Source organism: Pseudomonas fluorescens, from assembly GCF_018614655.1.
GTDB classification, from domain to species: Bacteria; Pseudomonadota; Gammaproteobacteria; order Pseudomonadales; family Pseudomonadaceae; genus Aquipseudomonas; species Aquipseudomonas fluorescens_BX.
Map to the genome: position 1 here is coordinate 115344 of NZ_JAGGOG010000025.1, position 55300 is coordinate 170643.

The 55300-nt window shown below is 59.4% G+C and carries 55 protein-coding genes (2 of these 55 only partly in view); 20 read left to right on the forward strand and 35 right to left on the reverse strand.

Annotated elements, in window-relative coordinates; genetic code table 11:
• From accC to J7E41_RS24060, 5 genes are all read right to left on the reverse strand, one after another.
• On the reverse strand, window positions 1-1273 hold the 5' portion of the coding sequence (gene accC, locus J7E41_RS24040) for an acetyl-CoA carboxylase biotin carboxylase subunit (protein ID WP_169357689.1). The gene continues 86 nt to the left of window position 1, outside the view; 1273 of the gene's 1359 nt are visible here — the first part of the coding sequence; it begins with the start codon at window positions 1271-1273; its stop codon lies beyond the left edge, outside the window.
• A gap of 17 nt (window positions 1274-1290) precedes the next feature.
• On the reverse strand, window positions 1291-1752 hold the full coding sequence (gene accB, locus J7E41_RS24045) for an acetyl-CoA carboxylase biotin carboxyl carrier protein (protein ID WP_214996787.1): 462 nt from the start codon (window positions 1750-1752) through the stop codon (window positions 1291-1293).
• Window positions 1753-1776: 24 nt separating this feature from the next.
• Window positions 1777-2232 (reverse strand): type II 3-dehydroquinate dehydratase, encoded by a 456-nt coding sequence (aroQ, locus tag J7E41_RS24050; RefSeq protein WP_214996788.1) that lies wholly within the window; start codon window positions 2230-2232, stop codon window positions 1777-1779.
• 179 nt (window positions 2233-2411) lie between these two features.
• Window positions 2412-4373 carry a methyl-accepting chemotaxis protein gene (locus J7E41_RS24055; RefSeq protein ID WP_214996789.1) on the reverse strand — a complete coding sequence of 654 codons (1962 nt, stop codon included), beginning with the start codon at window positions 4371-4373 and terminating at the stop codon, window positions 2412-2414.
• A 54-nt stretch (window positions 4374-4427) separates the two neighbouring features.
• A complete protein-coding gene (locus J7E41_RS24060) occupies window positions 4428-6098 on the reverse strand; it encodes a response regulator (protein ID WP_214996790.1) in 1671 nt (556 codons plus the stop codon).
• A 298-nt stretch (window positions 6099-6396) separates the two neighbouring features.
• Between J7E41_RS24060 and J7E41_RS24065 the strand changes: the two genes are divergently transcribed.
• From J7E41_RS24065 to speA, 4 genes are all read left to right on the forward strand, one after another.
• Window positions 6397-7464: a DUF2333 family protein gene (locus J7E41_RS24065; protein WP_214996791.1), complete on the forward strand. Its 1068-nt coding sequence runs from the start codon at window positions 6397-6399 to the stop codon at window positions 7462-7464.
• A 2-nt stretch (window positions 7465-7466) separates the two neighbouring features.
• Complete coding sequence (locus tag J7E41_RS24070) at window positions 7467-8003, forward strand: NUDIX hydrolase (RefSeq protein ID WP_214996792.1); 537 nt, start codon at window positions 7467-7469, stop codon at window positions 8001-8003.
• Window positions 8004-8188: 185 nt separating this feature from the next.
• Window positions 8189-8560: a translation initiation factor Sui1 gene (locus J7E41_RS24075; RefSeq protein ID WP_214996793.1), complete on the forward strand. Its 372-nt coding sequence runs from the start codon at window positions 8189-8191 to the stop codon at window positions 8558-8560.
• 213 nt (window positions 8561-8773) lie between these two features.
• Window positions 8774-10687 carry an arginine decarboxylase gene (gene speA, locus J7E41_RS24080; protein ID WP_214996794.1) on the forward strand — a complete coding sequence of 638 codons (1914 nt, stop codon included), beginning with the start codon at window positions 8774-8776 and terminating at the stop codon, window positions 10685-10687.
• Between the two features lie 47 nt (window positions 10688-10734).
• On the opposite strand, the gene J7E41_RS24085 is transcribed toward speA, so the two are convergent.
• From J7E41_RS24085 to J7E41_RS24105, 5 genes are all read right to left on the reverse strand, one after another.
• The gene (locus J7E41_RS24085; protein WP_214996795.1) at window positions 10735-11070 is read right to left on the reverse strand and encodes a hypothetical protein; all 336 of its coding nucleotides are present in this window, start codon (window positions 11068-11070) and stop codon (window positions 10735-10737) included.
• A 171-nt stretch (window positions 11071-11241) separates the two neighbouring features.
• Window positions 11242-12771 carry a M91 family zinc metallopeptidase gene (locus tag J7E41_RS24090; protein WP_214996796.1) on the reverse strand — a complete coding sequence of 510 codons (1530 nt, stop codon included), beginning with the start codon at window positions 12769-12771 and terminating at the stop codon, window positions 11242-11244.
• Between the two features lie 190 nt (window positions 12772-12961).
• Window positions 12962-14332, reverse strand: coding sequence for an MATE family efflux transporter (locus tag J7E41_RS24095; RefSeq protein WP_214996797.1), 1371 nt, complete (start codon window positions 14330-14332; stop codon window positions 12962-12964).
• Window positions 14333-14495: 163 nt separating this feature from the next.
• On the reverse strand, window positions 14496-14798 hold the full coding sequence (locus J7E41_RS24100) for a DUF6124 family protein (protein ID WP_214996798.1): 303 nt from the start codon (window positions 14796-14798) through the stop codon (window positions 14496-14498).
• 298 nt (window positions 14799-15096) lie between these two features.
• A complete protein-coding gene (locus tag J7E41_RS24105) occupies window positions 15097-15390 on the reverse strand; it encodes a hypothetical protein (RefSeq protein ID WP_214996799.1) in 294 nt (97 codons plus the stop codon).
• Between the two features lie 163 nt (window positions 15391-15553).
• On the opposite strand from J7E41_RS24105, the gene J7E41_RS24110 reads away from it, so the two are divergent.
• From J7E41_RS24110 to J7E41_RS24130, 5 genes are all read left to right on the forward strand, one after another.
• Window positions 15554-15862, forward strand: a complete 309-nt coding sequence (locus tag J7E41_RS24110; protein WP_149411070.1) for a MazG-like family protein — start codon at window positions 15554-15556, stop codon at window positions 15860-15862.
• Complete coding sequence (locus J7E41_RS24115) at window positions 15855-16604, forward strand: methyltransferase (RefSeq protein ID WP_214996800.1); 750 nt, start codon at window positions 15855-15857, stop codon at window positions 16602-16604. Before J7E41_RS24110 ends, J7E41_RS24115 begins: the two co-directional genes overlap by 8 nt.
• 24 nt (window positions 16605-16628) lie before the next feature.
• Window positions 16629-17234, forward strand: a complete 606-nt coding sequence (locus J7E41_RS24120; protein WP_214996801.1) for a DUF4136 domain-containing protein — start codon at window positions 16629-16631, stop codon at window positions 17232-17234.
• Between the two features lie 45 nt (window positions 17235-17279).
• Window positions 17280-17837: a DUF4136 domain-containing protein gene (locus tag J7E41_RS24125; protein ID WP_214996802.1), complete on the forward strand. Its 558-nt coding sequence runs from the start codon at window positions 17280-17282 to the stop codon at window positions 17835-17837.
• A 251-nt stretch (window positions 17838-18088) separates the two neighbouring features.
• A complete protein-coding gene (locus tag J7E41_RS24130) occupies window positions 18089-20095 on the forward strand; it encodes a pilus assembly protein TadG-related protein (RefSeq protein ID WP_214996803.1) in 2007 nt (668 codons plus the stop codon).
• On the opposite strand, the gene J7E41_RS24135 is transcribed toward J7E41_RS24130, so the two are convergent.
• Both J7E41_RS24135 and J7E41_RS24140 read right to left on the reverse strand, forming a co-directional pair.
• Complete coding sequence (locus J7E41_RS24135) at window positions 20092-22836, reverse strand: PAS domain-containing sensor histidine kinase (protein WP_214996804.1); 2745 nt, start codon at window positions 22834-22836, stop codon at window positions 20092-20094. The two genes, J7E41_RS24130 and J7E41_RS24135, sit on opposite strands and share 4 nt — an antisense overlap.
• Window positions 22833-23270, reverse strand: coding sequence for a TadE/TadG family type IV pilus assembly protein (locus J7E41_RS24140; RefSeq protein WP_214996805.1), 438 nt, complete (start codon window positions 23268-23270; stop codon window positions 22833-22835). Before J7E41_RS24140 ends, J7E41_RS24135 begins: the two co-directional genes overlap by 4 nt.
• A 72-nt stretch (window positions 23271-23342) precedes the next feature.
• On the opposite strand from J7E41_RS24140, the gene J7E41_RS24145 reads away from it, so the two are divergent.
• Both J7E41_RS24145 and J7E41_RS24150 read left to right on the forward strand, forming a co-directional pair.
• Window positions 23343-23816 (forward strand): prepilin peptidase, encoded by a 474-nt coding sequence (locus tag J7E41_RS24145; protein WP_214996806.1) that lies wholly within the window; start codon window positions 23343-23345, stop codon window positions 23814-23816.
• A gap of 126 nt (window positions 23817-23942) precedes the next feature.
• Window positions 23943-24725: a response regulator transcription factor gene (locus J7E41_RS24150; RefSeq protein ID WP_214996807.1), complete on the forward strand. Its 783-nt coding sequence runs from the start codon at window positions 23943-23945 to the stop codon at window positions 24723-24725.
• A 617-nt stretch (window positions 24726-25342) separates the two neighbouring features.
• On the opposite strand, the gene J7E41_RS24155 is transcribed toward J7E41_RS24150, so the two are convergent.
• Genes J7E41_RS24155 through cpaB form a run of 8 tightly spaced genes read right to left on the reverse strand, consistent with a single transcriptional unit; the run spans window position 25343 to window position 32764 of the window.
• Entirely contained in the window at window positions 25343-25615 is a 273-nt protein-coding gene (locus tag J7E41_RS24155; RefSeq protein ID WP_214996808.1) for a DUF3613 domain-containing protein, read from the reverse strand.
• A gap of 18 nt (window positions 25616-25633) precedes the next feature.
• Window positions 25634-26356 carry a tetratricopeptide repeat protein gene (locus J7E41_RS24160; protein WP_214996809.1) on the reverse strand — a complete coding sequence of 241 codons (723 nt, stop codon included), beginning with the start codon at window positions 26354-26356 and terminating at the stop codon, window positions 25634-25636.
• A gap of 10 nt (window positions 26357-26366) precedes the next feature.
• A complete protein-coding gene (locus J7E41_RS24165; protein WP_214996810.1) occupies window positions 26367-27254 on the reverse strand; it encodes a type II secretion system F family protein in 888 nt (295 codons plus the stop codon).
• 1 nt (window position 27255) lies between these two features.
• Window positions 27256-28137, reverse strand: a complete 882-nt coding sequence (locus J7E41_RS24170) for a type II secretion system F family protein (protein WP_214996811.1) — start codon at window positions 28135-28137, stop codon at window positions 27256-27258.
• Window positions 28134-29399 carry a CpaF family protein gene (locus tag J7E41_RS24175; RefSeq protein WP_214996812.1) on the reverse strand — a complete coding sequence of 422 codons (1266 nt, stop codon included), beginning with the start codon at window positions 29397-29399 and terminating at the stop codon, window positions 28134-28136. Before J7E41_RS24175 ends, J7E41_RS24170 begins: the two co-directional genes overlap by 4 nt.
• A complete protein-coding gene (locus J7E41_RS24180) occupies window positions 29396-30589 on the reverse strand; it encodes an AAA family ATPase (protein WP_214996813.1) in 1194 nt (397 codons plus the stop codon). The genes J7E41_RS24175 and J7E41_RS24180 overlap by 4 nt, the downstream gene beginning before the upstream one ends.
• Window positions 30586-31794 (reverse strand): type II and III secretion system protein family protein, encoded by a 1209-nt coding sequence (locus J7E41_RS24185; protein WP_214996814.1) that lies wholly within the window; start codon window positions 31792-31794, stop codon window positions 30586-30588. Before J7E41_RS24185 ends, J7E41_RS24180 begins: the two co-directional genes overlap by 4 nt.
• 19 nt (window positions 31795-31813) lie before the next feature.
• Window positions 31814-32764 carry a Flp pilus assembly protein CpaB gene (cpaB, locus tag J7E41_RS24190; RefSeq protein WP_214996815.1) on the reverse strand — a complete coding sequence of 317 codons (951 nt, stop codon included), beginning with the start codon at window positions 32762-32764 and terminating at the stop codon, window positions 31814-31816.
• Between the two features lie 298 nt (window positions 32765-33062).
• Here cpaB and J7E41_RS24195 point away from each other — a divergent pair, with 298 nt between their 5' ends.
• Both J7E41_RS24195 and J7E41_RS24200 read left to right on the forward strand, forming a co-directional pair.
• Entirely contained in the window at window positions 33063-33251 is a 189-nt protein-coding gene (locus tag J7E41_RS24195) for a Flp family type IVb pilin (protein WP_214996816.1), read from the forward strand.
• Between the two features lie 62 nt (window positions 33252-33313).
• Window positions 33314-33724 (forward strand): response regulator, encoded by a 411-nt coding sequence (locus J7E41_RS24200; RefSeq protein ID WP_214996817.1) that lies wholly within the window; start codon window positions 33314-33316, stop codon window positions 33722-33724.
• Between the two features lie 88 nt (window positions 33725-33812).
• Here J7E41_RS24200 and J7E41_RS24205 read toward each other — a convergent pair whose 3' ends face one another.
• The 4 genes from J7E41_RS24205 to J7E41_RS24220 form a co-directional block, all read right to left on the reverse strand.
• Window positions 33813-35495, reverse strand: coding sequence for a ShlB/FhaC/HecB family hemolysin secretion/activation protein (locus tag J7E41_RS24205; protein ID WP_214996818.1), 1683 nt, complete (start codon window positions 35493-35495; stop codon window positions 33813-33815).
• Between the two features lie 184 nt (window positions 35496-35679).
• Window positions 35680-37410 carry a collagen-like triple helix repeat-containing protein gene (locus J7E41_RS24210; RefSeq protein ID WP_214996819.1) on the reverse strand — a complete coding sequence of 577 codons (1731 nt, stop codon included), beginning with the start codon at window positions 37408-37410 and terminating at the stop codon, window positions 35680-35682.
• Between the two features lie 326 nt (window positions 37411-37736).
• Entirely contained in the window at window positions 37737-38585 is an 849-nt protein-coding gene (locus J7E41_RS24215; protein WP_214996820.1) for a MaoC family dehydratase, read from the reverse strand.
• 2 nt (window positions 38586-38587) lie between these two features.
• Window positions 38588-39940 carry a 3-oxoacyl-ACP reductase gene (locus J7E41_RS24220; RefSeq protein ID WP_214996821.1) on the reverse strand — a complete coding sequence of 451 codons (1353 nt, stop codon included), beginning with the start codon at window positions 39938-39940 and terminating at the stop codon, window positions 38588-38590.
• 114 nt (window positions 39941-40054) lie between these two features.
• Here J7E41_RS24220 and J7E41_RS24225 point away from each other — a divergent pair, with 114 nt between their 5' ends.
• Both J7E41_RS24225 and J7E41_RS24230 read left to right on the forward strand, forming a co-directional pair.
• Entirely contained in the window at window positions 40055-41332 is a 1278-nt protein-coding gene (locus tag J7E41_RS24225; protein ID WP_214996822.1) for an acetyl-CoA C-acetyltransferase, read from the forward strand.
• Window positions 41333-41524: 192 nt separating this feature from the next.
• Window positions 41525-42424: a PA4780 family RIO1-like protein kinase gene (locus J7E41_RS24230; RefSeq protein ID WP_214996823.1), complete on the forward strand. Its 900-nt coding sequence runs from the start codon at window positions 41525-41527 to the stop codon at window positions 42422-42424.
• Window positions 42425-42606: 182 nt separating this feature from the next.
• Here J7E41_RS24230 and cueR read toward each other — a convergent pair whose 3' ends face one another.
• The gene (gene cueR, locus J7E41_RS24235) at window positions 42607-43014 is read right to left on the reverse strand and encodes a Cu(I)-responsive transcriptional regulator (protein WP_214996824.1); all 408 of its coding nucleotides are present in this window, start codon (window positions 43012-43014) and stop codon (window positions 42607-42609) included.
• A 147-nt stretch (window positions 43015-43161) separates the two neighbouring features.
• On the reverse strand, window positions 43162-43542 hold the full coding sequence (locus tag J7E41_RS24240) for a hypothetical protein (RefSeq protein ID WP_214996825.1): 381 nt from the start codon (window positions 43540-43542) through the stop codon (window positions 43162-43164).
• Window positions 43543-43690: 148 nt separating this feature from the next.
• On the opposite strand from J7E41_RS24240, the gene J7E41_RS24245 reads away from it, so the two are divergent.
• Both J7E41_RS24245 and J7E41_RS24250 read left to right on the forward strand, forming a co-directional pair.
• On the forward strand, window positions 43691-43888 hold the full coding sequence (locus J7E41_RS24245; protein WP_155584838.1) for a heavy-metal-associated domain-containing protein: 198 nt from the start codon (window positions 43691-43693) through the stop codon (window positions 43886-43888).
• An 84-nt stretch (window positions 43889-43972) separates the two neighbouring features.
• Entirely contained in the window at window positions 43973-45175 is a 1203-nt protein-coding gene (locus tag J7E41_RS24250) for a multidrug effflux MFS transporter (protein WP_214996826.1), read from the forward strand.
• Between the two features lie 125 nt (window positions 45176-45300).
• Here J7E41_RS24250 and J7E41_RS24255 read toward each other — a convergent pair whose 3' ends face one another.
• From J7E41_RS24255 to J7E41_RS24265, 3 genes are all read right to left on the reverse strand, one after another.
• Complete coding sequence (locus J7E41_RS24255; RefSeq protein WP_214996827.1) at window positions 45301-45477, reverse strand: hypothetical protein; 177 nt, start codon at window positions 45475-45477, stop codon at window positions 45301-45303.
• 148 nt (window positions 45478-45625) lie between these two features.
• Window positions 45626-46639 (reverse strand): zinc-binding alcohol dehydrogenase family protein, encoded by a 1014-nt coding sequence (locus tag J7E41_RS24260; protein ID WP_214996828.1) that lies wholly within the window; start codon window positions 46637-46639, stop codon window positions 45626-45628.
• Window positions 46640-46667: 28 nt separating this feature from the next.
• Window positions 46668-46961 (reverse strand): putative quinol monooxygenase, encoded by a 294-nt coding sequence (locus J7E41_RS24265; protein ID WP_214996829.1) that lies wholly within the window; start codon window positions 46959-46961, stop codon window positions 46668-46670.
• Window positions 46962-47084: 123 nt separating this feature from the next.
• Between J7E41_RS24265 and J7E41_RS24270 the strand changes: the two genes are divergently transcribed.
• Window positions 47085-48011 carry a LysR family transcriptional regulator gene (locus tag J7E41_RS24270; protein ID WP_214996830.1) on the forward strand — a complete coding sequence of 309 codons (927 nt, stop codon included), beginning with the start codon at window positions 47085-47087 and terminating at the stop codon, window positions 48009-48011.
• 137 nt (window positions 48012-48148) lie between these two features.
• Window positions 48149-48862 carry an ArsR/SmtB family transcription factor gene (locus J7E41_RS24275; protein WP_214996831.1) on the forward strand — a complete coding sequence of 238 codons (714 nt, stop codon included), beginning with the start codon at window positions 48149-48151 and terminating at the stop codon, window positions 48860-48862.
• Here the strand turns inward: J7E41_RS24275 and J7E41_RS24280 are convergent.
• On the reverse strand, window positions 48859-49812 hold the full coding sequence (locus J7E41_RS24280) for an adenosine deaminase (RefSeq protein ID WP_214996832.1): 954 nt from the start codon (window positions 49810-49812) through the stop codon (window positions 48859-48861). The two genes, J7E41_RS24275 and J7E41_RS24280, sit on opposite strands and share 4 nt — an antisense overlap.
• Before the next feature lie 194 nt (window positions 49813-50006).
• Between J7E41_RS24280 and J7E41_RS24285 the strand changes: the two genes are divergently transcribed.
• Window positions 50007-51095, forward strand: coding sequence for a calcium:proton antiporter (locus J7E41_RS24285; protein WP_214996833.1), 1089 nt, complete (start codon window positions 50007-50009; stop codon window positions 51093-51095).
• Window positions 51096-51257: 162 nt separating this feature from the next.
• Here J7E41_RS24285 and J7E41_RS24290 read toward each other — a convergent pair whose 3' ends face one another.
• The 5 genes from J7E41_RS24290 to J7E41_RS24310 all read right to left on the reverse strand — a co-directional run.
• Complete coding sequence (locus J7E41_RS24290) at window positions 51258-52616, reverse strand: 8-oxoguanine deaminase (RefSeq protein ID WP_214996834.1); 1359 nt, start codon at window positions 52614-52616, stop codon at window positions 51258-51260.
• A 147-nt stretch (window positions 52617-52763) separates the two neighbouring features.
• Window positions 52764-53450, reverse strand: coding sequence for an SDR family oxidoreductase (locus J7E41_RS24295; protein ID WP_214996835.1), 687 nt, complete (start codon window positions 53448-53450; stop codon window positions 52764-52766).
• A 387-nt stretch (window positions 53451-53837) separates the two neighbouring features.
• A complete protein-coding gene (locus J7E41_RS24300) occupies window positions 53838-54419 on the reverse strand; it encodes an IMPACT family protein (protein WP_214996836.1) in 582 nt (193 codons plus the stop codon).
• A 12-nt stretch (window positions 54420-54431) separates the two neighbouring features.
• Window positions 54432-55091: a TetR/AcrR family transcriptional regulator gene (locus tag J7E41_RS24305; protein WP_214996837.1), complete on the reverse strand. Its 660-nt coding sequence runs from the start codon at window positions 55089-55091 to the stop codon at window positions 54432-54434.
• A gap of 87 nt (window positions 55092-55178) precedes the next feature.
• A protein-coding gene (locus tag J7E41_RS24310; RefSeq protein WP_214996838.1) for a uracil-xanthine permease family protein crosses the window boundary here: on the reverse strand, window positions 55179-55300 show its final stretch. Its footprint extends 1273 nt past the window's final position; the window shows 122 of its 1395 coding nt (coding positions 1274-1395); its start codon lies beyond the right edge, outside the window — the gene reads right to left on this strand; its stop codon occupies window positions 55179-55181.

Here is a 55300-nt window from a genome sequence, read left to right on the forward strand (position 1 = left end):
ACGGGATGTTGGTCTTGATGCCGTCTACCACGATTTCGTCCAAGGCATTGCGCATGCGTGCCATGGCTTCATCGCGAGTCGAGCCCCAGGTGATCAGCTTGCCGATCAGGGAGTCGTAGTTCGACGGAACCTTGTAGCCGCTGTACAGGTGCGAATCGACGCGAACGCCGTTGCCACCTGGTGCATGGAAATGCTTGACCATGCCAGGGCTTGGGATAAAGGTTTTCGGGTCTTCGGCGTTGATCCGGCACTCAAGCGAGTGGCCGTGGATCTTCACGTCATCCTGGGTAAACGACAGCGTATTGCCAGCGGCGATGCTCAGCATCTCCTTGACGATGTCGATGCCGGTGACCATTTCCGATACTGGGTGCTCTACCTGCACACGAGTGTTCATCTCGATGAAGTAGAAGCGGCCGTTTTCGTACAGGAACTCAAAAGTACCCGCGCCACGGTAATTGATATCGATGCACGCCTTGACGCAGCGCGCCAACACTTCTGCACGGGCGGTTTCATCCAGGCCCGGTGCCGGTGCTTCTTCCAGTACCTTCTGGTGACGGCGTTGCAGCGAGCAGTCACGGTCGCCCAGGTGAATGGCGTGACCCTGGCCATCGGAAAGCACCTGAACTTCCACGTGACGTGGGTTGGTCAGGTATTTCTCGAGGTAGACCATCGGGTTGCTGAACCAGGCGCCCGCTTCTTCACGAGTCTGCTTGGCTGCTTCGATCAGGTCTTCTTCTTTATGCACAACACGCATGCCACGACCACCGCCGCCGCCTGCGGCCTTGATGATCACCGGGTAACCGACTTCGCGACCAATGCGCAGAGCGGTTTCCGGGTCTTCAGGCAGTGGGCCATCGGAGCCTGGAACGGTTGGCACGCCGGCAGCGATCATGGCGTGCTTGGCCGATACCTTGTCGCCCATCAGGCGAATGGTGTCGGCTTTCGGGCCGATGAAGGCAAAACCGGATTTTTCCACCTGTTCGGCGAAGTCGGCGTTTTCCGCGAGGAACCCGTAGCCTGGGTGAATGGCGGTAGCGCCGGTCACTTCAGCCGCCGCGATGATCGCCGGGATGTGCAGGTAAGACAGGTTGGCAGGGGCCGGGCCGATGCAAACTGTCTCGTCCGCCAGACCCAGGTGCATCAGCTCTTTGTCGGCAGTCGAGTACACCGCGACGGTCTTGATGCCCATTTCCTTGCAGGCGCGTAGGATCCGCAGGGCGATTTCGCCGCGGTTGGCGATCAGGACTTTTTCCAGCTTCGCAGGTTTCAACATCGTTGGCTCTCCGCGGTTCAAACGATGGTGAACAGCGGTTGGTCGAATTCAACCGGCTGACCGTTTTCTACCAGGATGGATTCGATCACACCGGCCTTTTCAGCCTGGATGTGGTTCATCATCTTCATCGCTTCAACGATGCAGATGGTGTCGCCCACTTTGACGGTCTGGCCGATTTCAACAAAGGCTGGCGAGGTCGGTGCCGGGGTGCGGTAGAAAGTACCGACCATAGGCGACTTGACCACGAAACCATTCAGTTTCGGCGCAGCTGGAGCTTCAGCAACGGTGGCAACCGGAGCGGCCGCTACAGGTGCTGCAACAGGAGCCGGGGCTTGCATTTGTGGTGCATAGAACTGCTGGGCCGGGGTCTTGCTGTGGCGGCTGATCCGTACGGATTCTTCGCCTTCCTTGATCTCCAGCTCGTCGATACCGGATTCTTCCAGCAGTTCGATCAATTTCTTAACTTTACGGATATCCATGAATCATCAACTCCCAAGGGTCGGTCAGGGGCGTTTAGCCTGTTCTTCAACGTGTTCCAGGGCGGCCTCCAGGGCCAGTCGGTAACCGCTGGCGCCAAGGCCGCAGATCACTCCTACCGCTACGTCGGAGAAGTAAGAGTGATGGCGGAAAGCTTCGCGTTTGTGCACGTTCGATAAGTGCACTTCGATGAATGGGATGCTCACCGCCAGCAGCGCGTCACGTAATGCAACGCTTGTATGCGTAAAAGCGGCGGGATTGATCAGGATAAAGTCCACACCTTCGCCGCGCGCGGCATGGATGCGATCAATCAATTCGTACTCGGCATTGCTTTGCAGGTAGAGCAAATGGTGGCCGGCATCACGGGCCCGTCGTTCCAGATCAAGGTTGATCTGCTCGAGGGTAACTGCACCGTAAACGCCCGGTTCGCGGGTGCCAAGCAGGTTCAGGTTGGGTCCGTGCAGAACCAGTAAGGTCGCCATCGGCTGTTCCTAGTTATTAGTGTGGGTACGGTAGAACCCGGCGACTATGCCGCAAAGACTTTGTGACTGTCCAGTTCTATGCAGTAGGCGGCACGATTAGCGAGGATTGCGCAAAATATGTGACCGGGTGGCTGTATTTGGTCATGGGTAATACGGTCTTGAATCCGGCGGCGATCGAGTCAGACACGAAAGGCCTGCACGGCCGTATTGAGTTGCCCACCGAGCACCAGCAGGTGCTCTCCCTGGCTACGCCCCTGACCAATTCGCAGCAAGTTATCCTCACCCAATTGGTGAATCCGCTCACTGTTATCGCGGATTTCACTGACAGCGCCACTCTGCTGGGCGGTGACATCGGCAATACGTACGGCGGTGTCGGCAATGGTCTGGATCGCGCCGACGATTTCATCCAGTGCGCCGTCAGCCGCCTGGGCTTGCTGGGCGGTGGCTTCGGCGTGTTCGACTTGGGCGCGCATGCCTTCCACAGATTGCCTGGCCGCGGTTTGCAAGCTGGCGATCAAGGTCTGGATTTCGGCGGTGGCGCCGGCGGTGCGTTGGGCCAGGGAACGGACTTCATCGGCGACCACGGCAAACCCGCGGCCGGCTTCTCCTGCCCGGGCGGCTTCAATCGCAGCATTGAGAGCCAGCAGGTTGGTCTGGTCGGCAATCGAGCGGATCACCGTCAGTACACCGCCGATGGTGGCCGATTCTTCGGCCAGTTTCTCGATCATCTGCGCATTACCCTGCACTTCGCCTACCAGCGCGTGCAATCCGGTCAGGCTCAGGCCGATCACACGTTGGCCCTGTTCCACCGCCTGCCCGGCACTGCGGCTGGCACCGGCAGCCTGGCTGGCGTCGCCCGCCACTTGCTGAATAGTGGCTTCCAGTTCCCCCAGCGAGTCGCGGATTTGCGCGGTATCGCCGGCCTGCCGCTCGGCGCCATCGTGCAGGCCGCTGCTCAACTCGGCCAAGGTTCGGCTACTGCCGGCCACTTGTTCGGCGTTTTGTCTGATGGTGCCCACCAGCTCTACCAGATAGGTACGCAGGCGATTGAGGGATTCTTCAATATCGTGTAACTCGCGATTGGTCGCGCCCAAGGCGATAGGCTGGCTGAAATCGCCTTCGGCCCAGGTCGACAACGCCGGCGCCAGGTTGGTCAGAACCCGGGCCAGGCGTCGCTGTAACGTGTCGATCAGCAGCGCGATCAGCAGAATCAAGCCGATCATCACCCCCTGTATCACCCGAACTTCGCCCTGGATCTGGCCGTGTTGGGCTCGCACCACCGGTTCCAGGCCGGCGATGGCGTGTTGCACGGCACCGATTTTCAGGTGCGTGGCACTGGCCAGGTCTGCCCGCTGGCGGATTTGTTCGCGGGTGCGCTTGAGCTCGGCCGGGTAGCGGGTCAACAGGCTGTTGAGTTCACGCTTGAGGTCGACGCCGGAGTCCTGGACGACGGTCTTTTCGGTGTTTTCCAGGCCCATCAGCGCCGAGAAGTCATCGGTGTTGGATTCAGTGTTGGCGGTCACGCCCAGCAATGGCAGTTGCTCAAGCAGTTCGGCCTGGCTACGAATATTGGCCACTTCCCGCTCGACATCGTCGGCCAGTTCGCTGCGCCCGCTGCTGACCAGCTTGTCTCGGGCCAGGGACAGTTTGGTCAGGTGCTGGGACGCTGCCAGCAAGGGCGGCAGATAACGTGCCGCGTCAGGCGAATTGACCCCACTGGCGTACAGGCTGAGTTGGTCCAGATTCGCCCCCAACTCCCGTTCGGCTTGCAGCAGCAACGCTTGCGGGTCGCCCGCCAGCTTGCCGGCAGCCAGCAGGTCGGTCTTGCTGAAACTATCGAGGTCGACAAGGCTGGGCCGCAGGTTTTGCGCCAGCTCGGCCGGCAGTTCATCCAGATGCTGCAGCAGGCTTTCCAGGCTCTGGCTGGCGCTGCTCAAGCGCAGGGCGTCGCCGCTGGCCAGGTAGTCGTCGATATTGCGCGCGGCCTGGTTCTGAAAGACCTGCGACAGGCCCAGGTAGCGTTCCATCAACAGGTAAGGTCGTTCCAGCGCCCGTTGCGACCACCAGAGCGTAGCGCCCAGGGCCAGGCAAACGGCGACCAGAAGAAGGGTGTTCAGGTTCGTCAGCAGCTTCAGGCGCATGCGTGGTTTCAACCAACGGCTGTAGGATAAGCGCCTGAAGTTATTGCGTTTTCATTACAGGGTTATGACGGATTCAGTGGATTCCGGTGAAAAGATGGCACTTTGCTTTGATGCGCGCGCCGGCTGTACTCGATTGCGCCCGGCATGCTTGGCCCGGTACAGCGCTTCATCGGCCTGGGCCGCCATCATCAGGCTGTCGCAGCCTTCCGTCAGCTCCACCACGCCGGCACTGAAAGTGCACCACAAGTCCTGGGGCTGGGCGGGGTAGTGAATTTCGGCAAAGCGACTACGGATGTCATCCAGCACTTTGCAGGCGGCGTCGAGGTCGGTGTCGGGCATGACGATGGCGAACTCTTCACCGCCGTAACGGCCGATGTAGTCGGTCTTGCGCAAACGCTGTTTGAGGAACAGCGCCAGGCTCTTGATGACCCGGTCGCCCATGGGGTGGCCGTGGCTGTCGTTGACCCGCTTGAAGTGGTCAATGTCGAGCATGGCAAAGCTCAACGGCTTGCTCTCACGACGGGAGCGGAAGCTGCAGTCTTCGAGCAATTGCAGGATATGGGTGTGGTTGTACAGCCCGGTCAGGCTGTCGCGGACCATCCGTGCCTTGAGGTTGCGCGCGCGCGCCGCCCTGTTGCGTACGGTGGTGATCAGGTGGCGGGGCTTGATCGGCTTGGTCAGGAAGTCGTCGCCGCCTTCGCTCATGGCGTCCAGTTGCTTGTCCAGGTCATCTTCGGCGGACAAGTAGATGATCGGCACGCTGACATAGCGGTCATTGTGGCGAATAACCTTGGCCAGTTCGGTACCGGTACAGGCTGGCATATACATGTCGAGGATGATCAGGTCCGGCTGGAAGTCCGCCAGCTCGGCCATGGCCTGGATCGGTTCGATCAGGGTGCGGGTGACGATCCCGGCACTGTTGAGCAGGCGCTCGGTGTGCAGGGCCTGGGCGCGGGAGTCGTCGATGATCAGCACTTTATAGGGTTCGTACTGGGCGACGCAGGTCAGTACTTCGATTTTTTCCAGCAGGCTCGACGCTTCTAAAGTGCCGGTCAGGAACTCCTGGCCGCCGGCGCGCACGGCGGCCAGGCGGGTTGGGGTATCGGTTTCGTGCAGGCTGAAAAACAGCAATGGCAGCTTTTGTTCCAGGCCTTCCTGGGCTTCGGCCGCCAGCGTCAGGCCCAGCCCCGGGCCGCAGAAGTCCACGTCCATCACAATCGCCGCCGGCAGACGCTCGGCCATGGATGAGCGGAACGCCGCCACGCTGTCCAGGTGCTGAGCGCTCAAGCCAAAGAATTCCAGTTGCTTGGCCAGGCGCTCGGCACGGTCGTGATCAGCCAGCATCACGTAGATCGGCTTGCGCATGGGCGGCAGCAAGGTTTGTTCCAGCTGATCGCCCTGACGCAGGCCGGTGCGCGACAGACGCTGCATCAAGCGGTTGAGGTCGGTGATCAGGTGGCTGCTCAAGCGGCCGCGATTGTCGTCCACGGCTTTCAGGGCGTCGCTGATATGTCGCGCCAGTTGGCTGTGTTCCGGCTGTTCAAAACGTTCGGCAAAACGCAGCAGGCGCAGATTGGCCTCACTGAGTTCGGATAAGTCGGCGTTCGACCACTCGCTGCATTGCAGGCGCTGCCAGATCTCAAGAATTTGACGTGCCTGATGAATTACCCGCTGGGCAAAATGGTGCTTGAGGCGCTCACGGCTGGGGTCTTCTGGCTCGGTCATATCCTGACTACTAGTTAGGGTGCATGCTGAGGTCGACTGGTGGCTCTATGCTAGCACCTCTTTTCCATCGCACGAGTGTCATACGTCAATTAACTGCAAGGTCTCGGTGATTCATTTGCCGACCTGTTGGTCGCGTGGGCGCAAAAAAGCGTGCATCCTTTATAGTCGAGCTATTCCCGTGCGCCAGTTTGATTAAAAGCGCCGTTTACCAGCACGATGGGGTAGGGTTGTGGTCGTAGTTTTTAACGCATGCTGTTAATTCAAGTGCATCAACTCAAGTGATTGAAAGGATATCGCCATGCTGGACTGGAAAAACCGCGCAGACAGTGCAAAGGGCCCGGCACCCGAGCCCAAGTCGGCTCCCCGCAGCTATTTTCGTAACCTGCTGATGAGTCGGGCCTTGCTCTCCCTGATTGCCCTGTACCTGCTAGTGACAGGCGGCCTGGGTTGGTACTGGAGCCAAGAGCCAGCCCTGTTTCCGGTCCAACAGAACGCCCAGCTTGCCGCCGAGAAGGAAGGCAAGCAGATGGTGGTGGGTTACACCACCGTGGAAACCGTCAAGACCGTGGTCGGCACCTTGCTGAACAAGCCTGGCGGCTACATCTCCAACGATCGTTTCCCGCCTGGCCTGTGGATGGACAACATGCCGAGCTGGGAATATGGCGTGTTGGTGCAGGTGCGTGACTTGACCCGCGCCCTGCGCAAAGACTTTGCGCGTTCCCAGTCGCAGTCGGCCGAAGATGCGGACTTGGCCAAGGCCGAGCCGCGTTTCAACTTCGACAACAAGAGCTGGGTGCTGCCGTCCACTGAATCGGAATATCAGGAAGGCATCAATTCCCTGAGCCGCTATGAAGCCCGGTTGTCGGATCCTAACCAGAAAGGCGCGCTGTTCTACGCGCGTGCCGACAACCTGAACAACTGGCTGGGTGATGTGGCGACTCGTCTGGGTTCGTTGTCGCAACGGCTGTCGGCCAGCGTTGGCCGGGTCAAGCTCAATACCGCGCTGAAGACCGAGGCCCTGGCGCCAGGTGAAGTGCCGCAGGTCGATGAAGAAGTGGTGGAAACGCCATGGATGCAGATCGACAACGTGTTCTACGAAGCACGCGGCCAGGCCTGGGCCCTGTCCCATCTGCTGCGTGCCATTGAAGTCGACTTCGCCGATGTGCTGGCCAAGAAGAATGCCACGGTCAGCGTGCGCCAGATCATTCGTGAGCTGGAAGCCTCGCAGGAGCCGGTGTGGAGCCCCATGATCCTCAATGGCAGCGGCTTTGGCGTCCTGGCCAACCACTCGCTGGTCATGGCCAACTACATTTCCCGGGCTAACGCTGCGGTGATCGACTTGCGTCAGCTTCTTAACCAGGGTTGATGATGAACGCCTCCTCCCGGGAGGCCGCGCACCGTGCGGCCTCTGATGCCGAACTGATCGCCTGGGTCGACGAGCAGGACAACCTGCTCGGCGCCTTGGTGCGCTCCGACCTGCGCCAACGAGGCCTGATCGGGCGTGGCACTTACATCATGCTGTTCAATTCGTCGGGTGAACTGTGCGTGCATCGCCGTACGCTGAGCAAAGCCATCTACCCCGGTTACTGGGACGTGGCGGCGGGCGGGATGGTCGCGGCGGGGGAGACTTACGCGCAATCAGCGGCCCGTGAGCTGGAAGAAGAACTGGGTGTCAGCAATGTGGAACTGACTGCCCACGACCACTTCTTTTTTGAAGACACCGGCAACCGGCTGTGGTGTTCGGCGTTCTCGGCGGTGTGGGACGGACCCTTGCGCCTGCAGCCTGAAGAGGTGCTGGAAGCGCGCTTTGTGCCCATCGATGTGGTGCTCAAGGAAATCGAAGAAAAGCCTTATTGCCCCGACTCGTTGGCAGCCCTGAAGCGCTATCTGGCCGCACGTCGCTAAAGTTGCATAAATTGGCGCCATTTGGCTCTTAGCAAGCAGGCTTTTTGTCGTTACACTGCGCGACTTTTCAAGCTGAACCGGCGCGTTGCACCGGTTCAGTAGCGCTGCCCCTGCCTGAGTGGGGCTTCGCGGTCGGTGACCCGGTTGGGCGCTGATCAGTCTTTGTCCTCCCAAGAGGATTGCCGGTGGCCAAAAAAGCCGCATCCTTCGCCGCCCTTGGTGGCCTGGTATTTTCCACCGACGCAGGTCGACATTGCCCGGACTGTCGTCAGCCTGTGGATTTATGCACCTGCAAACAAACCCTGATTCCCGAAGGCGATGGCATTGCCCGCGTACGTCGCGAGAGCAAAGGCCGTGGCGGCAAGACGGTGACGACCATCACCGGCGTGCCCCTGGCTGAAGACGCGCTCAAGGAGCTGGCCACCACGCTGAAAAAGCGCTGTGGCACCGGTGGCGCCCTGAAAGACGGGATCATCGAAATCCAGGGCGACCACGTCGAGTTGCTGTTGGCCGAGCTGATCAAACTCGGTTACAAGGCGAAGAAATCCGGCGGTTAGCAGCTTCTGTGAAAACCACCCTGACGACCCACTCGCTGAACCTGCGCTGTCGTCCCCATGGTTTTCACAGAGCCTGTTCCTGACCGGTGTCTAAACTCTGTCCTGCAAGCGGGGTCTACCCCTCTCACAGGCAAATCGTCATTTTCATTTTTTAGACTGCGCCAGCCCCGAACGGGGGGTGGTGCACTTCGACTTCATTTATAGGGGACTTCGATGTCCGTACGACGCACACGCAAAGACGATGGCAGCCAATGGACAGTTGCGGACAGCCGCAGTGTTTACGGAATTCGCCATTGGGGGGCCGGGTATTTCGCGATCAATGACGCCGGTCGCGTCGAAGTTCGTCCGAACGGCCCGAACAGCACACCCGTCGACCTTTACGAGCAAGTGGACGAGCTGCGCAAAAGCGGCTTGTCCCTGCCACTGCTGGTGCGCTTCCCGGACATTCTGCAAGACCGCGTACGCCAGTTGACCGGCGCCTTCGATTCCAACATCGAGCGCTTGGAATACCAGAGCAAATACACCGCGTTGTACCCGATCAAGGTGAACCAGCAGGAAGCGGTGATCGAGAACATCATTGCCACCCAGGATGTGTCCATTGGCCTGGAAGCCGGCTCCAAGCCAGAGCTGCTGGCCGTGCTGGCATTGGCGCCGAAAGGCGGCACCATCGTCTGCAACGGTTACAAGGACCGCGAGTTCATCCGTCTGGCACTGATGGGCCAGAAACTGGGCCACAACGTCTTTATCGTGATCGAGAAAGAGTCCGAAGTCGGCCTGGTGATCGAAGAAGCCGCCAACCTCAAGGTCAAGCCACAGGTTGGCCTGCGGGTGCGCCTGTCGTCCCTGGCGTCGAGCAAGTGGGCTGACACCGGCGGTGAGAAATCCAAGTTCGGTTTGTCGGCTGCACAACTGTTGTCCGTGGTGGAGCGCTTCCGCGCTGCGGGTCTGGACCAGGGCATCCGCTTGCTGCACTTCCACATGGGCTCGCAGATCGCCAACCTGGCGGACTACCAGCACGGGTTCAAGGAAGCCATTCGTTACTACGGCGAACTGCGCAACCTCGGCCTGCCAGTGGATCACATCGACGTCGGCGGTGGCCTGGGCGTGGACTACGACGGTACTCACTCGCGTAACGCCAGCTCCATCAACTACGACATGGACGATTACGCCGGGGTCGTGGTGGGGATGCTCAAGGAGTTCTGTGACGCCCAAAGCCTGCCGCACCCGCACATTTTCTCCGAGAGCGGCCGTTCCCTGACCGCTCACCACGCCATGCTGGTGGTGCAAGTCACGGATGTCGAGAAACACAACGACGACGTGCCGCAGATCGAAAACAAGGAAGCGCTGCCGGAAACCGTCCAATGGCTGGTGGACCTGCTGGGCCCGACCGATATTGAAATGGTCACTGAAACCTATTGGCGCGCCACCCACTACATGAGCGATGTGGCCACCCAATATGCCGACGGCAAACTGACCCTGGCGGAAAAAGCCCTGGCCGAACAGTGCTATTTCGCCGTGTGCCGTCGCCTGCACAACTCGTTAAAAGCCCGCCAGCGTTCCCACCGTCAGGTGCTGGATGAGCTCAACGACAAGTTGGCCGACAAGTATATCTGCAACTTCTCGGTGTTCCAGAGCCTGCCGGACACCTGGGCCATCGGCCAGGTACTGCCGATTTTGCCGCTGCACCGTCTCGACGAAGAGCCGCTGCGCCGCGCCGTGCTGCAAGACCTGACCTGCGACTCCGACGGCAAGATCAAGCAATACGTCGACGAGCAGAGCATCGAGACCAGCCTGCCGGTACACGCCTTGAACGAAGGCGAGGATTACCTGCTGGGCATCTTCCTGGTGGGCGCCTACCAGGAAATCCTCGGCGACATGCACAACCTGTTCGGTGACACCGACTCGGTGAACATCTATCAGCGCGAAGACGGTTCGGTGTACAGCGCCGGTATCGAGACCCACGACACGATCGAAGACATGCTGCGTTACGTGCACTTGTCGCCGGAAGAGTTGATGACTCACTACCGCGACAAGTGTGCCAGCGCGAAGATCACGGCGGCGGAGCGGACCCAGTTCCTGGATGCGTTGCGGTTGGGGCTGACGCGGTCTTCGTATCTGTCTTCATAAGTACGGTCTGGTGCGGGAGCGGGCAAGCCTGCTCCCGCATTCGTTGGTCAGTGGGCAGTAAGGCAAAGACTCTGCGCACAACTGCCCGGGTTGGTTCCCAGAACCACGCTGTGCAGTTTGTCTTCCTCGCTTGCTGGCTTGATCGTCACGTCGGCGGCGACATTCTCAAGGTCCGTGCTGCCTTTTGAGGCAACTTGCTGTTCCGTACCGCTGCGCGCCACCACTATTGTGAATGCGCTCTCATTTGTTATGTGCAGCTTTGCCACGGCTTTGGCTTGCCCCTCTGCCGCGCCCGGTTTAGTGGTGGTATCAGCGGTGGCCGTTTGCATGAAAGCGGCAAATACCACCATGACGGCGATGCCAGCGTGTCTTGTGATGTTCATGTTCGATTCTCCCTGATTGTCGGAACGGGCATCGCCCAGCGCCATTCAACGCGTGTGGTACAGGTTTGTAACCTGTCAAAGTTCACAGGTGGGGCCTGGGTCAAATGGCAAGACTGCGCAACGCCATGACCGCGTTGGCGCAGTCTTTGCGATTGTTTTCCGGGTCCAGGTTTAAACGATGCGCGGGGTTTCCTCTGGCAGGTATCGATCCCGCAGCGGTATGCCCATCTCTGCGCGCAGGGCGTTTTCGTTGAATGGGTGCGGGTTTGTGGTGGTGGGTGGTGTCAGCGGGTTGTTGTCGAAATCGAAGGGTGGGCTGTCGGTTGGAAGACCAACGGCTTGATATTCGGCGTTTTCCACGGTGAGCGGCTGGCCATCGATCAACACGGGGTTACCATCGTGTCCGGTTATCGGCCTGTTGCCCGGTATAAATGTCCCTGTACCACCGTTATAGGCGTGTGCCATCTCGTGATAAAGCGCCAGTAATGGAGAAATAGAAAAGTCTTCATCGAAGTGGTCGGGGTGAACGCTTATTTCTGCAGAGGTGGAAACTAAGCCTTTGGTGTTGTTGTTTATATATCCCAGACCAGAGTCGTGTTGATGTTTTTCATACTCATCATCCGTTATCTTGTCTCTGTATGCGTTTCTGAAGTTGTAACTATTGACGCCTTCAAACTCGGACAATTTTATTGTTACAGGCGCTCCGGTTTTATCGGCAAGGTTGTCCAACTCTTTAAGCATTCGTTGGCCGGCAGGTGAACCTCTAAGTTGCTCGATATAGCCTTCGACCTGCTCGATAAAATTGTCGGTACCTTCGATGTTTAAGCCGCGTTTACCCGAGTCAATGTATTTGACATAGGTGGTGGTGGCATTGGCAGTGTTGGCAATGGTGTCTGTTTGTTTGGCGTAGATCTTGTCCTGCGCCGAGTAGGACTTGACGGTATCGTTGCCTGCGCCGGTATAGAACGTTGTCTGGTGGTGGCCAATCAACAGGTCGTCACCCGTCCCGCCGTTCAGGATGACCCTGCCGGTCCCCGCGTAGAGTTGATCATTGCCTTGGTCGCCGTTGAGATAGACCTGCCTGAGAGATGTTTTGGATACGGGATACATGGCATATAGCTGATCATTGCCCTTACCGCCAGATAGGGATGAATTACCTGTCCCTGCCAGTATGACATCGTTGCCATCACCGCCATGAGCTACGCCTACACCGCTACCCAAGCGAATGTAATCATTGCCACTGCCACCCTCTATCTGCGTATTCCCGCCTCCAGCGGTGATCAGGTCGTTGCCACCGCCACCCAGTATTTTCACCGTGATAGAAATGCGCGGGTCAATGGAGACTTTGTCATTGCCGCCCAAGGCTCTTATTTCCAGGCCATGGTCTACCCCATTAGCGGTAAGCGGTAACGTATAGCTTTTTCCGTTTATATAGGCGGTAAGCTTGTTATTTATCCCGAGGGTGATGTTGAGGGTGTCTGCTTTATCGGTGGTTTCAATAAGAACGACGCTTCGAGAAGTAAAGGGTTTTCCTTCATGGTCTGGCGTAAGTTCTGAGTAATGCTGATTTTTTGTGTTGTTGTCGGAAAAAATGATTTTTGTGGTCGCAGCGTTATCCGGCGTTGCGGAGGGTGTGCTTTGAAGGGATGTTGTTTGGGCTGGAGTATTGGGGGTTTGAAGGGGTGAAGGAGCGATGTTCATAGACGTCCTCAAGCAATATATATGACGATTTTGGCGTTGGATGCTCAAGAATTACGTGGTTAGACTGCGCAAAATACGTCAGTCGAATGTATAAAAAGAGGTGTCCAGGGAGCGGAACTAAATGTCTGGTAAGTTCTGATTGAGCGCAGGTATTAGTCTCAGGTTCGAGCGGGTGCCAGGTGGTATTTATCTACGGTGTTGCCTTATCAGCAGATTGCTCGTCCTGATTCAGCCAGCGGTCCTTTTTATTCAAGCGCCAGGCGATGGCCCAGAGAGTGAGGCTGCGCAGGGTCATGAATAGTAGGAAGGTTATCCACAAGCCGTGATTGCCAAAGCTTTGGAGGACCCATGCAAATGGCAGCAGGATCACCACGGACAGTAGCATGCCGTTGCGCATTTCCCTGGCCCGAGTGGCACCGATAAACAGGCCGTCCAACAGGTAACTCCATACCGCAATCAGCGGCAACACCGCCAGGTAAGGCAGGTAGATGTCAGCCGTTTCGCGCACGCTGGAAATGTTGGTTTGCATCGCGATGAACAAATGACCGAACATCGCGAACAGCAGGGCGAAAGCAATGCTCGCCAGCAACGACCAGCCGCAAGCAACCACCAGCGAGCGGCGCAGGGCCTGGCGGTCATGGGCACCGATGGCATGGCCGCACAATGCCTCGACCGCATGGGCCAGGCCGTCCAGGGCGTGGGCCGTCAGCAACAGACCGTTGAGCAGCAGGGCGTTGGCGGCGACGGTGGCATCCCCAAGGCGCGCGCCCTGCACCGTGATCATGAAAAATACCGATTGCAGGGCCAGGCTGCGGATAAAAATGTCGCGGTTTACCGCCAGCAGCGGGCGCCAGCTTTTCCACAGCTTCAAAGCAGCCCAGGCGATATGCCCGGGGTAGGCGCGCAGGGCTTTTTGCGTGAGCGCCAGGCCGAGCAAGGCGCCGGTCCATTCGGCGATCACCGACGCGCGGGCGGAGCCGACCACACCCCAGTCCAGCCCGAGGACGAACCACAGGTTGAGGGCAATATTCACCAGGTTGGTGGTCAGCAGAATTGCCAGCGGCGCGCGGGCGTTTTGGGTGCCGAGGAACCAGCCGACCAGGGCGTAGCTGGCGAGGGCGGCGGGCAGGCCGAACAGACGGGTGTGGAAAAAGTCCTGAGTCAGTTGATTGAGTTCGGGGGAGGGCTGCATCCATTCCAGCGCCAGATGGCTCAGCGGAATGCCCACCGTCCCCAGCAACATTGCCAACCCCAATGCCAACAGCAGACCTTGCAGCAGGATTTGCCGCAGTGCCGCGCCATCATTGCGCCCGGCGGCCTGGGCGGCAAAGCCGGTGGAGCCCATGCGCAGAAAACCCATGGCCCAGGCGAGAAAGGTATACAGACTGGCACCGACAGCCACGGCGCCCAGTTGATGCGCGTGGGGCAGATGGCCGATGACCATGCTGTCCACCAGTGCTACCAGGGGCACGGAGATATTGGACAGGATCATCGGCGCAGCCAGGGCCCAGACGCGTCGGTGGGTGGGGCGATGGCGCCAGTCGGTGAGCAGGGAAGTCATGCAGGCTCCTTTGGGGATGGGCATTGTAACTGCCCATCAGGGACGCCGCAGAACCAATGTGGGAGCGGGCTTGCTCGCGAAAGCGGAGTGCCAGTCGCAGATTAATTGACTGATACTCCGCTTTCGCGAGCAAGCCCGCTCCCACATTTTTGACCGCGCTGGGTCAGGTTTTGCGTGGATGCAGGCATTCGATGGAGCGGTCTACGGTGGTCTTGGCAATTTCCAACAGATGCCATACGGCTAGAATCTTCGCCCGCTGCGGACTGTCCAGTAGTTCGCCACAGTCCAGCGCAGTCGCCGAAGCGCTGTTCAGCAGGCTGGCGGTGTAGAGCAGGGAGTCTTCGAAGCTCAGGTCTTCGTTAATGGTGTGGAAGCTCTGTGAGGGCAGGTAGTGTTCGAGGGCACGATTGAATGCGGCGCGGTCGTTGAGCAGGTCGCTTGGTGGGTCGGGGACAATCTTGTTCATGGTCTAACTCCATATGATTTAGGAGCTGACACCCGTCGCGACTAAACGGTGGGTGGCGGCTGTACGCAGGTTAGTCGACCGGCCACATGGCAATCCGGCGCACCCGAAGGCGCCCTGCGCACAGCCACCATAAAACTTCATGAGAGCCATGCGCCATGTAAGACCCGAGCGACTAAACCCGATCACTGATGAGCAGTGAAGCGACGAAGACTAGCCACCGGTTCCAACAGGCACAAGGCCGAAAGATTGTCTCGGAAACGTCCCGCAAATTAAAGGGATTTACCTTGCTGGCCGTTTATCAATGCACCACCCAACTGAGCAGCCACAACCCCAGCATCAGCCAGATAATCCCCATGATGATCGAGGCCCGCATAAACGCGCGTACCGCCGAGTACAGCAGCATCAGGCCAATGATCAGGGTGATGATGCTGATAATCGAGGTGTCCATGCCCAACGTGCGAGACAGGCCATCGATAAAGTTGCCGCCCGCCTGGGTCAACCCATTGAACAATCCACTGAGCCCGTCGACGATAAAACGGATGACGGAACCGAGCGCCTGGCCCAGCCATTCGAAAAAGCTTTCTACCTGCATGTGTGTGTCCTGATGAAAAAGGTGGGCGTAGCTGCCGGACCTGAGCCTTTGGTCGTTATGAGCCAAGGTTGGTTCCCTTCTAGCATAGAGGTTTACGCGGTGCAGGGATTCACTTGCCTTCGTTGTTCATCCGCCCGAAGCTATACACCTTCAGGAGTCCCCCATGAACCTCGAGCACCTTACCGAACGGCTGCATCGCATCCGTGATAACAATGACTGGAAGCCATTTCACAGCCCGAAAAACCTGGCCATGGCCGCCAGTGTGGAAATGTCCGAACTGGTGGAGATTTTCCAGTGGCTGAGCGAAGACCAGTCGCGCCAGTTGCCGGCAGACAAGCTTGCCCATGCTGGTCAGGAAGTGGGTGATATCGTGCTGTATCTCCTGCTGCTGTGCAGCGAACTGGGGCTGGATATGGATCAAGTCGTACGCGCCAAGCTGGCTGACAGCGAACGGCGGTTTGCCCATGAGTGACCGTCATTTCGACCAGTTGGCTACCCGGTTTGCCGAGAAAATCTACGGCGGGGCCAAGGGCGCAATTCGTCTCGCGGTGCTACAGGCCGATCTGGTTGAAGTGTTGCCTGATCGCCCGCTACGGGTATTGGATATCGGCGCCGGCCTGGGTCATATGTCGCTGTGGCTGGCCGAACGCGGTCACCAGGTGACCCTGGCCGAGCCCGCTGAGCCGATGCTCGAAGGTGCCCGCCAACGCTTTGCTGAAGCAGGGCAGACGGCGACCTTTATCCAGGCACCCTGGCAGGATCTGCTGGGCCAGCTCACCGAACCCTACGACCTGGTGTTGTGCCATGCGGTGCTGGAATGGCTGGCCGACCCTCACGCGATTCTGCCGGTGCTGCATCAGTTGACGGTGCCCGGTGGCTGGTTGTCCCTGGCCTTTTACAACCGCGATGCGCTGATTTACCGCAACCTGCTCAAAGGCCACTTCCGCAAGATGCGCAAGAATGACATGGCCGGCGAAAAACAGAGCCTGACCCCGCAACAACCCCTGGACCCTCGGGAGCTGGCGGCGCAACTCGAGGGCCTGTGGCAGGTCGAAACCCAGAGTGGTGTACGGGTATTTCATGACTATATGCCGGTGGAGTTCCAGGCTCGCGTCGAGCTGAAGGATGTATTGGAGATGGAGCTCGCTCACCGTCGTCACCCAAGCTTTGCCGGACTTGGGCGTTATTTGCACTGGGTATGCCGTCCGGTTTAAGCAGACCAGTTTGCGGAGATCGAAATGAAGCGCTGTCTTGGATTGATCCTGCTGTCCCTGGGGTTGGGTGCCTGCTCCAGCAACAACCCTTATGTGGCGGCTTCCAACCCTATGCCGCCGGCCCCTGCGCAGGCGGCCAACACCTTTGATCGCAGTGCCTACCCGGCGCCGATGCGGGACTACGGCGCCTACCGCAATTGGGCCTGGCGCAACGGCCAACTGCCCGCGGGCACGGCCTGGGCCGATTCGGCGCAAGTGGCAGAGGCCGTCAGCGGTGCCCTGGACCAACGCGGTTTGCGTCCGCTGCATGACAACCGCGCGCCGGACCTGCTGGTCAGCGCCGATGTGCGCCTGGAGAAACGCCTGCGTCAGGTCCAGGACGATTACGGTTATGGCTATGGCGGCTATAACCGCTACGGCAACGGTTACGGTATGTACAACACGGTGCCGGTGGTGCGCACCTACGAAGTGCAGGTCGTGGTGGTGCGGGTCAACTTGTTCGACGCCCGCAGCGGTCAGCCGGTGTGGAGCGCCAGTGCCGAAACCGGCAGCCAGGGCAGCCTTAGCGAGCGTGGCGATGCCTTGCGCCAGGCGGTGCAGAAGGCAATGACTGCCTATCCTCCGAGTTAGCAGCTATTCTCATTTAAAGCTCGGGTCGCTTCTTGGAGAACAATTATGTTTCGTCGTATCGCGTTGCTTGCTGTTGTCGTGCTGCTGGGGGGGTGCCAGACCAGCCAGGTCAATCACGATTTTGATGCCAGCCGAGACTTCGCCGCCTACCGCACCTGGAGCTGGAAAGAACCGGCCTTGCAGTACCGTCCTGATGATCCACGGATCAAGAGCGACCTCACCGAACAGCGCATCCGTCAGTCGGTGGGTGAGCAACTGGACCAGCGTGGCTTGCGTCCTGTCGCACCCGGTACCAAGGCTGACCTGAATGTGCAGACCTACCTGATCGTCGAAGACCGCCAGCAACAAGTCACCACCAACTATGGTGGTGCCTGGGGCGGCCCGTGGAATGGCTACTGGGGCGCGCCGATGTACAACGAAACCCGGCTCGTCACCTACAAGGTCGCCACCCTCCAGATTGATTTGCTGGACGGCAAGGACGGCAAGCTGGTGTGGCGCGGCAGCGATGAGCAGATGCTCAGCAGCACCCCCAGCCCACAAGACCGCAGTGCTGCGATTCGGACGACAGTGACCAAGGTGCTTTCCAATTACCCACCCCATTAATGGCCCCTGAAATCACCGCTGATCCCCTGTAGCCGCTGCCGAGGCACGAGGCTGCGATAAGGGCCGAAGGACCTTCAACGGTTTCAAGATCCTGACGACTGCTGCGCAGCCGATCGCAGGCTGCGCCAGTGGCTACCCCTCCGTCAGTCGCCTTCGTGGCGACTGGCCAGCGTACCCTCCAGCCCTTGTCTACACTGACTTTCAACACAGGAGAGTAAGCGCTCGGCCGCGTGCCGACAAAGGAGTGCTCGATGTCTCCCCCACTTGAATATTCCAGACAGCGTGGCGTTATTGGGTTGATGGCGGCTGGCACCTTAGCGTTGGCCCTGGTGTGCATGTTGCTGGTGGTGGACAGTGGGCGGTTGTATCTGGAGAAGCGTAAGTTGCAGTCCATTGCCGACACCTCCGCCCTGGAGGCCGCGGGTCGCGGTGGGCAATGTGCGACGAATACCACGGCGTCCGATTACGCCACGCAAAATGCCACACGTAACGGCTTCACCGTCGCCGCCAACGATAACAGCCGGGGATTGGCTGTTACCTGTGGCACCCTGGCAACTAACGCCAGTAATCTTCGAGTCTTCAGTGCTGATGCCAGCAGAAATGATGCGATCCGTGTAGTTGCGAGCAGGACGGTGGCCACCAGCGTCGTCAATGGAGTGCGTAACCTGTTCAGTGGCACGCCCTTGGCCGCGCAGATGACGTTGTCTGCAACGGCGGTTGCTGCGTTACCGCCACCGGTCGCGGCGCTGACAATCCGCAGTACGGCTTTCGTCGTAGACTCCAGCAAGTCGATCATTCTCAATAGTCTGTTCGCCGGTTTGTTGGGTGGCAGCCTGAACATCTCGGCGGCGGGCTGGAATGGTTTGATTAACGCCGATATTTCCCTGTTGAGTTATCTGAACCAGTTGAAAATCGATCTGGGACTGACGGCGGTCGGCTACTCGCAAGTGCTGGGCAATACCATCCGTGTCAGTCAACTGATTCAGTCGGCGATCAATGTGCTGGATCCCACTCACACCTTGGGTGCGACGGTGACCATCGCCAGTTTGCAGGCACTCAGTGTGGCGGCAGGTACCACTCAAGTGGTCTTGGGCAATGTGCTGCAAATTGCCAGCGGCAGCGATGTTTCGGCGCTTGCGGTGAACATGAGGGTGTTTGATCTAATTCAGGGATTTGTGCAATTGGCCAACAAAACCAATGGTCTGGTTGCGAGTTTCCCGATCGACTTGCCGGGGCTGGCGCAGATCAGCGCCAAGGTGCAGGTATTGCAGCCTCCGCAGATGTCGGCAATTGGTAATCCTGCCAAGGCCGTGGCCTCAGGGCAGAATCCGCAGACCGGGCCAAATCGGATTTACGTGCAAACAGCCCAACTGCGAGTTCTGTTATCGATTGGTCTGCCGGTGCTGGATTCGTTGGCGCCATTGAAAAACGCGGTAACGGGATTGGTGGGGCCGCTGACCAGTACCTTGAGCTCACTTCTGCACCTTAATCTGGTGGGGGTGATTGATGGCTTGACTTGTTTGTTGGGGGCTTCCTGCACGATGCCTGACCTTCAAATTCTACCGCCCCCTCTGAAGGTCGACGTGGCGCTGAATGCCGCCAATGGCAGCAGTTGGGTTACGGGTTATAGTTGTGCCAACCCCTCGAATAAAAGTTTGACGACCAATGCCACGACGGCGCTGGCCACCTTGAAAGTCGGTAATATCGACCCCTCCAGCGTGTTCGGCAACAGCCAGACACCGCCACAAATTCAACTTTTTCCTATAAAACTGGTGGATATCGGCACCATGACCTGTCGCCGGTTGTTGATACTGAACGACTGTAGTCCTCGGGTGCCCTCGGTAGGTGGCGGCATTGCCTTGTCGGTCGATACGAAGGTGGCGGCGAATGCCAATGCGTCAGTGGCCCATACCTATGTTTCACCCGGTTTGCTGGATATTGGACAACCACCGCTTTATTATGCCTATGTCGCGGCTAACCCAGTCACCAGCCTTTCGGATACGGTGACGGGTGTCAACATTCAGATGTATGGCCCGACACCCGGCAATTCGAACCTGCTGGGTGAACTTATCGGTGGCCTCGGGTCGATTCTGAACAGCGTCAGTTCGCTGCTGGTTACCACGATAAAAACCGTACTGGGTCCGTTGCTCGATACGGTGCTCGATACCCTGTTGCATGGCCTGGGGATCAACGTCAATCAGGTTGATGTGGGAGCCAATCTGAGTTGCCACGCAGGCCGTGCCTACCTAGTGATCTAGCCCGCTACCACCGGTAATTCGATACAAAACCTCGCCCCACACTCTCCATTGACGACACTCAACCGCCCCCCCATGTTCTCCACAATCCCATAGCTCACCGACAACCCCAGCCCCGTCCCCACGCCAATCGGCTTGGTGGTAAAAAACGGTTCGAAAATACGCTCCAGCAACCGTGGATCAATCCCGCCGCCGTTGTCTTCCACCCAGATCCGTACATGGCGGCTGTCATGTTCGGTGTGTACCGAGATCCAGGGCTGGAAGGTTCGGTCGTTTTCACGCTTGCTCAGCAAGGCGTCGCGGGCATTGACCATCAGGTTGATCAGTACTTGTTCCAATTGGTCGACATAGCCGTTGACCTGTACCGCAATGTCTTGCGCGGTGATGCGCAGGTCGACGCCTTTGCCGCGCAGGCCTTCCACAAGCAGGGCGAGGGTGCCCTCAACCGCATGGGCCGGGTCGAAGGGTTGCTGCTCGACTTCCGAGCGACGACCAAACACTCGCATATGGTCCACGATCCGCGCCGCCCGCTGGACCTGGGCATCGATGCGCTGGAGTTTTTCCGTGAGGTAGTCGACCTGTACATCGCCGTTGCCCAGGCGCTTGAGCACATTGACGACCGCCATGCGCATTACGTTCAGTGGCTGGTTGATCTCGTGGGCAAGGCCGGTGGCCATTTCGCCGAGGGTGGCCATTTTTGCGCTTTGGGTGAGTTGCTGCTGGGCGCGACGTACTTCGGTGTTGTCACGCCCCACCGCCTGGATTTCCTGCAACTGGCCATGCTCATCGAATACGCCACGGTCGGACCAGACCCACCAGGCATGTTCGCGTCCAGGTAATTGCAGGCTGATCTCGGCGGTGCTGACCGGGAATTCCGGGGTCAATTGGTTGATGCGTTGTACAAACAGTTGGCGTTGTTCTTCCGACAGCCAGTGGCTGAGGTTCGTCCCCGGCAATTGCTCCGGCTGGCACTCCATGTAGTTGGCCAGCGGTGTGTTGCCGAAGGTCAGTGTCAGGTCCGGACGATAGCGACAGATCATCGCCGGAGAGTCTTCCACCAGGATTCGGTAGCGCTCCTCGCTATCTTTGACCCGCTGTGCGGCCTGGGTCGATTCGGTGACGTCCAGCCACAGGCCGACAGCTTCCACCGGCAGGCCGAGGTCGTCGCGCAGCAGCTTGGCTTCGTCCAGCAGCCAGTGGTAATCGCCCTGTTTATCCCGCACCCGGTAGCGACTGCGTACGCTTCCTTCGCGCAGCAGTTGGCGGGTGCGCTCGAAGTACAGGTCACGGTCTTCGGGGTGGACCCACTCTACCAGGCTGTCGTGGGTTGCCTCGGCCAGGGTCCAGCCGAGCAGAGGCAACAGGCTGTCGCTGTAAAACGCCGGGTGCAGGGCGCCGTTCACATAGCGCTGCACGTAGATCACCGCCGGTGAACTGGCAATCAGGTTGTCCAGCCGGGCATGGGCAGCGGCGACTTGCAGTTGCTGGTTCTTGATGTCGCTGATGTCGAGCATGAAACCGATGCAGCGCCGGTTTTCACCCGCGCCCAAGACCTGGCCCTGGACGCGGTACCAGATCGGCAACTCGGTGGCATCGGTACGTTGCAGGCGAACGCTGGTCAGCAACGGCTTGCCCAAGTCTTGCAGGTCCTGGAGGCGGCTGTGGAGTTCCTGGCGGTCGGCGGGGTGGATCAGGTTCAGCCAGGTGGCCAGGGCCAGCCGGGTCGGGCCGTCTTCCAGGCTCAGGCTGCGCATGAGTTGAGGGGCCAGTTGGATGTCTGAGCGGGTGGGCAGCAGCTCCCACCAGCCGGTTCCGAGCAGGCCTTGCAGGGCTTCCAGGCGCTCCAGTTGCTGGTGGTGACGCTGCTCGCGCAGGCGCCCGAGCAACGGCGCGGCCAAGGCTGCAGTGAGGTTCAGCCAGTCGCGTTCGCTGCTCTGTTGCTGGCCGGTGTAGAACCCACACAGCAGCCACGCGGCGACGCCTTGACCGTCCCGATACGGCACCAGGAAGCCGTCCGTATCGCCAAACACACTTTGCAAGCGCGGGTGCTCGTTGCGCCCCCGGCTCACATTCAGGCTCAGCGGGATATTGCCGTTGACGCTGTCCAGGCAGGTGCCCAGGCGTTGCCCGGTTTGCCACAGAGTGGGCGCGTCATGGGCGGCGTACTGGCTGTAAATCAGCCAGCCTTGATCCTGTTGATCCAGCAGGGCGAGGGCGACACAGGGAATATGCCAGCGCTGGGCCAGGTTGCGCAGGTGTTCGTTGAATACCTCCGGCAGGCGGGAGAGGCTGCAGACCCGCAACTGCTCGCTCATCTGGCTGGTGAGTTGATGATTTTGTTCGCGGTCCTGTGACACTTGGCGGCCGCTGAGCAAGTCGCCGATATCCAGCGCCCGCAACAGCCAGCCGTCATTGTGGGGTTCTATTGCGCCTCGGGTATGCAGAACGTGTCCGGCGGCGCCATGGAAGTCCAGGTCCAGGCTGTGGCGCTGCCAGTCTGTCGGTAGCCCCTCAACCGTCAGCGCACTGTGGGCGCACAGCAGATCACGCAGCAGTGGTGTGGGATCACGGGTGAGGTGTTGGGCCAACTGTTGGCGCAATGTGCCAGCGATGTGCAGGACACGGCCTTGATTGTCCAACTGCAATTGCAGCCCGGTGGCGGGCTGAACGGGATAGATGATGTCCGGGGGCAGGGCGCTATTGCGGCCGAGCAGGCGCCCGAAGAGCTTGTCGCCCGAGGTCAAAATTGCAGGCTCGATTGGGCTTTTAGATTGACCGGCAATTGCGGCACGGTGCCGATACCCGGCAAGACCATGAAGGGCAGTACGCCTTTGAGATTGACCGACGGATAACTGATCAGCACCGTCAGCTCGCTCCCGTTGTAGGTCGAGGTGACATAGCTGGGGTCAAACTTGAAGGCCGCAGGAATCCAGCCCAGATTGGCCTGCGCGGCGGCCACAGCCTTGTCCCTTACCAACGTAGGGTAATTTTGTGCGGTAGGGTCTACTCCCACGCCGATACGCACCCCTTGTGCGGCGGCCTGGTTGAATGACTGCAACAACAGCAACGGCAGGCTATAGCTGACCATCCCGTAAAACACGGCGAAAAAAATCACGAAGACCACGGCGAACTCAATCGCCACGACCCCTTTTTGCTTGCTAGGGAGGCTTGTTTTCATCACCGCGTCTACCCTGACTGCTACCACTTGATATCAGCATAGAATCAATCAGCCAAAAGGGATGTTTTTTACGTGATTCAGGGCGTCGTTATTTTCCTTTGGTTATTCCTCTGTGCAATGCAGGACGCGCGTCAGCGTCAGATCGCCAATCGGCTGACACTGGGAGTGGCCTTGTTGGCGCTGATCTATTTGCTCTGGAACTCAACCACCTGGCTGGGAGCCTCCGCGGCTCAAGGCCTGGGGGCGTTTGCCCTGGCGTTGCTGCTGACCCTGCCGGGGTACGCGCTGGGACGCCTGGGGGCAGGCGATGTGAAGCTGTTGGCAGCCTTTGGCCTGGCAACGGATTCGATGTACGTGCTGTTGTCGTTGATCGGGTCGGCTGTGGCCAGTGTCCTGTGGTTGATACTCGCGCCCAGGCTATGGCCGCTTATGGCTCAAGGGCTTAGAGAGCGACTGAGGTATCTGGCTCCTGAAGCGTCAACTAAACTGCCTTTTGCGCCCTTTCTTCTGATGGGCTTCGGTTTCGCCTGGTTTTGGATCCATTAGTCGTCGGCGCCACCTATCGCTATGTACATAGTCGGAAAGTAGGCTACGTTTATTCATGCAGCTGTGTAGGAAACGTCGTCGGAAAGGATAGGTCAATCTTTGGCTTGCCAGGGCATGGAGTAGCGTGTGAACAAGCTTACATCTTCGGTAAAAGTGCTCGTGGTCGACGATCAGCCACTGATCGTGGAAGAGCTTTGCGAATTTCTTGAAAGCAGTGGTTATCGTTGCGTCCCTTGTGAGTCCAGCCAACAGGCCTTGAAGCGTTTCAGCGAAGACGCCGAGATCGGTCTGGTGCTGTGTGATCTGCATATGCCGGAAATGGATGGCATCGAGTTGGTCCAGGCGCTGCAACGGGTGGCCGGTAAAGCTCGGGCGTTCGAAGCCATCATGCTGACCGGCCGTGCCGACAAGCAGGATGTGATCAAGGCCCTGCGTGCCGGCATCGCTGACTACTACCAGAAACCCATTAACCTTGAAGAGTTGCTCGAAGGCCTGCAACGCCAGGAAGCAGCGTTGGCGGATCGGCAAAAAAGTGTGCACCTGGGTAATTTGAACCAGAAGCTGCAATACCTTTCCGACTCCATCAACGATCTTTACCAAGACCTGGACAAGGTTCGCCGCAGCCCGGTACCCGCGCCGTCGGGAGCCGAGGGTGAGGCGGCTGCCGAAGGGGAGGAAATACCTGCGATCTTCGATCAGTTGTCGCCTCGGCAATTGGATGTGGCCCGGCTGGTTGGCAAGGGGCAGACCAACTATCAGATTGCCTGTGAATTGGGGATCACTGAAAACACGGTCAAACTCTATGTGTCCCAGGTGTTGCGCCTGACCCACATGCATAACCGCACCCAATTGGCCCTGGCACTATCGCCTAACAATTCGTCTATGCGTCAGCGGGTGACCGCGCACTGAGCTACGTCGTTTCCTGTAGCCGCGTGCCGTGCCGATCACCTGTAGCCGCTGGCGCAGCCTGCGATCGGCTGCGCAGCAGTCGTCAGGATCTTGAAACCGCCGAAGGTCCTGCGGCCCTTATCGCAGCCTCGTGCCTCGACAGCGGCTACAAGGCCGCTGTCGATCACCTGTAGCCGCTGGCGCAGCCTGCGATCGGCTGCGCAGCAGTCGTAAGGATCTTGAAACCGCTGAAGGTCCTGCGGCCCTTATCGCAGCCTCGTGCCTCGACAGCGGCTACAAGGCCGCTGTCGATCACCTGTAGCCGCTGGCGCAGCCTGCGATCGGCTGTGCAGCAGTCGCCAGGATCTTGAAACCGCCGAAGGTCCTGCGGCCCTTATCGCAGCCTCGTGCCTCGACAGCGGCTACCAGGCCGCTGTCGATCACCTGTAGCCGCTGGCGCAGCCTGCGATCGGCTGCGCAGCAGTCGCCAGGATCTTGAAACCGCCGAAGGTCCTGCGGCCCTTATCGCAGCCTCGTACCTCGGCAGCGGCTACAACGGGCCAACTGTATGACTTGATAGGGCTCTTGCCCAGTGACGCGCAAGACGGTATCTACAGGTCCCGACGATATGCCATCGATCAATGACTCCCTCCTGACGTGTCTCCCCCGGCTTTCTGATCAAAGTATTCCGGAATCGGATGTTTGTTGCTGTCCAGCCAACGCTGCATGGCCTGTTCGCGTTCGGCGGGAGTGGTCTGCTGCAGGATCGGTGACGCGACCTGCCCGCTGACCTGCAACGTCAACCAGTTTTCGGTCTCCTGCTGCTGCGGGGAGGAAGGGCCTGGCTCGACGGCCAGTGCGGTCAGGGGCAATGCCAGGAATGCGAGGCTGGCCAGGTAGTGAATGTTCATCGTGAACTCCTTGAACCCTTACTTGATGGTCGGCGGCAGGGTATCGCTCACCGCAGCCACTTGACCCTTGACCTTTGCCACAGGCGTGGTTGAGCCCTTGAGCTTCTCGGCTCTGGCTTGGGCCTCGGTGACTTGCTCGGGGCTCAAGCCCAACTGACTGACCAGTTGCGCCGCTTGCCCCCAGTTATCCTGGTAGATCAACAAGGTCACCAGGTTGACGGCCGCCAGTTGATCACTCTGCTTGAGCTCCATGGCGGTCATGAATTCAAAGCGTGCGTCCTCAATGCGCAGTTGATTGAGATAGACCACGCCCAAGTCATTGCGAATTTTTTCATCGGTGGGTGCCAGCATGGCGGCGCGCTGCAAGTGGGCCATGGCCTGACCGTTATCGCCCTTGCCCGCGGCAAGCTGTCCCAGGCCGTGCTCACCTTCCGCGGCCATGCAGGTACCCAGCAGGCTGCGGTACAGCGGCTCGGCCTCGCTGCGGCCTAACAACCGGTAGGCCTTGGCTTTGCGCTGGCGAACCTGAGGCAGCGAATCGGGTAGGTTCTGCAGATTGGCCAGGCTGGCATGCAGCTTACCGTCGTTGGCCATTTCATCGGCCAGGTTCAGTGACAGCTCCTGGTCGGAGCCAGGTTTTGGGCATGTGGTCGGGGACATCAGGGTTGCCCACGGGGCTTGGCCGTTGGTGGCGCAACCGCCGAGCATCAGCAAGCCCAGGCCGGCAATCAGTGCTTTCATCGAGCGCTCCTTACATACTACTCAGGGCTCGGGTGATGGCGATAAGCGCCGGTCCCCCAAGGACAATCAGCAAAGCGGGAAACAGAAAGAGCATCATCACCACCGACATCATGGCGGACATCTTGGAGATGTACTCCTGCAAGCGGGTCAAGCGACGATCGTCGAGCAGGTGTTTGAGCGCCAGCAGCGATTTCATCGCACCGCCGCCTTGATGAAGCAGTTGTTGAAGAATAATGCTGGTGTCGGTGAATTCGTCCACGGCCAGCAATTTGGCGGTCTTGCCCAGCTCTTCGCCCAGCTCCAGGCCAGAGTCGACCCGCACCAGGACCAAGCGCAGCTCAGAGGTCAGGACCGGCAGCAGGCGCTGTGCCTCGTTGCTCAAAATGCGCAAAGACTGTTCAACGGCCATGCCTGACTCAAACAGAATCCGCAGCAAGGGGATGAAGGTCGAGATCTCTCGAGCGATGTGCTGTTGCCGGGATTTGGCTGCCCTGGCCAGGATGCGCTTGGGTAACAGGTAACCGATTCCCAGGGCGATCAGCGGCGTAATCCACGGCGACTCTGTCTTGGGAAAAAACAATTCCTGCATGAGGATGGCGAGCCCAAGCAGCACCACGGGGACACCCACCTGGAAGGCAGCAAACATTGCACGCTGGCTGGACGTTCTCCAGCCGACCCGGTTAAGCAACCTCTGTGTTTCGTTGTCCAGACTGACTGAACGTTGGGCGAGGGGGCTGTTGCCCAGTTGGCGCATCAGGGTGCCAAACCGGTCCTCACGGGTCAGTTGCCCTTGCAGTCGCTGGGTGACGAGACGTTCGCGACGTCGCTGTTGCATCAGATGGCCGACAATCAACGCGAGTGCGGCGAGGAACAGCAGGGCGCTGATGAGCAAGGCCATCTCAAACACTCCGCAACATGCGCCAGAGCGCCAGGCAACCGAGCACCTGCATGGCGGCGGCGGTAAACAGTAGATTGCGCCCCGTCCCATCGTTCCACATGGTCATCAGGTATTCGGGATTGATGACCATGAAATACCCGACCATGGAGATCGGCAGGGCTCCCAGTACATAAGCGGTGATGCGGGTTTCACCGGTCATGGCCCGTAGTTGTCGTGCTCCCTGTTCCCGTTCACGAATCATCTTGATCAGGTTCTCCAGCAGTTCGCTGGCATTGCCGCCATACCGATGGTTGACCTTCAAGCCCAAGGCAAACAGACGGAATTCGTCCTGTTCGTAAAACTCGGCGAAGTCATTGGCGGCTTCCGGCAGGCTGACACCCAATTGAACGTTACGCTGGATGCGGCTCATGGCCGGCTTCAGCGGTTCGTCGGTGGCCTCGATGGCGCCCAGAACCGCATCCGCCAAGGTGCGACCGGATTTGAGGCTGCGCACGGTGTGATCCAGCATCTGCGGCAACTGTTCGATCATCCGCTTCAGCCGCCGCTGATAACGCCAAGCGATGTACAGCCGCAACGCCAGCAGCGGCAAGACCATCATGACCAGCACGCCGACCCAGCCGGCTATTATCAATCCCAGGAGCACTCCCAAGCCCCAGCAGGTCAGCCACAGCCCCAGGCTGTCGGTTGGTTTGCCCAAGCCGGCGCGCTGGAACATCCGTTCAAGACTGCTCAAGGCCCCGCGCTCTCCCTTCAGCAGCGGCTGCCCTTCGGCAAGGCGCTCCAGCACCCGGTCGGTCTCAGCCTTGCGAATGCCGTTCTGAAGCATCCGTATCGACAGGCCGATCAGGATCACGCAGATGAGTATCAGAATGGGGCCTGTCATATCGTCGACTCGTGGCGCAGTTTGTCGCCGGCGGGATTGATCGCCTCACGCAGGAAGCCGAAGCCGGTCCGCTTGTCATGCCGGAACAATGTATTGGTGACGTAGATGTCATCACGTACACCCACCACCTCGACCACTTCACTGACACAGCGCCGACCATCGGGCAGACGGGTCAGTTGAATCACCACATCCAGCGCCGCACAGATCATCTGCCGCAGGGTTTTTTCCGCCACCACCCGACCGGTCAAGCCCACCAGGGTTTCCAGGCGCAACAAGGCATCCTGGGCGTTGTTGGCGTGTACGGTACTCATGGAACCGTCGTGGCCGGTGTTCATCGCGGTGAGTACATCGAGCACTTCCACGCCGCGGATCTCACCGAGAATGATGCGGTCCGGGCGCATCCGCAGAGCGTTACGGATCAGGTCGCTGGCCTTGACCTCGCCATGGCCCTCGGCATTGGGTGGCCGGGTTTCCAGGCGTACTACATGGGGATGGCCCAGTTGCAGTTCGGCCACGTCTTCGATGGTCACCAGGCGCTCATGGGGGTTGATCAACTGGCTGAGGATGTTCAGCAAGGTGGTTTTACCGGTGCCGGTACCGCCACTGATCAGGATGTTGCAGCGCTTGCCCACGGCCTCCTGGAAAAAATCGAAAATGTTCTGATCGATGGTTTGCATGGCCACCAGGTCGCTGCTCTTGAGCATGTCCTTGCGAAATTTTCGAATCGACAGGCACGGGCCGTCCAGTGCAATGGGCGGGATGATGGCGTTGACCCGGCTTCCATCGGGCAGGCGTGCATCGACCATCGGCGAAGACTCGTCCAGGCGCCGCCCCAGTGGCGCGAGGATGCGTTGCATGACTCGCTCCACATGGTGGGCGTCGATAAAGCGCAGATCGCTCTGGTGCAGCAAACCATCCCGTTCGATAAACACCCGGTGGGGGCCGTTGACCAGGATCTCGGTCACCGAGGGGTCGCGCAGCAGCACTTCCAGGGGGCCGAAACCGGTCAATTCGTCGACGATTTCTTCCGCCAGGCGTTCCATTTCATAACGGGAAATCGCCAGGTGCATGCGGGTGATGTACTCGGCGACCTTGTCGATGACAAATTGCGCCAGAGACTGGCGCGAGCCCTCCAGCAGGTTTTTCCCCGACTCTTCGATAGCGTCGATGATGTAGCGATGCAGCACCAGTTTCAGGCCATCGTGATCGGTATTGCCACCCGCACCACGAGTAGGCGCGCCGAAGAGTTTTTCGCCGTTCATTTGCCGGCCCCCAGCAATCGCTCAAACCAGCGGATCGAGGGTTTTTCCAGGCTTTCGGAGCGTTTTGCCAGGCGCTCGCCAAGGGCTTTCAGGCCCTGGGTCAGGCTCTCCCTGGGGGCCAGGGCGAATAAGGTTTGCCCTTGGTTTTTGGCGTTCAACCTTACTTCCGGGCTCAGGGGTAATACCGCAATGATTTCCAGGCCGTAGCTTTTTTCCAGGGCCTCGCTGTCTGGTGCGGCGCCCTTGAGGTAGCGGTCGATCAGCAAGCGTCCATGGTCCAGTTTCATGCCTTTTTCCCGCCAGTGGTTCAGTACGGCGAGGTTGCGTCGGCAGTCCAGCACGCTCTGGTCGGTGCACCACAGCAGCTTGTCGCAATGGCTGACAAAGGTGCGCAAGGCTTCGCTGTCCGGTTGCCCGGTGAGGTTCACCACGATGTGCTGGAAATGTTGGCGCAAGGCACTGAGCAACATGTACAACTCGGCGGCGCTGGTCAGCTCCAGGGGCTCGTCATTGTTGGCGTAGGCCAGGATACGCAGGCCATCTTCGGCGCAGGTAAAAGCGCTGTTGATCAAGGTGGTGTCAAGCCGGCGCAGGTGACGCAGGGCATCACCAAAGTTGAATGAGCTTTCCAACCCCAGGAGTGCCAGGCTGTCGCCACGGGGCAGGCCCAAGTCCAGCAGCAATGTCTGCTGCCCGCTCTTTTGCACCACCAGCGCCAGATGGCTGGCTAGCAGTGCTCCATCGGCGTTGGGCTGGGTGCCATAGAGCACGGTGAGGCCACCCAGTTGGGTATTGGGTGTCACGGCGGGCAGGCGTTTGCTCAGGCGTCGCACCAGGCCTGCCACTTCACTGGAGCGTGAGCCATAAGCTACGAAGTCCCGAGCTCCGGCGCGCATTGCATTGAGCACCAACTGGTTATCCATGCCGTCACCGAGGGCGACGATGGCCAGCATCGGCTTGGCCTCCAGGGCGCCTTCGATCAGTGCGCTCTGGGCGGTCACGTGCTCGCGGTCGAGGCCGACAAACACCAGATTGGCGAAGGTCACATCCACCAGCGCGAGTAATTCATCCAGGCTGCCGCCACCGGCGCTGATTACCTGGCCCAGCGGCGCCAGTGCACCCTGGAGCCATTCCAGATCGGTGGTGTTGCGGGTGATCGCCAGAAAAGTCTGGCTCAGGCTATCGGTCATTGGGACAGCCCACTGCGACGGTCGAAGTTGCCGTTCTCCAGGAAGTACAGGCGGTACCAGTTCGGGTCGTAGGTGCGCAGTTTCTCTCCGGGCAGGGACGGTAACCTGGCATTGGCGGCGAGAGGCTGGACCAGGTGCGGAGTGACGATCATCAGCAGTTCTTTTTCTTCGCGGTTGATGTTGGAGTTGCGAAAAAACGCGCCGAGGATCGGTATATCACCCAGGCCCGGGAACTTGCTGATGGTGGAGTTATTGGTGGAGCTGATCAGGCCGCTGATCACGAAACTTTCGCCATCGGCCAGGGACACGCTGGTGTCGGTGCGGCGGATGGTCAGGGCTGGCACCTCAATGCCTTCGATCTTTACAGCATTGGAGTAATCCAGCTCGCTGACTTCGGGCGCGACCTTGAGGGAGATACGATTATGGTCAATGACGGTGGGGGTCAGCGTCAGGCGAATACCGAACTCCTTGTACTCGATGGAGATGGTGTTGCTGCCGCTGCTGGGCACGGGGATCGGTACTTCGCCGCCGGCCAGGAACGTTGCGCTTTGCCCGCTCAGTGCTACGAGACTGGGACGTGCCAGGGTGTAGGCAAAACCACTGGTTTCCAGAGCATTGATCATGGCTGAGAACCGACCGCTGCCAAAGCCGATATTGAACGTGTTGTTATTGGCCGGTAAGCCTGGCGTGGGGCCGACGGTACCGGGGCTGCCGAACAGAAAGTTGCTGGTGCCACCAAAAATCGAAGTGCTGGCCTGCTTGAGCTTGGTACGGCTGACCTCGACAAAGCGGATATCGGTCTGCACTTGGCTGGGCAGTGTCGGGTCATCGGACGGTGACAGGGTCTGACTGGTCAAGGCCGAGGTGGCCTTGCCCTTGACGAACACCATGCTCTGGCGAGGCGCCGTGGCACAACGGGTCCAGACCATCAGGCTGGTGGTGCCGGAGGCAACGCCGGTCAGCAGAAAACCACGGTCGCCATTGAGATGGACATCGGCTATTTTCGGGTCGCCAACGGCCAGGCGAGTGATTGCCACCGGGGATTGCAGTTCTTGTTGCAAGCCTTCGCCCACTTCCACCACTGCGGGTAATTGTCCCAGGCTGCTGCAGTTGCCCGGTGCTGCGAGAGCCAGGCTCACGGGCAGGCTCGACAGCATCAGGGCCCAGGTCATTTGAGTGAACACTGGTGCGTAACGATGGCTCATTCAAGGCGTCCTTGATCAATCAGGGGGTTTGTTGTGTGGCCGTCTGTTGGGTCACTTGGCTGCCGCGGATGATCTCGATGCCGGCGCGCTGCGTGCCGCCCTGGACGAGCTTTTTCGGCGCGCCCACCAAGGCCAGTTGGGTGAACTGATAAAGGTCACGGTTGGCGCTTTGCAGTTTGCCGGGCGAATCGCTTTCGCCGGCCCAGTAATGGCTGAGCAGTTGTTCATCGGCACTGCGCACGGCCAAGCGTAAGGTGCCGGCCTGAGTGGCGAGCATCAGCCGACTCAACAGTTGTTCTGGAACAGCCAGCACCACGGTGCGCGCGGCAGCCCGGCGTTGTGCCTGTTGGGCTCTTTCTTCGGGGGTTGCAGGGGGAGGGGATGCGGGCTTGCCATCGTTGGCCAAGCCCAACTGGTCGCCCACGCTGAGCAAGCGCAGAGCGGGAACGATGATTTGAGCCGACTGTTCGGTGTTGCCGGGCTCCTGGCGCAGTGCCAATAGCACGTCCACATAATCACCGGGACTGAGCTGACCTCCTGCACCGATCACTTCGTCGACAGAGACCGCCAGGGCGCGTTCATCAGGGCGAATCATACGGGCGAGGGGGCCGCCGGGGGTGAAGCTGCCCTCGGTCAACCAGGTACCAGCAGCCAACGTTCTCCAAGGGATACGACCGATGGCCTGATCAACATTGGTCAGGCTGCCCGCGGGTACCGTGCGCAGTTTTTCAACCGCCAGGTCGGCGGCCGTGAGGGCGACAAAAGGCGGTACATCATGCGCCAGAACCACCACAGGTTGGCGGGTCTGGTCTTCGACGGCGGCGACGGTTTTTTCCACGGTGACTGTTTGTTGGGGCGGTGTCACGGCGACGGGTTCTGGCGTGCGACTCAAGACCAGGCCCCAATAACCGGCAAACAGCGCCCCGACTAGTAGCAACCCGGCCAGTATCAGGCTGAAGCGACTGTTCATGACGGATCTCCCTTTCCTGTTGCACTACGTGTCCGCCAATCTGAACGCGTCATTTTCGCAACCAGGCAGCTATGAACATCTAACGATTTCGCTATTTGAAGGTAGTCCAACTAGGCCAAAATGCCATTACTCCGGGGAAAATTTATCCGTCCTTATGGCGCCCACGTCAGGCCAATACTTTGTGATTAGTCCTTTCTTACAGTTGTGAGTATGGGGTTTGTTGACAATGCTTTAGTGGCACACCGCAATCATCGTGCGGCCCTGTCTATTGGCGCCTGTCGCGCAAAGGAGAAGTATTATGTTCCTTACCTTTCTGCTGAAATTCTACGTTCAGCTTCAACTGCTTTTTCATCGTAAGGACGGGGCGACGGCGATTGAGTACGCTATTCTCATTGCCGTGATCGGACTTGTAGTCCTGTCTGCGGGCAAATTGTTAGGAACGGATATTTCAAACTTCTTTAAGAAGGTCGGCGATGCTCTCACCTGACCTATTCTGGTAGCAATCCGTGAGCACGACAGTCAGCGATTGATCCAGCCAAGGTATTGCTCATGAATGCTGCAGCTGTCCGCCAACAGATCCTGTTGGTGGATGACGAAGAAGATGCCCTCGTTGAACTGGCCGAGTCGCTGGAGAACGAGGGCTTCGTTTGTTTTACCGCCACCTCCGTCACTTTCGCGTTGCAAGAGCTGACCTTGCACCCCGATATCGCCTTGGTCATCACCGACCTGCGCATGCCCGAGGAGAGTGGTATCTCCTTGATCAAGCGCCTGCGTGAACACACCTCCCGCCAACACCTCCCGGTGATCGTCATGTCTGGTCATGCCGAGATGGATGATGTCAGCGACATGCTGCGCCTGCAGGTCCTGGACCTGTTTCGCAAGCCGATCTATCTGGTGCGTTTACTGGATACGCTGAACAACCTGTTCCCATTACCCAGGGTGCAGTTGGTCAAGCGGTAGCGAAGCAACGCAAACCCAACGCTTCAAGCGGCAAGTCAAAAACCTGTTGGTTCTTTCTTGCCTGCCGCTTGAAGCTTGGCGTTGGTGACTAAAGCTGATAACTGAAACTCAATGTATACCGCGGCCGCCGATTAAAAGTGTCCAGCGCGATGTCCGACATCGGCTTGGCCACTTCCAGGGAGATGTTGTAGTACTTGTTGTCGCCAAAGCGCAGGCCGGCGGCGGCGGAGGACATGTCATTACCCTTGACCGGCAATTCGTTGAACCAGCTTTTGGCACGGTCCAGGACCACATAGGGCTGGAGAATCTTCACCCACTCGCCCGCACGGTTGAAGCTGTAGTTCACCTCATAAGCAATGCCCCAACCCTTATCGCCCGAGCCTTGATCATCAGGGTAGCCGCGACCGAAATTCTGCCCGCCGAAGACCGCGCGTTCGCTGTCGGGCAGGGTGTCGTTGCTCCAATAGAGTGCCCCGGACATGACGCCTTGCCAGTTATCGAAGAACTTGTCGCTCTGGACGCCTGCCAGGCGCAACCGGAAGAAATCCAGATCCGGTTTTATGCCCTCGAAGTCACTGTGGGTCCTGGCACCCAGACCATTGATGCCCTGGTACAGCCCGGCGCTGAGGATGCGCAATTGGCGGTCGTTGGCCTTGCGCCAATCAGCTTCAAAGGCCAGTGCACGGGAATCGGTTTCCAGGTCGAAACGTTGCGGGTAGCCGACCAATTGATAGCGGGTGGTTTGGTCAACGGTGTACAGACGTGTGCCGAGGGTCAACGACTCGGTGGGGGACGCGATCAACGGATGACTGAGGCCGATGGAGTAACGATCGACTTCCTGGTGCGGCTTGAGTTGGAAGCCACCGTCCAGTAATACGTTGCTGCGTGGGTCGGCGCGATAGCGTTCGGCGTTGAGGACCAACTGGGTGCCTTCGGCATTGATGAACTGGCTGTAGCCGACGCGGTAGTAATGCTCCTTGTCGTGACCCGGCGGGAACAGGCCACTGACACTCAGTTGTTCACCCATCGAGGTCTGGGAATTGCTGGTACCGGTCACCAGTGCCTGCAGGCCCTTACGGTTGTCATCGTTCAAGCTCATGCTGGTGGTGAATGGCTTGCGGCTCGCCTGGATTTGCATGTGCGCGCCACCGTCAGTAGTTCCCGGCGGCGGAACCTGTGCTTGCAAGGTGACGCCTGGGATCCGGCCCATCAGCGTGGTGTAGCGTTCGAAGGTCTTGCGGGTCAGGGGGCGTTCGGCCTTGAGTTTTTCCGCCAGCTTGTCGACGTAGGCCGAGACGGAGCCGATGTCGCCTTGTAGCTGGTAGTCCTTGATGTAACCCTCCACCAGTACCACGCGCACCAGGCCCTGTTCGAAGCGTTGATCCGGCAAGAAGGCATAAGACAACAGGTAGCCGTCTTGCTGATAACGGCGGGTGATGCTGCGGGTGGCTTCAATCAGTTGCGCGAGGTTGGTTTCGTGGCCAATCAGCGGCTCGAAGACCTGGGCGACGTCCTTGAGCGGGTAAATCGTCCCGCCTTCGATTTGCAGTTTACGGATGGTTACCTTGGTGTCCATCTGCAGCGGTTGCGCTTGCGCGGCGCCAGGGTCCGGCAGCTGGGTTTGGGGTGTGACCGAGCGGTAGGCGTCGGCAGGAAGGTTGGGTACTGGCAGGTTGCGGATGGTGTCGTTGCTATTGAGAAAGCTGGGTAGGGTCTCGGCTTGGACAAAAGCACTGAGGGTGAGTAATAGCAACGGCGTCAAAGCGCGCATAGGGCACTCCATGGTCAATCTGCAGCAGCATTTCGCATATTCCCATCGCGTTCTTGGGGCGCGGTTGGGAAAGGTTTTCTGGGCGATCACGGCCCAAATAAAAAGACGAGAGACTCAGCGGAATCTCTCGTCTCAACCAAGCGTAGGCGCTGTAAGGGAGGCCGTCTAATCGGCCAGGTGCAATTTATTTTTGACCTGTCAGGCCACCCAACAGACCGCCCACACCTGCGTTTGTGGTGGTCGTTGCGGTCCCTGTGCCGGAGGCACTGCCACCGACGTTCAAACCGCCAAGCAGGCCGCCACCGCCGGTGGTGCCACCGGTGACCAAACCACCCACCGAGGCGACAGTGCCGCCCACTGTTGTGACAACGTTACCGACGGCATTAGTAACCGGGTTGGCATTGGCAGTGGTGATATTCGTGCCAAGACCGCTCACGGCCCCGCCTACTGCTGTCACCAATCCATTGACGGGAGCGCCAATACCGGTTGTGGTGCCGACGTTCTGCGTCAGGCTGGTAACGCCCGAGGTGACAGGGTTCAATGCTGCGCCGACATTAGTAGCCAATGCTGCAACTGGCGTACTCGCTGCGGTGTTGGCTACACCCGTGCCGCCGATCAGAGTGCCCACAGACGCTACTGCACCGCCCAATGCACCACCCGTTACGCCCGCTGCACTGATGGTGCCGTTGGTGTTGCCAGCGTTCAGGCCATTGCCCAGGTTGGCGACGACACCGCCGACCAGCTCCGGCAGACCGGAGGCTGGAGCACCGCCGGCACCGGTACCGGCTGAAGGCGCCACATAACCACCGGAAGTGTTGAGCACCGCACCTGCGCCGCCGAGCACACTGCCCACCAGGGTGGTGACAGGGTTGCCAGTCCCACCGGCGCCAGTCACTTGAGTGCCAAGGCCGGTAACGGTCGAGCCGACTTTATCCAGCACGCCATTGAGCGGGGCGCCAAGACCCGTCGCCTTGCCCAGGTTGCCGGTGGTGTTTTCCACCAGGGAAATCACCGGTACCAGTACCTTGCCGCCTATTGCATTTGTCGCGGAGCCAAGAGGCCCAGTGGTACTGTTCGTGGTTATGGTGTTGCCCAGCATGTTGACAGCCTGGCCGACGGTGCCCACCAGATTGCCCGTGAGGGGCGCCACTGTCGTACCGACCACGGGGACGCCGCCGAGTAAGGTGCTCACTGACTGACCAGTAGTGGAAACGCCAGTCCCCAGAGTGGCGACGCCGGTACCCACACCTGCGAGGGTAGTGCCCAAGGCGTTGCTGTTAGTACCCAGCGTGCCGAGACCGGTACTGACGCCTGTACCGATGTTGCCGACGGCAGTGCCGACGGACGTTACCAGCCCACCTGCCGTAATGCCGACTACCGGAACACCGCCAACGGTTGTGCCGATGCCACCAATGGCCGTGCCGACATTACTGAGGGTGCCACCCAGGTTGGCTGCAATCTGGCCAGTGACCAGCGGGCTGGTGGTCGAGCCAGTACCGCCACCTGTTCCACCACCGGTGCCGCCGCCAGTACCGCCACCTGTTCCACCGCCGGTGCCGCCGCCAGTACCGCCACCTGTTCCACCGCCGGTGCCGCCGCCAGTACCGCCACCTGTTCCACCGCCGGTGCCGCCGCCGTCACCGCCACCTGTTCCACCGCCGGTACCGCCGCCGTCACCGCCACCTGTTCCACCACCGGTGCCGCCGCCGTCACCGCCACCTGTTCCACCACCGGTGCCGCCGCCGTCACCACCGCCAGTACCACCACCAGACCCGCTACCCGCACCGGCATCCGGAGAAGATGCACTGGTACCGCTGTGATGACCGCCACCACCGCTGCTGCAGCCGGCGAGACTCATTGCCAGAATCAGGGCCAACGCGGTACTTGCTTTGAATAACACTGCTTGAGTTTTCATGATTGAGTTCCTTGCACCTGGTACAGCCTTTGTTGTTTTCGAAAGTTCGCTGCTTCTAGAGGGCATCGATACTTTCGTCCGTATGGCTATAACAGTCCTGGGTGCGGGTTCTCGCAATTCTCAACTTGGTATTAACGATTTATATACATTTAGTCGGTTTGTGCTTAATGACTAATACCAAGGGTGTAATCAATGAAAGATCAAAGGAATAGGTTGTTTTAAAAAACAACAGGATAAGTCAGTTGGCAGTCTGTTTGACTCCCGTTATAACTTAATGTGTATACATACAATTTAATTGTCGGCGCGCCCAGGAACCTGGGCTGCCTTCAGGGAAATGGACGCCAACTGGCGATCATATGTTCTATATCGCCGGCGCCCTTCAGTTGCAACTCACCGCTGGGCCCTGGCGTGCTGCTCAATAGCGTCACTTCGCTGGGCAGGCGCACCGGCTTTTTAAACTCGGCCTCGATCTCGATATTGGCGGTGGGCAAGTGCTGGCCCAGTGCGGCCAATGTGCGCGCCTTGTTCCACAACCCATGGGCAATCGCCTGAGGAAACCCGAACAACTTGGCGCTTAATGTACTCAGGTGAATCGGGTTGTAGTCGCCGGATACACGGGCATAGCGCCGCCCAATATCGGACGAGGCCCTCCAGCGGTTCAGCTCGCTGAGGCCAGTGGGCGACAACACAGCATCATCCGCCACCTCGCCCGGTAGTTTCACCCCACGGCAGAGCATTCGACTTTGCGCTTCCCACAGCGGGCCCAATGAATCTTCCAGCGTGGTCACCAGGTCAAACGTTGCGCCCTTGGCGTGAGGCCGCAAATTTTGCGTCCGCACACCGACCCGTAGGTACCCCACGCTGCCCAGCGGGCGCAGGATACGAATGCGATTGCTCAGATGGATCAGGCCCAGCAGTGGAAACGGAAAATCCCTGGCGGTGAGCAGTTGCATCTGCAAGGCAAACGCGAGGATGTGTGGGTAAGTGGCCGGCAGGATCGCGCTGTCCTCAAAACCGCACACCTTGCGATAGGCCGCCAAGTGTTTGGGGTCCACGGTCATCCAGCAACGCAACCCTTGTTCGGGCAAGGCAGTGCCGCTGATTTTGCGTTTGAGCGCAGCCCGCAAATACAGGGGCGGCAGAAAAGGTGTGCTGTCCAGTGTGTGCCAATCCATGTTTACGCCCCCAACAGACTTTGCCCACAGACCCGCAGTGTCTGCCCACTGACGGCCCCGGAACCTGGTTGGCCGAGCCAGGCCACCGCTTCGGCAACGTCCTGAGGCAAACCGCCCTGACCCAATGAGCTCATGCGTCGCCCGGCTTCACGCAGGGCGAAGGGAATATGGGCGGTCATCTGGGTTTCGATAAAACCAGGCGCCACCGCGTTGATGCTGATCCCGCGCTCCCCCAGCGACGGCGCCCAGGCCTGGGCCAGCCCGATCAGGCCGGCCTTGCTCGCGGCATAGTTGGTTTGCCCGCGATTGCCGGCGATGCCGCTGATGGACGCCAGCAATACCACGCGACCATTATCGTGCAAGGTGCCGCTGTCGAGCAGGGCTTTGGTCAGGACTTGTGGCGCGTTGAGGTTGACCGCCAGTACGGCGTCCCAATATTCCGGGGTCATGTTGGCGAGGGTCTTGTCGCGGGTGATGCCGGCGTTATGCACAACGATGTCGATGCCGTCCGGCAACTGTTCGACCAGTTGTGTGGCGGCGTCTTCGGCACAGATATCCAGAGCGATACTGCGCCCGCCCAGGCGTGCGGCCAACGCGTCGAGGTCAGCCTTGGCCTGTGGCACGTCCAGCAGAATGATGTCGGCACCGTCACGGGCCAGGGCTTCGGCGATGGAGGCGCCGATGCCGCGCGCGGCGCCGGTCACCAGGGCCTTGCGTCCGGCCAGGGGCCGAGTCCAGTCCTGGACGTGTGTGGCGCAGGCGCTCAGGCGGATCACCTGGCCTGACACATAGGCACTTTTCGGCGAGAGGAAAAACCGCAGCGCGCCTTCCAACTGATCTTCGGCACCGTCGCCCACATAAAGCAATTGCAGGGTGCCGCCGCTGCGCAGTTCCTTGGCCAGCGACCGGCTGAAACCTTCCAGGGCCCGCTGGGCGCTGGCGGCGAATGGATCGGCGAGGCTTTCCGGGGCGTGCCCAAGGATCACCAGATGGGCGCTGTGATCGAGGTTTTTCAGCAGCGGCTGGAAGAACTCTCGCAGTTGCTTGAGCTGATCGGTGTGCAGCAACTGGCTGGCGTCGAACAGCACCGCCTTGAGTTTGGGACCATGGCCGGGAATCCAGGCCGGGGCTGCCAAGGGTTCGGCGCCATAGCTATAAATAGCATCGGTGAGTTTATTGGCAAACGGCAGGACCTTCGCCGCCAGCGGGCCGCCGCCGATCAACAGTGCGCCCTCCACCGGACGCAGGCGTCCAGCCTGCCAGCGTTCCAGGCGTACCGGCGACGGCAGGCCAATGGCGGCGACCAGGCGATGGCCGAGGCTTGAGTTGGCGAAGTCGATATAACGGTCAGACATGGAACGCTCTCCGAGTGCTGGGGTTCAAACGGTGGACCATCAATAGGTGAAAGTCGTTCGATTGAGCCTAGGCTAGTCTCAAAGACTCGACCCACAACCTTCAGGGAGCTTTCCATGACTCAATTGCGCCGTGTAGCGATCATTGGCGGTAACCGCATTCCCTTCGCCCGGTCCAATGGCCCTTACGCCACGGCGAGTAACCAGGCGATGCTGACCGCCGCCCTAGAGGGCCTGATCGAACGCTACAACCTGCACGGCCTGCGCATGGGCGAGGTGGTCGCCGGTGCGGTGCTCAAGCATTCCCGGGATTTCAACCTGACCCGCGAGTGCGTACTGGGCTCGCGGTTGTCGCCGCAAACTCCGGCCTACGATGTTCAACAAGCCTGCGGCACGGGGCTTGAGGCGGCGTTGCTGGTAGCCAACAAGATTGCCTTGGGGCAGATTGAATGTGGGATTGCGGGAGGCGTCGACACCACGTCCGACGCACCCATCGGCGTCAATGAAGGGCTGCGCAAGATTCTGCTACAAGCCAACCGCAGCAAAACCATGGCCGAAAAGCTAAAGGTCTTGCTACAACTTCGTCCCCATCACCTCAAGCCGGAGCTGCCGCGCAATGGTGAGCCGCGCACGGGTTTATCCATGGGCGAGCACTGTGAGTTGATGGCGCAGACCTGGCAGATCCCCCGCGCCGAGCAAGACCAACTGACCCTGGAAAGCCATCAGAAAATGGCCGCGTCCTACGCCGAAGGTTGGCAAAATGATTTGCTCACGCCGTTTCTCGGGTTGACCCGCGACAACAACCTGCGCCCCGACCTGACCCTGGAAAAACTCGCCAGCCTCAAGCCCGCCTTCGAACGCAGCGAAAAAGGCACCCTGACCGCCGGCAACTCGACACCGCTGACCGATGGCGCGTCCCTGGTGCTGCTGGGCAGCGAGGCCTGGGCCAAGGAACGCGGCTTGCCGATCCTGGCGTACCTGCGAGATGGCGAAGCGGCTGCGGTAGATTTCGCCAACGGCGCCGAAGGGCTGCTGATGGCGCCGGTGTATGCCGTCCCGCGCTTGTTGGCGAGGAATGGTCTGACGCTGCAGGACTTCGATTACTATGAGATTCACGAAGCGTTCGCTGCCCAAGTGTTATGCACACTGAAGGCCTGGGAAGATCCGGAGTACTGCAAGACGCGCCTGGGGCTGGACGCTCCGCTGGGCTCGATCGATCGCAGTCGTTTGAACGTCAAAGGCAGTTCATTGGCGGCTGGGCATCCATTTGCTGCCACGGGCGGGCGTATCGTCGCCAACCTGGCCAAGCTGTTGGACGCGGCCGGGAAGGGCCGAGGGCTGATTTCGATCTGTGCCGCAGGCGGCCAGGGCGTTACGGCGATTATCGAGCGTTGAACTCCGCTATCATCCGCGGGCCCTCGCTCCTGCAGGGAGCGCGGACAAAAAGGTGCATTGCCGAATTAATCTGGCACATTGGATGCATTCTTAAGCGGTCAAAGGTCGGTACCCTCTCCCCGGCGTGAGAGGATTGCCGTATAACGAGTGCCATACGCGTGTTTGGTAATAAAGGACCCACAATAAAAGCTGATGAAGACTCCTAAACGCATTGAACCCCTGATCGAGGACGGTCTGGTCGACGAGGTGCTGCGCCCACTCATGAGTGGTAAAGAAGCAGCTGTTTATGTGGTGCGCTGTGGCAACGAGTTACGTTGCGCCAAGGTTTACAAGGAGGCGAATAAACGAAGTTTTCGTCAGGCGTCCGAATACCAGGAAGGCCGCAAGGTCCGCAACAGCCGGCAAGCCCGGGCCATGGCCAAGGGCTCCAAATTTGGCAAGAAAGAAACCGAAGACGCTTGGCAGAACGCCGAAGTGGCTGCGTTGTTTCGTCTGGCCGGCGCGGGTGTTCGTGTGCCCAAGCCGTACGACTTCCTTGAAGGCGTGCTGTTGATGGAGTTGGTGGCCGATGAATACGGCGACGCGGCGCCGCGGCTTAACGACGTGACGCTTGACCCGGATCAGGCCCGTGAATATCACGCCTTCCTGATTTCCCAGATCGTGCTGATGTTGTGTACGGGCCTGGTGCATGGTGACCTGTCCGAATTCAACGTGCTGTTGACGCCGACGGGCCCGGTTATCATCGACTTGCCTCAAGCGGTAGATGCGGCGGGTAACAACCACGCGTTCAGCATGCTGGAACGGGATGTGGGCAACATGGCTTCCTACTTCGGGCGTTTCGCGCCGGAATTGAAGAAGACCAAGTACGCCAAGGAGATGTGGGCGCTGTACGAAGCCGGCACTCTGCACCCGGCCAGCGCCTTGACCGGCGAGTTCGACGAGCCGGAAGAGTTGGCGGACGTGGGCGGTGTTATCCGTGAGATCGAAGCGGCGCGACTGGATGAAGAGCGGCGTCAGGCGATCCGCGCGGCCGACGATGCGCCACCGAGCAAAGCCTCGGAGGAGCCTCCACCGCCGCCTTGGATGCAGTGATCTGACGGTAAATGGAGATCTAAATGTGGGAGCGGCGGTGCGACGATTCGACTTGCTCGCGAAGGCGGCTGTAGCCGCCTTGGGGCGCTAGGCTGCCCATCGCAGCTTCATTCTTCAGCAGCGGTTACAACCGCTTTCGCGAGCAGGTCGCACCGCCGCTCCCACATTTGTTTCGCGTTTAGTCAGTTGGAGCTGCAGCAACTGCCCGCCGCCAATTCCTTGAGAATCGGACAGTCCGGTCGGTGATCGCCCTGGCAATGCTCCGCCAGGTCCTGCAGCGTGTCGCGCAACTGCCCTAACTCACGAATTTTCTGGTTCAGCTCTTCGATGTGCTGGCGCGCCAGCGCCTTGACGTCGGCGCTGGCCCGTTGCCGGTCCTGCCACAAGGTCAGCAGCCTGCCGACTTCCTCCAACGAAAACCCCAGGTCCCGCGAGCGCTTGATAAACGCCAGGGTGTGCAAGTCGTCGGGGCCATATAGGCGATAGCCGCTGTCGGTACGGTGGGCAGGTTTCAACAGTGCGATGGACTCGTAATAGCGAATCATCTTGGCACTCAAGCCGCTTTGACTCGCCGCTTGGCCGATATTCATGGGTGATCCTCCTGATCGTTGGGTTTCCAGGTTTTCAACTGCGGTGCATTGGCGCTCATGCCGACACTCGACAAGGCCATTGCCGTCCCGACAGTGCCTAGGATCAACCTTGACCCGAGGGGAAGGTCAAGGTTTCAAATCAATGTTTCAGTAACCCAGCGTGGCTGGTTTCAGGTACATCCCATCCTCGCCCTGGGCAATACGCACTTTGCGAACATCGCCGGCTTTCAAATTCACCTCTTGTGCCTTGGGCGCCAGCATTCCCGGCAGGCAACCGGCGGCTTGCCCCGGCAGCAGCTTGAGGCGCAGCGACACTTTGCCGTTCGGCAGATTGAACGAGGTGGCCTGTTCCTGGAACAACCTTCCTGCCAACTGATCATTGATGTACAGGCCGATCTCGCAATTGGTCGGCACTTCCAGGCGCTCCCGGGAAACAATCAACACAGCATAGTCTTCGGCGGCGCTGGCCATCGGCGTAGCAACGAACAAGCTCAACAGGCTGACAAGGCCAAAAAACGACCAGCGCATGGCGAATTCTCCGAAGTATCAAATCGTGGAGGGATGAAGCTTGGCCGACGATGCGACTGAATACCAGCCCGGCAGATATTTTCAGAACTTGACCTTGCCCTCGTGGCAAGGTCAAAACTGCCTGTACCCTCATTAAAGGAGTCATGTCATGCAAGTATTCAATGTTGAAGGAATGACCTGCGGTCATTGTGTCCGGGCAGTGACCCAGGCGGTACAAGGCAAGGATCCGGCGGCCAGCGTGCGGGTGGACCTGGCGGCGAAGGAGGTGGGCGTTGAAAGCCGCCTGTCGCCGGAAGAAGTCATCGGTCTGATCACTGAAGAAGGTTACAGCGCCAGGCTCGCCTGATTTTTTAATAGTTAGCGAGCTATCGTAATGTTCAAGGCCCCCACGCCCGGCTAGACTGTCGGTCCTGACTGAGCTGGGTGCCTGATGAACCTTCGCATAATTCTGATTTTGGGTGCCTTGAGCGCGTTTGCGCCATTGGCGATCGACTTTTACCTGCCTGGCTTCCCGGCCATGGCCCTGGCCTTCGGCACCGACGAAAAACATATCCAGCTGACCTTGGCGGTGTACTTCACCGGCTTGGCCATCGGCCAGTTGATCTATGGGCCGTTGGCGGACCGTTTTGGTCGACGGGTTCCGCTGTTGAGTGGTGTCACTTTGTTCACCCTGGCTTCCCTGGCCTGCGCCTACGCGCCGACCCTGGAGTGGCTGATCGGGGCGCGTTTCGTCCAGGCATTGGGTGGCTGCGCGGGCATGGTGATTTCCCGGGCCGTGGTCAGCGACAAATGCGACGCGGTGGGTTCGGCCAAGGTGTTTTCCCAGTTGATGTTGGTGGTCGGGCTGGCACCTATCCTCGCGCCGATGCTGGGCGGGGTGATGGTCGGCCTTTATGGCTGGCAGTCGATTTTCCTGGCATTGACCGTGTTCAGCGTGTTCGCCGCCGTGGCGGTGGCTGTTGGCCTACCGGAAAGTTTGCCGGCCAATCAGCCGCGCCAACCATTGTCCGGCGCATTACGCCAGTACGGTCGCTTGCTGGCGGATCGGGTATTTCTCGGGTATGCCCTGACCGGCGGCATCGCGATTGCCGGGATGTTTGCCTACATCGCCGGCTCGCCTTTCGTGTTTATCAAGCTCTACGGCGTGCCTGCCGAGCATTACGGCTGGCTGTTCGGTACCAATGCCGCCGGCTTTATCCTGGTGGCGCAAGTCAATGCGCGGTTGCTGTCCAAGCGCGGCCCGGCGTTTTTGCTGGGGCGCACGGTGTGGGTTTACCTGGTGGCGGCCTTGGCGCTACTGGCGGTCAGCGCGTTGCACACGCAAGCCTTGTGGCCATTGTTGGTGCCGCTGTTTATTTGCATCGCCAGCCTGGGCTGTATTTTGCCCAACACCTCGGCGTGCGCCATGAGCGGGCAGGGCGCACGGGCCGGCAGTGCGTCGGCGTTGCTGGGCTGCATTCAGTTTGGTGTGGCGGCGGGTGCGGCGTCACTGGTCGGGGTTTTGCACGACGGCACGGCCATGCCGATGGCGATGGTCATCAGCTTGTGCGGGGTGTTAGCGGTGACCGTGGCCACATTGACCCGACGCTTGCAGCGGGAAAAAGCGCTGGCTGTAGCCGCTGCCGAAGAATGAGGCTGCGATCGAGGGCGAAGCCCTCGTAAGGTCGCGCAGGTGTTTCATCAGGCAGGCCGTATAAGCCGCTTTACGACTGCTTCGCAGCCGAACGCAGCCTCGCAAGCTCGACAGCGGCTACAGGGTCAGCCGACTGAGCGGTGTTGTTCGGGAAAATGGTGAGGCGCCTGGATTCGGCTTTGCAGTGTGTCGGCAAAAGCGCGGGCTTCGGCCTCACTGCGAAAGGTAAAGGCGTTCTGGTCCAGACGAACCTGCCATTTGGTGCCTTGGGATTTTGCTAACGCTTTTATCAGGATCTTCATTGCTGATTTCCTCACGTAAAAGATTGCGTGGCAAAGGCGGCCAATATAAACCCGAATACGCTTACAAATATGACAAGGATCAAGTCTCTGACTAGCGGTGTCGTCCATCACTCACATGAATAACGGACGGCACTGACAGACGTGTTTCTTAGAACCCTTCCAGCACAATCTTACCCTTGGCCTTGCCACTTTCCAGCAGCTCATGGGCACGGCGCAGGTTAGCGGCGTTGATCACCCCGAAGTGCTCACCCACCGTTGTTTTCAATGTGCCAACGTCGATCAGTTCGGCCACGCGATTGAGCAGGTTGTGCTGTTCGATCATGTCGGGCGTTTCGAACATCGAGCGGGTGTACATGAATTCCCAATGCAGCGACAGGCTCTTGCGCTTGAGCTTGCTGATGTCCAGCGCCTTGGGATCATCGATCAGCGCGAGCTTGCCTTGGGGCATCAGCGCTTCCACCAGTTGATCCAAGTGATGGTCGGTCTGGGTCAGGCTGGCGACGTGAGTCACCTGCGCAACACCTGCGCGTTTCAGCTCCTCGCTCAATGGTTGGCTATGATCAATCACCAGGTCCGCCCCCAGATCCTTGGCCCAGGCTTGGGTTTCCGGGCGCGAGGCGGTGCCGATGACTTTCAGTGCGGTGAGCTGTTTGGCCAGTTGTGTGAGGATCGAACCCACGCCACCGGCCGCGCCGACGATCAGCAGGCTCTGGCCTTCATCCGTCTTGCCTTCGCGTACTTGCAGCCGTTCAAACAGCAGCTCCCAGGCGGTGATGGCGGTCAGCGGCAGTGCGGCAGCTTCGGCAAAACCCAGGCTTTTCGGCATGTGGCCGACGATACGCTCATCCACGGTGTGCAGTTCGCTGTTGCCGCCCAGCCGCACCAGCGATCCGGCGTAGAACACCTTGTCGCCGGCCTTGAACAGGCTCACTTCACTGCCCACGGCCTTGACCACACCGGCGACGTCCCAGCCCAGCACTTTGGCCGCACCGTTTTCCGGGGCGACGTTCTGCCGGACTTTGGTATCTACGGGGTTGACCGAGATGGCTTTGACTTCCACCAGCAGGTCACGGGGACCGGCGACGGGTTCCGGCAGTTCGATATCTTGCAGGGACATTGGATCGTTGATGGGCAGTGAGGCGTAGTAAGCGATAGCTTTCATGAGGGTTTCCAGAAAATGAGATCAGTGATCAGCCGAGGAACTTCAGGCGCTTGAGCTCGAAATGCTCAATCACGTCAGCGGCCTTGGCGCGGAAGCTTTGGATGTGGGCGCTCTGGTCGTGAGCGTCCAGCGCGGCGTCGTCGTTCCAGCGCTCGAGCATGTAGAAGGTCTCGGGGTGTTGCAGGTCCTGGTGCAAGTCGTATTGCTGGCAACCGGCTTCGGCGCGCGTAGGTTCCAGCAGCCCGCGAAGCAATGGTTCGAGGGTGTCTTGTTGACCGGGTTTGGCAATCAGCGTGGCGATGACGTTAAAGGCGGCGGACATATTCGGCTCCAGGCACGTGATGAACAGGATGGACAGATGATTGGCTATTTCTCTTGAAGATAAAACCCGCTAAAAGAGCAGTCTCTTTCAATTTTTTATTGATAATCGGCCGAGACGATCAGCATGCTGCGTTTTGATGATTTGCAGTTATTTGTCCGCGCGGCGGACCTGGGTAGCCTCTCCGCCGCGGCGCGGGTCATGGACATGTCGGCAGCGGTGGCCAGTGCAGCGTTGAAGCGCATTGAGCAGCAACTGGGGGCGCGACTGTTGGCACGCTCCACCCGCAGCCTGCGCCTGACGGCGGAAGGCGAGGGGTTTCTGGAGTACGCCCGCGCGGCCTTGAGTTCCCTGGACGAGGGGCGCCGGTTATTAGCCAGCGGCCAGGACCAGGTCAGTGGTGTCTTGCAGCTGTCGGCGCCGTCGGACTTGGGCCGTAATCAACTGCTGCCCTGGCTGGATGAGTTCCAGAGCGAATACCCCAAGCTGAGCGTGCGCCTGCTGTTGGGCGATCGCATTGCCGACTTGTTCCGCCAGCCGGTGGACATCGCCCTGCGTTACGGCGAACCCGAGGACTCCAGCCTGATTGCCTTGCCCATCGCCCCGCAGAATGTTCGGGTACTGTGCGCCGCGCCCAGCTACCTGGCCCGACATGGCGAACCTCGTCATCTGGAGCAACTGGCCCAGCACAATTGCCTGCTGTACATGCTCGGCAGCCGGGTGCATGACCATTGGAGTTTTCACGACGGCAAGCGCGAGGTCAGCCTGACGGTGACGGGCGACCGTTTCAGTGACGATGCCGACGTGGTTCGGCGATGGGCCGTGGCGGGTGTCGGCATTGCCTATAAGTCCTGGCTGGACGTCAGTGCTGATGTGTTGGCCGGGCGTCTGCGCCTGCTTCTGCCGGAGCTGCAAGGTGAGCGCACGCCGCTCAATCTGTTGTGTGCCCATCGCGCGCAGTTGAGCAAGCCGATCAACCTGCTGCGGGAAATGCTCGTGTCCCGTTGTGCGAAGTTGACCGCGCAGTTGCCAGACCGATTGATCGCTACGTAATAACCTCGGCAATTGCGGGACTTTTCACTCGACGCCTGTCTGTGATTGGACTGTCAGACGCCGCGGAACCGGGTGTTTTCGCGCCTATACTTTTCCGCGCAGAGCAGCAGACAAATGATTCAACAGGGAGTGAATACATGGAACAGGCACCTTGCATCAGCCAGATCGCCACACTGCTGGCCGACCGCAAACGCACCGCGATGATATGGGCATTGATGGACGGCTCGGCTAAACCTATTGATGAGTTGGCGCACCTGGTGGGGGTATCGCCTGCGTCGGCTAATGCCCACCTGACGCTGTTGGCGGCCGGCGGTTTGTTACATGTCGAGGCGAGGGGGAAAAAGCGTTTTTTTCGGATGGCCGCCCCCGACGTAGGCGCCGCCGTCGACGCACTGGCCAGTGCTACGGTGGCTAGCGCGGCACGCAGTAAGCCGCTGGTGGTCAAGGCTCTGGTTGCACCGGCGTCACTGCTCCGTGCCAGACTTTGCCAGGGACATTTAGGGGGCCAAGTGGCGGCGGCGCTTTATCAACGCATGAGGGCGGCCGGGTGGGTTGAGCGCCAGGAGCAACGGGTCCAGGTAACCCCCAAAGGCGCGCTTAACTTGGCGGGCTTCGGGATTTTTACCCAGGCATTGGCGCAGGGCTGCAATTCGCCCATTGCCTGTGACTGTTTCGATTGGAGTGAGCAACAGCCACATCTAGGTGGCGCATTGGGCGCCGGCTTATTGCAGCTGTTCATGCAGTCGGGCTGGATCAGTCTGATCAATGAGTCACAGGCGTTGCAGATTACCGAAGTGGGGCAGCTGGAAATTGCCCGGCTGGCCGCTGCCCCTACATCATTAGGTGATTAAGGCTTCACCAACCGCGCATCCAGGCTGTTTTGCGCCAGGCGTTTGGCCTGGTCCTGGGTCATGCCCAAAGAGGTGTGCAGCGCATGGAAGTTCTCGGTCACATAGCCACCGAAGTACGCCGGGTCGTCCGAGTTCACCGTGACCTTCACGCCACGCTCAAGCATGTCGAGGATGTTGTGCTGGGACATGTCGTCGAACACGCAGAGCTTGGTGTTGGACAACGGGCACACGGTCAGCGGGATCTGCTCGTCGATGATCCGCTGCATCAGGCGCTCGTCTTCGATGGCACGCACGCCATGATCGATACGCTGGATCTTCAGCAGGTCGAGGGCTTCCCAGATGTATTCCGGCGGGCCTTCTTCGCCGGCGTGGGCGACGGTCAGGAAGCCTTCGTGACGGGCGCGATCGAACACTCGCTGGAACTTGCTCGGTGGGTGGCCCATTTCGGAGCTGTCCAAACCAACGGCGACAAACGCGTCACGGAACGGCAGCGCCTGGTCGAGGGTTTTCTCGGCTTCTTCTTCGCTCAAGTGGCGCAGGAAGCTGAGGATCAGACCGCTGGTGATGCCCAGTTGCTGCTCGCCATCTTTCAAGGCGGCCGCGATACCGTTGAGCACCACTTCGAACGGCACGCCGCGGTCGGTGTGGGTCTGCGGGTCGAAGAAGGGTTCGGTGTGGATCACGTTCTGCGCCTTGCAGCGCAGCAGGTAAGCCCAGGTCAGGTCGTAGAAGTCCTGGGAAGTGCGCAGTACATCGGCGCCTTTGTAATAAAGGTCGAGAAACTCTTGCAGGTTGTTGAAGGCATAGGCCTTGCGCAGGGTTTCGACGTCGTTCCACGGCAGCGCGATCTTGTTGCGTTCGGCCAGGGCGAACAGCAACTCAGGCTCCAGCGAGCCCTCCAGATGCAGGTGTAATTCAGCCTTGGGCAGGGCGTTGAGCCAGTCGTACATTTATAAGTTCTCATCAGGTGCAATAGCGGCATTCTACAGGCCAAGACTGAAATAATCGGCAAAACCTGACCAAACGGTGAGCATTCGCTTTCTTCGCGCAAGCGGTGAGTGGACTAAGGTGTAACGAAACGTTAGCGGCGTGATGCAGTCTGTACCCCATCCATGACTGATTTGCCGTTCGAAAAAGGTTCGTAATGCTCACATCCCTCAAGCAAGAAAAGTTCATGCTGCTGGCGCTGATTGCCGCCATCGCTGCCTACCCGATGGAACACTGGATGCTCCATAGCGGGCAGAAAGTCGCGCTGCTGGGCGGCCTGGTGCTGATCGGTTTCATCGTCGTGGCCTCGATGCGCGTGGCCCATCACGCCGAGCAGTTGGCGGAAAAGGTCGGCGATCCTTACGGCACCATGATCCTGACCCTCGCCGCCGTACTGGTGGAAGTGGTGATCCTGGCGATCATGATGAGCAATGAGCCGTCACCGACGCTGGTGCGCGACACCATCTATTCAGCGGTGATGCTCGACATCAACGGTATCCTCGGCCTGGCGGCATTGATGGGCGGCATCAAGCATGGCGAGCAGTCCTACAACGATGACTCGGCGCGTACCTATAGTGTGATGATCCTCACCGCTATGGGGGTTTCGATGGTGGTGCCGGAATTTATCCCCGAGGGTGACTGGAAGATTTATTCGGCTTTCACCATCGGTACGATGGTGGTGTTGTACACCTTGTTTTTGCGGATGCAGGTCGGGCCTCACAGTTACTTTTTCAGCTACAGCTACCCGGAAAAGCGCCGCAAAAAACAGCCGGAAGAAGAAAACCCGCCGATCAGTCTGGCGTTCTCGATCGCTACCTTGGTGTTTGGGGTGATCGTGATTGGTGCACTGGCCGAGGTGATGTCCAAGACTCTGGACCTTGGCCTTGAAGGAACGGGTGCTCCGCCGGTGATCACTGCAATCCTGGTGGCCGCGATTTCCGCAGCCCCGGAGATTTTGACCGCGTTGCGGGCGGCGTTGGCCAATCGCATGCAGTCGGTGGTGAACATTGCCCTGGGCGCTTCGTTGTCGACGGTGATCCTGACGGTGCCGGTGATGGAAGCCATGGCGTTGTACACCGGCCAACCGTTTCAGATGGCGATGACGCCGGTGCAGACGGTGATGGTATTTATCACGCTGATCGTCAGCGCGATCAACCTCAACGATGGCGAAACCAACGCCATCGAAGGGATGACCCATTTTGTGTTGTTTGCGACGTTTATCATGTTGTCGCTGTTGGGGTTGTAACCGCCCTTCAGAACGCAGCACATTCAATGTGTGCGGGCTTGTGTGGGAGCGGGCTTGCTCGCGAAGGCGGTATATCAGTCAACATCTGTATCGACTGAATCACCGCCTTCGCGAGCAAGTCGAATCGTCGCACCGCCGCTCCCACATTTGATCGGGCCGGGCTCAGGTTCCGCTGATCAAGGCGCGCGCCGCCTGGCTGTGATCGGCAATCAAGCCTTTGAGGTCCAGTCCTTCGACTTGCCCATCGATCACTCGCCACTTGCCACCCACCATCACCCGATCCGCCCTATCGGCGCCGCACAGCAGCAGCGCCGAAATCGGATCGTGACTGCCGGAGAAACGCAGCTCATCGAGCTTGAACAGTGCCAGGTCAGCCTGTTTGCCTACGGCCAACTCACCGATATCGCTACGGCCGAGCAATTGCGCCGAGCCTTTGGTGGCCCAACCCAATACCAACTCCGGTGTGATCTTTTCTGCACCGTAGCGCAGGCGTTGGATATACAGCGCCTGGCGGGTTTCCAACATCATGTTCGAGGCATCGTTGGAGGCCGAACCGTCTACCCCCAGGCCAATTGGCGCACCGGCTGCGAGCAGGTCCAGGGTTGGGCAAATGCCCGAGGCCAGGCGCATGTTGGAGCTTGGGCAATGGCAAATCCCGGTACCCGCCGCGCCGAGCCGCGCAATCTCGTCCGGGTTGAAGTGAATGCCATGGGCCAGCCAGGTGCGCGGTCCGAGCCAGCCGACGCTGTCCAGATAATCCACGGTACGCAGGCCGAAGCGCTGCAGGCAGAAATCTTCTTCATCGAGGGTTTCTGCCAGGTGGGTGTGCAGGCGTACGTCAAGGCCGTTGGCCAGTTCGGCACTGGCGGCCATGATTTCCTGGGTGACGGAGAACGGTGAGCAGGGCGCCAGGGCGATCTGGATTTGCGCGCCGTCGCCCCGTTCGTGGTACTGGGTTATCAGGCGCTGGCTGTCGGCCAGGATGACTTCACCCTGTTGCACGGTTTGTTGCGGTGGCAAGCCACCGTCGGCTTCCCCCAGGCTCATGGAGCCGCGGGTCAGCATGGCGCGCATGCCCAGCTCGCGCACGCTGTCGACTTGCACGTCGATGGCGTTTTCCAGACCATCGGGAAACAGGTAGTGATGATCGGCGGCCGTGGTGCAGCCCGAAAGCAGCAGTTCAGCCAGGGCGACTTTGGTGGCCAGCGCCAGTTTCTCGGGTGTGAGTCGCGCCCATACCGGGTACAGGGTTTTCAACCATGGGAACAGCGGCTGATTGACCACCGGGGCCCAGGCACGGGTCAGGGTTTGATAGAAGTGATGATGGGTGTTGATCAGCCCGGGCAGGATCACATGCTCGCGGGCATCGAAGACTTGTCCACAGGCGCTGGCAGGTTCTTGCCCCAGGCCGAGGACTTCGACGATCACGCCATCCTGCACCACCAGGCCGCCACGGGCGTCGAGGGTATTGGCGGTGAAAATCGCGAGAGGGTTTTTTAACCAGATACGGGTCGCAGGCATTGGCCGGCTCCTCTGAATGATGGGTTCAGGTTTGCCAGCTCAGTGTTGCCCTGTCTGCTGATCCAGGGTCGCCGGGAAGGGCGAGAGGTGGAGTTTACGTGCGGATCGTTATCGCAGGCAATCGGGCGATAACGATCCGGGTGATGTTTACCAGGGAATGCTCTGGCCCAGGTAGTCGATGAAGTGATGGCCGCCCTTGCCGGTGTAGGCATTCACTTGCTTGACCAGGCCACGGACGCTGGTCTCGACGTCGATGTGTGCGTCTTCTCCGCCCATGTCGGTTTTTACCCAACCTGGGTGCAGGGACAGTACGGTCAGTTTCTGATCACTCAGTTGGGTGACGAAGCTATTGGTCATGGAGTTCAGCGCGGCCTTGCTGGCCTTGTACAGCGCCAGGTCCGCACCATCTGGGATGGCAACGCTGCCCAGCACGGAGCTCATGAACGCCAGCACACCACTGTCCGGACGAATCTGCCCGACAAAGCGTTGGGCCAGGTTGATCGGTGCCACGGCATTGGTGAAAAACAGCTGGCCGACTTCTGCCTGCGTCGCGTATCCGGGTGTTTGATTGGCTGGGCCTTTGACACCGGCGTTGACGAACAGCAAGTCGAAGGTCTGTGCTTTGAGGCGTTGGCTCAGGGCGATCACGGCGTGTTGATCATCCATGTCCAACTGCTCGACCTGTACATTGCCCAAGGCCTTCAAGGCATCAGCCTTTTGTGGGTCGCGTACGGTGGCGGTGACTTGCCAGCCGTCGCCCAGCAGTTGCTTGACCAGACCAAGGCCCAGGCCCCGGGAGGCGCCGATGATCAATGCGGTTTTTGGCGTAGGCATGAAGGGCTTCCTTTTGAGTGAAGGTTCAGGAGTTCAGTGGACAACAGTACCTCAGTCTTCACGGCAGTAAAGTCTAATGGGCTGATCAAAAAATGCACAGTTGTCCGCAAGCGTTGCCGCCCCTACTGCCTGCGCACTCTTGCACGGGTTATCCACAGGTTCCTCCACAGGAATTGTGCGCAAGCTTGCGGGCTGGGTATAAGCGCTGCATTACTTTGTTCTAAAGGCGATATACAACCTAACTGACTGTTTTAGAGCTGGATTAATACTTTCGTGTGCTCACCTGAGCAAAAATTGAACAACACCTTCAAGCCCTTGTGACAGAAGGGTTACAGGCGAGTGTGCTCAGGTTATCCACAGGCAGGTGCACAGTAGGTGTGGGCAGTTTCAGCGTTGCAGCAGGATGCGTCCGCGGCTCAGGTCCGCCAGTTGTGTCTGCAAGGTGTTGATCTGCGCTTCGCCCAGCGCTAATTGCAATTCCACGCCGTTGGCGGTGAAGGTTTCTTCCACCACCAGCCCGCCGAGTTCGGCGACGCGCAGTTTCACCAGCGTCAGTTCGGCAAAACCACAGGCACAGCTCAGGGGGACGCGGTTGATCAACTCGATTCGCTCGGCATTCTGCAGGCATTTATTGGCACCGCCGCCATAAGCTCGGGCCAACCCGCCGGTGCCCAACTGGATGCCGCCGTACCAGCGGATGACCAGCACTGCCACTTGATCAAATGCCTGGGCCTCGATAGCTGCCAGGATCGGGCGTCCGGCTGTGCCGCCGGGCTCGCCATCGTCGTTACTGCGGTACTGATCGGCCAATTTCCAGGCCCAGCAGTTGTGCGTGGCATTGAGATCACTGTGCTGATCGATAAACGCCTGGGCGTCCTGAGGGCTGGAGATTGGAGTGGCAAGCGTGATGAAGCGGCTTTTGCGTATTTCTTCGCGAAACTCGCAAAGGCCGGTAAGTGTGAAAGGCATGAGTCGCTTCGTTTAGAGGGCTGGCTTGATGCCGCAGCCTTTGAGAATGATGTGGATAAGGTTGGTGCCGGCATCTTCCATGTCCTGTTTGGTCAGCTTGGTGCGACCGGTGACACGGCAGATCTGGGTGGCGAAGTCGGCGTAATGTTGGGTGCTGCCCCAGAGCAGGAAGATCAGGTGCACCGGATCTACCGGGTCCATCTTGCCGGTGTCGATCCAGGCCTGGAACACCGCTGCCCGGCCGCTGAACCAGGCACGGTAGTCCTGGCTGAAATATTCGGTCAGGCATTCGCCACCGCTGATGATCTCCATGGCGAAGATCCGCGAGGCTTGGGGCTGGCGCCGGGAAAATTCCATTTTGGTACGGATGTAGCGAGTCAGCGCCTCGGCAGGATCGTCCTCGGCGGTCAGCGCGTTGAACGTACTGTCCCACAGTTCGAGGATGTTGCTGAGGACGGCGATGTACAGTCCCAACTTATTGGTGAAGTAATAGTGCAGGTTGGCTTTGGGCAGCCCGGCACTCGCAGCGATCGTGTTCATGCTGGTGCCTTTGTAGCCATGGCGGGCGAACTCGTCTTCGGCGGCCTGAATGATCGCTTGTTCGTTCTTTTGCCGAATGCGGCTCGCAGGTTTTCCAGCGTGGTTGCTATGGGCAGGAACTTCTAGGCTCATGGAGGTTTCCGTGCAGATCGATGAATGCGACGTGTGCACAGATAACCCACCCTCAAGCCTCAGACAAGTCCCGATACGATAAAACCTTTAAAGCGATTCCAGGGGGTCGCTTTCCAGTGCCTGTTTTGCGCCAACTGTCGTGGCCTTGGCTTCGGGCAACAGTAGGCACAGCACAATCGCGGTCAGCCCGCCGCTGGTGATGGCTGAGT

Excerpts from the sequence above, each read along its gene's own strand:
- J7E41_RS24105 (WP_214996799.1), bottom strand. The coding sequence starts at position 15,390 with ATGCAGGTAGAAAGCTTTTTCGAATGGCTGGGCCAGGCGCTCGGTTCC.
- J7E41_RS24110 (WP_149411070.1), top strand. The coding sequence starts at position 15,554 with ATGAACCTCGAGCACCTTACCGAACGGCTGCATCGCATCCGTGATAAC.
- J7E41_RS24140 (WP_214996805.1), bottom strand. The coding sequence starts at position 23,270 with ATGAAAACAAGCCTCCCTAGCAAGCAAAAAGGGGTCGTGGCGATTGAG.
- J7E41_RS24060 (WP_214996790.1), bottom strand. The coding sequence starts at position 6,098 with ATGACCGAGCCAGAAGACCCCAGCCGTGAGCGCCTCAAGCACCATTTT.
- J7E41_RS24155 (WP_214996808.1), bottom strand. The coding sequence starts at position 25,615 with ATGAACATTCACTACCTGGCCAGCCTCGCATTCCTGGCATTGCCCCTG.
- J7E41_RS24255 (WP_214996827.1), bottom strand. The coding sequence starts at position 45,477 with ATGAAGATCCTGATAAAAGCGTTAGCAAAATCCCAAGGCACCAAATGG.
- J7E41_RS24065 (WP_214996791.1), top strand. The coding sequence starts at position 6,397 with ATGCTGGACTGGAAAAACCGCGCAGACAGTGCAAAGGGCCCGGCACCC.
- J7E41_RS24085 (WP_214996795.1), bottom strand. The coding sequence starts at position 11,070 with ATGAACATCACAAGACACGCTGGCATCGCCGTCATGGTGGTATTTGCC.
- J7E41_RS24245 (WP_155584838.1), top strand. The coding sequence starts at position 43,691 with ATGCAAGTATTCAATGTTGAAGGAATGACCTGCGGTCATTGTGTCCGG.
- J7E41_RS24170 (WP_214996811.1), bottom strand. The coding sequence starts at position 28,137 with ATGACAGGCCCCATTCTGATACTCATCTGCGTGATCCTGATCGGCCTG.
- J7E41_RS24300 (WP_214996836.1), bottom strand. The coding sequence starts at position 54,419 with ATGCCTTTCACACTTACCGGCCTTTGCGAGTTTCGCGAAGAAATACGC.
- J7E41_RS24230 (WP_214996823.1), top strand. The coding sequence starts at position 41,525 with ATGAAGACTCCTAAACGCATTGAACCCCTGATCGAGGACGGTCTGGTC.
- J7E41_RS24250 (WP_214996826.1), top strand. The coding sequence starts at position 43,973 with ATGAACCTTCGCATAATTCTGATTTTGGGTGCCTTGAGCGCGTTTGCG.
- J7E41_RS24210 (WP_214996819.1), bottom strand. The coding sequence starts at position 37,410 with ATGAAAACTCAAGCAGTGTTATTCAAAGCAAGTACCGCGTTGGCCCTG.
- J7E41_RS24195 (WP_214996816.1), top strand. The coding sequence starts at position 33,063 with ATGTTCCTTACCTTTCTGCTGAAATTCTACGTTCAGCTTCAACTGCTT.
- J7E41_RS24095 (WP_214996797.1), bottom strand. The coding sequence starts at position 14,332 with ATGACTTCCCTGCTCACCGACTGGCGCCATCGCCCCACCCACCGACGC.
- J7E41_RS24275 (WP_214996831.1), top strand. The coding sequence starts at position 48,149 with ATGGAACAGGCACCTTGCATCAGCCAGATCGCCACACTGCTGGCCGAC.
- J7E41_RS24265 (WP_214996829.1), bottom strand. The coding sequence starts at position 46,961 with ATGTCCGCCGCCTTTAACGTCATCGCCACGCTGATTGCCAAACCCGGT.
- J7E41_RS24125 (WP_214996802.1), top strand. The coding sequence starts at position 17,280 with ATGTTTCGTCGTATCGCGTTGCTTGCTGTTGTCGTGCTGCTGGGGGGG.
- J7E41_RS24205 (WP_214996818.1), bottom strand. The coding sequence starts at position 35,495 with ATGCGCGCTTTGACGCCGTTGCTATTACTCACCCTCAGTGCTTTTGTC.
- J7E41_RS24180 (WP_214996813.1), bottom strand. The coding sequence starts at position 30,589 with ATGACCGATAGCCTGAGCCAGACTTTTCTGGCGATCACCCGCAACACC.
- J7E41_RS24260 (WP_214996828.1), bottom strand. The coding sequence starts at position 46,639 with ATGAAAGCTATCGCTTACTACGCCTCACTGCCCATCAACGATCCAATG.
- J7E41_RS24215 (WP_214996820.1), bottom strand. The coding sequence starts at position 38,585 with ATGGATTGGCACACACTGGACAGCACACCTTTTCTGCCGCCCCTGTAT.
- J7E41_RS24200 (WP_214996817.1), top strand. The coding sequence starts at position 33,314 with ATGAATGCTGCAGCTGTCCGCCAACAGATCCTGTTGGTGGATGACGAA.
- J7E41_RS24175 (WP_214996812.1), bottom strand. The coding sequence starts at position 29,399 with ATGAACGGCGAAAAACTCTTCGGCGCGCCTACTCGTGGTGCGGGTGGC.
- J7E41_RS24130 (WP_214996803.1), top strand. The coding sequence starts at position 18,089 with ATGTCTCCCCCACTTGAATATTCCAGACAGCGTGGCGTTATTGGGTTG.
- J7E41_RS24295 (WP_214996835.1), bottom strand. The coding sequence starts at position 53,450 with ATGCCTACGCCAAAAACCGCATTGATCATCGGCGCCTCCCGGGGCCTG.
- J7E41_RS24100 (WP_214996798.1), bottom strand. The coding sequence starts at position 14,798 with ATGAACAAGATTGTCCCCGACCCACCAAGCGACCTGCTCAACGACCGC.
- J7E41_RS24120 (WP_214996801.1), top strand. The coding sequence starts at position 16,629 with ATGAAGCGCTGTCTTGGATTGATCCTGCTGTCCCTGGGGTTGGGTGCC.
- J7E41_RS24070 (WP_214996792.1), top strand. The coding sequence starts at position 7,467 with ATGAACGCCTCCTCCCGGGAGGCCGCGCACCGTGCGGCCTCTGATGCC.
- J7E41_RS24240 (WP_214996825.1), bottom strand. The coding sequence starts at position 43,542 with ATGCGCTGGTCGTTTTTTGGCCTTGTCAGCCTGTTGAGCTTGTTCGTT.
- J7E41_RS24115 (WP_214996800.1), top strand. The coding sequence starts at position 15,855 with ATGAGTGACCGTCATTTCGACCAGTTGGCTACCCGGTTTGCCGAGAAA.
- J7E41_RS24280 (WP_214996832.1), bottom strand. The coding sequence starts at position 49,812 with ATGTACGACTGGCTCAACGCCCTGCCCAAGGCTGAATTACACCTGCAT.
- cpaB (WP_214996815.1), bottom strand. The coding sequence starts at position 32,764 with ATGAACAGTCGCTTCAGCCTGATACTGGCCGGGTTGCTACTAGTCGGG.
- J7E41_RS24185 (WP_214996814.1), bottom strand. The coding sequence starts at position 31,794 with ATGAGCCATCGTTACGCACCAGTGTTCACTCAAATGACCTGGGCCCTG.
- J7E41_RS24220 (WP_214996821.1), bottom strand. The coding sequence starts at position 39,940 with ATGTCTGACCGTTATATCGACTTCGCCAACTCAAGCCTCGGCCATCGC.
- cueR (WP_214996824.1), bottom strand. The coding sequence starts at position 43,014 with ATGAATATCGGCCAAGCGGCGAGTCAAAGCGGCTTGAGTGCCAAGATG.
- J7E41_RS24055 (WP_214996789.1), bottom strand. The coding sequence starts at position 4,373 with ATGCGCCTGAAGCTGCTGACGAACCTGAACACCCTTCTTCTGGTCGCC.
- J7E41_RS24165 (WP_214996810.1), bottom strand. The coding sequence starts at position 27,254 with ATGGCCTTGCTCATCAGCGCCCTGCTGTTCCTCGCCGCACTCGCGTTG.
- J7E41_RS24290 (WP_214996834.1), bottom strand. The coding sequence starts at position 52,616 with ATGCCTGCGACCCGTATCTGGTTAAAAAACCCTCTCGCGATTTTCACC.
- J7E41_RS24160 (WP_214996809.1), bottom strand. The coding sequence starts at position 26,356 with ATGAAAGCACTGATTGCCGGCCTGGGCTTGCTGATGCTCGGCGGTTGC.
- J7E41_RS24285 (WP_214996833.1), top strand. The coding sequence starts at position 50,007 with ATGCTCACATCCCTCAAGCAAGAAAAGTTCATGCTGCTGGCGCTGATT.
- J7E41_RS24305 (WP_214996837.1), bottom strand. The coding sequence starts at position 55,091 with ATGAGCCTAGAAGTTCCTGCCCATAGCAACCACGCTGGAAAACCTGCG.
- J7E41_RS24270 (WP_214996830.1), top strand. The coding sequence starts at position 47,085 with ATGCTGCGTTTTGATGATTTGCAGTTATTTGTCCGCGCGGCGGACCTG.
- speA (WP_214996794.1), top strand. The coding sequence starts at position 8,774 with ATGTCCGTACGACGCACACGCAAAGACGATGGCAGCCAATGGACAGTT.
- aroQ (WP_214996788.1), bottom strand. The coding sequence starts at position 2,232 with ATGGCGACCTTACTGGTTCTGCACGGACCCAACCTGAACCTGCTTGGC.
- J7E41_RS24090 (WP_214996796.1), bottom strand. The coding sequence starts at position 12,771 with ATGAACATCGCTCCTTCACCCCTTCAAACCCCCAATACTCCAGCCCAA.
- J7E41_RS24225 (WP_214996822.1), top strand. The coding sequence starts at position 40,055 with ATGACTCAATTGCGCCGTGTAGCGATCATTGGCGGTAACCGCATTCCC.
- accB (WP_214996787.1), bottom strand. The coding sequence starts at position 1,752 with ATGGATATCCGTAAAGTTAAGAAATTGATCGAACTGCTGGAAGAATCC.